Source organism: Immundisolibacter sp. (assembly GCF_050250495.1).
Classification (GTDB): domain Bacteria; phylum Pseudomonadota; class Gammaproteobacteria; order Immundisolibacterales; family Immundisolibacteraceae; genus Immundisolibacter.
In genome coordinates, this window is the sequence record NZ_JBFWOM010000006.1 from 1 (window position 1) to 57,671 (window position 57,671).

The 57,671-nt window shown below is 67.9% G+C and carries 48 protein-coding genes and 1 tRNA gene (1 of these 49 running past the window's edge); 33 read left to right on the plus strand and 16 right to left on the minus strand.

What is annotated here, in order from left to right; all coding sequences use genetic code 11:
* The 6 genes from AB7F93_RS06060 to AB7F93_RS06085 all read left to right on the plus strand — a co-directional run.
* Positions 1–503: NUDIX domain-containing protein (locus AB7F93_RS06060; RefSeq protein ID WP_428301993.1), on the plus strand; the 503-nt coding region annotated here is incomplete at its 5' end.
* Positions 504–513: 10 nt separating this feature from the next.
* Complete coding sequence (locus AB7F93_RS06065; protein WP_428301994.1) at positions 514–2,316, plus strand: ABC transporter ATP-binding protein/permease; 1,803 nt, start codon at positions 514–516, stop codon at positions 2,314–2,316.
* A gap of 249 nt (positions 2,317–2,565) precedes the next feature.
* Complete coding sequence (zorA, locus tag AB7F93_RS06070; RefSeq protein ID WP_428301995.1) at positions 2,566–4,602, plus strand: anti-phage ZorAB system protein ZorA; 2,037 nt, start codon at positions 2,566–2,568, stop codon at positions 4,600–4,602.
* A gap of 3 nt (positions 4,603–4,605) precedes the next feature.
* On the plus strand, positions 4,606–5,316 hold the full coding sequence (locus AB7F93_RS06075; RefSeq protein WP_428301996.1) for a flagellar motor protein MotB: 711 nt from the start codon (positions 4,606–4,608) through the stop codon (positions 5,314–5,316).
* Complete coding sequence (locus AB7F93_RS06080; RefSeq protein ID WP_428301997.1) at positions 5,313–7,004, plus strand: EH signature domain-containing protein; 1,692 nt, start codon at positions 5,313–5,315, stop codon at positions 7,002–7,004. The genes AB7F93_RS06075 and AB7F93_RS06080 overlap by 4 nt, the downstream gene beginning before the upstream one ends.
* Positions 7,005–7,035: 31 nt before the next feature.
* On the plus strand, positions 7,036–10,788 hold the full coding sequence (locus tag AB7F93_RS06085) for an SNF2-related protein (RefSeq protein ID WP_428301998.1): 3,753 nt from the start codon (positions 7,036–7,038) through the stop codon (positions 10,786–10,788).
* Positions 10,789–10,868: 80 nt separating this feature from the next.
* On the opposite strand, the gene AB7F93_RS06090 is transcribed toward AB7F93_RS06085, so the two are convergent.
* Complete coding sequence (locus AB7F93_RS06090; protein ID WP_428301999.1) at positions 10,869–11,987, minus strand: glycoside hydrolase family 5 protein; 1,119 nt, start codon at positions 11,985–11,987, stop codon at positions 10,869–10,871.
* 137 nt (positions 11,988–12,124) lie between these two features.
* Here AB7F93_RS06090 and AB7F93_RS06095 point away from each other — a divergent pair, with 137 nt between their 5' ends.
* Positions 12,125–12,373 (plus strand): YdcH family protein, encoded by a 249-nt coding sequence (locus tag AB7F93_RS06095; RefSeq protein WP_428302000.1) that lies wholly within the window; start codon positions 12,125–12,127, stop codon positions 12,371–12,373.
* Positions 12,374–12,526: 153 nt separating this feature from the next.
* Positions 12,527–13,510, plus strand: coding sequence for a DUF6929 family protein (locus AB7F93_RS06100; RefSeq protein ID WP_428302001.1), 984 nt, complete (start codon positions 12,527–12,529; stop codon positions 13,508–13,510).
* Positions 13,511–13,624: 114 nt separating this feature from the next.
* On the opposite strand, the gene AB7F93_RS06105 is transcribed toward AB7F93_RS06100, so the two are convergent.
* Positions 13,625–15,298, minus strand: a complete 1,674-nt coding sequence (locus AB7F93_RS06105; RefSeq protein ID WP_428302002.1) for a sigma 54-interacting transcriptional regulator — start codon at positions 15,296–15,298, stop codon at positions 13,625–13,627.
* Positions 15,299–15,562: 264 nt separating this feature from the next.
* On the opposite strand from AB7F93_RS06105, the gene AB7F93_RS06110 reads away from it, so the two are divergent.
* The 6 genes from AB7F93_RS06110 (at position 15,563) to AB7F93_RS06135 (ending at position 23,711) form a co-directional block, all read left to right on the plus strand.
* Positions 15,563–17,191, plus strand: a complete 1,629-nt coding sequence (locus AB7F93_RS06110) for a DUF1302 family protein (protein WP_428302003.1) — start codon at positions 15,563–15,565, stop codon at positions 17,189–17,191.
* A gap of 66 nt (positions 17,192–17,257) precedes the next feature.
* Positions 17,258–18,499: a DUF1329 domain-containing protein gene (locus AB7F93_RS06115; RefSeq protein WP_428302004.1), complete on the plus strand. Its 1,242-nt coding sequence runs from the start codon at positions 17,258–17,260 to the stop codon at positions 18,497–18,499.
* 16 nt (positions 18,500–18,515) lie between these two features.
* Positions 18,516–19,805 (plus strand): aromatic ring-hydroxylating oxygenase subunit alpha, encoded by a 1,290-nt coding sequence (locus AB7F93_RS06120; protein ID WP_428302005.1) that lies wholly within the window; start codon positions 18,516–18,518, stop codon positions 19,803–19,805.
* Entirely contained in the window at positions 19,798–20,295 is a 498-nt protein-coding gene (locus tag AB7F93_RS06125) for an aromatic-ring-hydroxylating dioxygenase subunit beta (protein ID WP_428302006.1), read from the plus strand. The genes AB7F93_RS06120 and AB7F93_RS06125 overlap by 8 nt, the downstream gene beginning before the upstream one ends.
* A 37-nt stretch (positions 20,296–20,332) precedes the next feature.
* On the plus strand, positions 20,333–21,397 hold the full coding sequence (locus AB7F93_RS06130) for a 2'-hydroxybiphenyl-2-sulfinate desulfinase (RefSeq protein WP_428302007.1): 1,065 nt from the start codon (positions 20,333–20,335) through the stop codon (positions 21,395–21,397).
* A gap of 1 nt (position 21,398) precedes the next feature.
* Positions 21,399–23,711, plus strand: a complete 2,313-nt coding sequence (locus AB7F93_RS06135; RefSeq protein WP_428302008.1) for a molybdopterin-dependent oxidoreductase — start codon at positions 21,399–21,401, stop codon at positions 23,709–23,711.
* On the opposite strand, the gene AB7F93_RS06140 is transcribed toward AB7F93_RS06135, so the two are convergent.
* Both AB7F93_RS06140 and AB7F93_RS06145 read right to left on the minus strand, forming a co-directional pair.
* Positions 23,692–24,921 (minus strand): MFS transporter, encoded by a 1,230-nt coding sequence (locus AB7F93_RS06140; protein WP_428302009.1) that lies wholly within the window; start codon positions 24,919–24,921, stop codon positions 23,692–23,694. The genes AB7F93_RS06135 and AB7F93_RS06140 overlap by 20 nt on opposite strands.
* Before the next feature lie 2 nt (positions 24,922–24,923).
* Entirely contained in the window at positions 24,924–26,495 is a 1,572-nt protein-coding gene (locus AB7F93_RS06145; RefSeq protein ID WP_428302010.1) for a class I adenylate-forming enzyme family protein, read from the minus strand.
* A 119-nt stretch (positions 26,496–26,614) separates the two neighbouring features.
* Here AB7F93_RS06145 and AB7F93_RS06150 point away from each other — a divergent pair, with 119 nt between their 5' ends.
* Entirely contained in the window at positions 26,615–27,358 is a 744-nt protein-coding gene (locus AB7F93_RS06150; protein ID WP_428302011.1) for a hypothetical protein, read from the plus strand.
* On the opposite strand, the gene AB7F93_RS06155 is transcribed toward AB7F93_RS06150, so the two are convergent.
* A complete protein-coding gene (locus tag AB7F93_RS06155) occupies positions 27,306–28,349 on the minus strand; it encodes a tRNA (5-methylaminomethyl-2-thiouridylate)-methyltransferase (protein WP_428302012.1) in 1,044 nt (347 codons plus the stop codon). The two genes, AB7F93_RS06150 and AB7F93_RS06155, sit on opposite strands and share 53 nt — an antisense overlap.
* A 114-nt stretch (positions 28,350–28,463) precedes the next feature.
* On the opposite strand from AB7F93_RS06155, the gene AB7F93_RS06160 reads away from it, so the two are divergent.
* Together AB7F93_RS06160 and AB7F93_RS06165 are read left to right on the plus strand one after the other, a co-directional pair.
* On the plus strand, positions 28,464–29,612 hold the full coding sequence (locus AB7F93_RS06160) for an efflux RND transporter periplasmic adaptor subunit (RefSeq protein WP_428302013.1): 1,149 nt from the start codon (positions 28,464–28,466) through the stop codon (positions 29,610–29,612).
* Positions 29,612–31,543 (plus strand): MacB family efflux pump subunit, encoded by a 1,932-nt coding sequence (locus AB7F93_RS06165; RefSeq protein ID WP_428302014.1) that lies wholly within the window; start codon positions 29,612–29,614, stop codon positions 31,541–31,543. The genes AB7F93_RS06160 and AB7F93_RS06165 overlap by 1 nt, the downstream gene beginning before the upstream one ends.
* 7 nt (positions 31,544–31,550) lie before the next feature.
* Here AB7F93_RS06165 and AB7F93_RS06170 read toward each other — a convergent pair whose 3' ends face one another.
* Positions 31,551–33,092, minus strand: coding sequence for an FMN-binding glutamate synthase family protein (locus AB7F93_RS06170; RefSeq protein ID WP_428302015.1), 1,542 nt, complete (start codon positions 33,090–33,092; stop codon positions 31,551–31,553).
* Positions 33,093–33,119: 27 nt separating this feature from the next.
* Between AB7F93_RS06170 and AB7F93_RS06175 the strand changes: the two genes are divergently transcribed.
* Positions 33,120–33,875, plus strand: a complete 756-nt coding sequence (locus AB7F93_RS06175) for an SIR2 family NAD-dependent protein deacylase (RefSeq protein WP_428302016.1) — start codon at positions 33,120–33,122, stop codon at positions 33,873–33,875.
* On the plus strand, positions 33,868–34,821 hold the full coding sequence (locus tag AB7F93_RS06180) for a DUF523 and DUF1722 domain-containing protein (protein ID WP_428302017.1): 954 nt from the start codon (positions 33,868–33,870) through the stop codon (positions 34,819–34,821). Before AB7F93_RS06175 ends, AB7F93_RS06180 begins: the two co-directional genes overlap by 8 nt.
* Before the next feature lie 12 nt (positions 34,822–34,833).
* On the opposite strand, the gene AB7F93_RS06185 is transcribed toward AB7F93_RS06180, so the two are convergent.
* From AB7F93_RS06185 to hmpA, 4 genes are read right to left on the minus strand one after another with little or no spacing between them, the layout of a single operon-like run.
* Entirely contained in the window at positions 34,834–36,003 is a 1,170-nt protein-coding gene (locus tag AB7F93_RS06185) for an NnrS family protein (RefSeq protein ID WP_428302018.1), read from the minus strand.
* Entirely contained in the window at positions 35,996–37,465 is a 1,470-nt protein-coding gene (locus AB7F93_RS06190; protein WP_428302019.1) for a DUF6306 domain-containing protein, read from the minus strand. Before AB7F93_RS06190 ends, AB7F93_RS06185 begins: the two co-directional genes overlap by 8 nt.
* Entirely contained in the window at positions 37,462–37,842 is a 381-nt protein-coding gene (locus AB7F93_RS06195; RefSeq protein WP_428302020.1) for a DUF488 domain-containing protein, read from the minus strand. Before AB7F93_RS06195 ends, AB7F93_RS06190 begins: the two co-directional genes overlap by 4 nt.
* Positions 37,843–37,896: 54 nt before the next feature.
* Entirely contained in the window at positions 37,897–39,075 is a 1,179-nt protein-coding gene (hmpA, locus tag AB7F93_RS06200; RefSeq protein ID WP_428302021.1) for an NO-inducible flavohemoprotein, read from the minus strand.
* Between the two features lie 161 nt (positions 39,076–39,236).
* On the opposite strand from hmpA, the gene norR reads away from it, so the two are divergent.
* The 4 genes from norR (at position 39,237) to AB7F93_RS06220 (ending at position 43,222) form a co-directional block, all read left to right on the plus strand.
* Entirely contained in the window at positions 39,237–40,784 is a 1,548-nt protein-coding gene (gene norR, locus AB7F93_RS06205; protein ID WP_428302022.1) for a nitric oxide reductase transcriptional regulator NorR, read from the plus strand.
* Positions 40,785–40,970: 186 nt separating this feature from the next.
* Complete coding sequence (locus tag AB7F93_RS06210) at positions 40,971–42,248, plus strand: aromatic ring-hydroxylating oxygenase subunit alpha (RefSeq protein WP_428302023.1); 1,278 nt, start codon at positions 40,971–40,973, stop codon at positions 42,246–42,248.
* A 5-nt stretch (positions 42,249–42,253) separates the two neighbouring features.
* Positions 42,254–42,739, plus strand: coding sequence for an aromatic-ring-hydroxylating dioxygenase subunit beta (locus AB7F93_RS06215; protein ID WP_428302024.1), 486 nt, complete (start codon positions 42,254–42,256; stop codon positions 42,737–42,739).
* A gap of 45 nt (positions 42,740–42,784) precedes the next feature.
* On the plus strand, positions 42,785–43,222 hold the full coding sequence (locus AB7F93_RS06220) for a DUF1772 domain-containing protein (RefSeq protein WP_428302025.1): 438 nt from the start codon (positions 42,785–42,787) through the stop codon (positions 43,220–43,222).
* A gap of 27 nt (positions 43,223–43,249) precedes the next feature.
* Here AB7F93_RS06220 and ubiB read toward each other — a convergent pair whose 3' ends face one another.
* From ubiB to glnK, 6 genes are all read right to left on the minus strand, one after another.
* On the minus strand, positions 43,250–44,860 hold the full coding sequence (gene ubiB / locus AB7F93_RS06225; protein ID WP_428302026.1) for a ubiquinone biosynthesis regulatory protein kinase UbiB: 1,611 nt from the start codon (positions 44,858–44,860) through the stop codon (positions 43,250–43,252).
* Entirely contained in the window at positions 44,857–45,456 is a 600-nt protein-coding gene (locus AB7F93_RS06230) for a ubiquinone biosynthesis accessory factor UbiJ (protein WP_428302027.1), read from the minus strand. The genes ubiB and AB7F93_RS06230 overlap by 4 nt, the downstream gene beginning before the upstream one ends.
* Entirely contained in the window at positions 45,453–46,199 is a 747-nt protein-coding gene (gene ubiE / locus AB7F93_RS06235; protein ID WP_428302028.1) for a bifunctional demethylmenaquinone methyltransferase/2-methoxy-6-polyprenyl-1,4-benzoquinol methylase UbiE, read from the minus strand. Before ubiE ends, AB7F93_RS06230 begins: the two co-directional genes overlap by 4 nt.
* A gap of 78 nt (positions 46,200–46,277) precedes the next feature.
* Positions 46,278–46,353: transfer RNA gene (locus AB7F93_RS06240), tRNA-Thr, on the minus strand.
* A 124-nt stretch (positions 46,354–46,477) separates the two neighbouring features.
* Positions 46,478–47,803: an ammonium transporter gene (locus AB7F93_RS06245; RefSeq protein ID WP_428302132.1), complete on the minus strand. Its 1,326-nt coding sequence runs from the start codon at positions 47,801–47,803 to the stop codon at positions 46,478–46,480.
* Positions 47,804–47,859: 56 nt separating this feature from the next.
* A complete protein-coding gene (glnK, locus tag AB7F93_RS06250; RefSeq protein WP_428302029.1) occupies positions 47,860–48,198 on the minus strand; it encodes a P-II family nitrogen regulator in 339 nt (112 codons plus the stop codon).
* Between the two features lie 299 nt (positions 48,199–48,497).
* Between glnK and AB7F93_RS06255 the strand changes: the two genes are divergently transcribed.
* The 10 genes from AB7F93_RS06255 to AB7F93_RS06300 all read left to right on the plus strand — a co-directional run.
* On the plus strand, positions 48,498–48,728 hold the full coding sequence (locus tag AB7F93_RS06255) for an accessory factor UbiK family protein (RefSeq protein WP_428302030.1): 231 nt from the start codon (positions 48,498–48,500) through the stop codon (positions 48,726–48,728).
* 15 nt (positions 48,729–48,743) lie between these two features.
* Positions 48,744–50,261 (plus strand): YifB family Mg chelatase-like AAA ATPase, encoded by a 1,518-nt coding sequence (locus AB7F93_RS06260; RefSeq protein ID WP_428302031.1) that lies wholly within the window; start codon positions 48,744–48,746, stop codon positions 50,259–50,261.
* Between the two features lie 120 nt (positions 50,262–50,381).
* Positions 50,382–50,708, plus strand: coding sequence for a thioredoxin TrxA (gene trxA / locus AB7F93_RS06265; RefSeq protein ID WP_428302032.1), 327 nt, complete (start codon positions 50,382–50,384; stop codon positions 50,706–50,708).
* A 243-nt stretch (positions 50,709–50,951) separates the two neighbouring features.
* Positions 50,952–52,208 (plus strand): transcription termination factor Rho, encoded by a 1,257-nt coding sequence (gene rho, locus AB7F93_RS06270; RefSeq protein WP_428302033.1) that lies wholly within the window; start codon positions 50,952–50,954, stop codon positions 52,206–52,208.
* A gap of 40 nt (positions 52,209–52,248) precedes the next feature.
* A complete protein-coding gene (locus AB7F93_RS06275) occupies positions 52,249–53,226 on the plus strand; it encodes a malate dehydrogenase (protein ID WP_428302034.1) in 978 nt (325 codons plus the stop codon).
* 71 nt (positions 53,227–53,297) lie between these two features.
* A complete protein-coding gene (rpmE, locus tag AB7F93_RS06280; protein WP_428302035.1) occupies positions 53,298–53,504 on the plus strand; it encodes a 50S ribosomal protein L31 in 207 nt (68 codons plus the stop codon).
* 41 nt (positions 53,505–53,545) lie between these two features.
* Positions 53,546–54,295, plus strand: a complete 750-nt coding sequence (locus AB7F93_RS06285) for a thermonuclease family protein (RefSeq protein ID WP_428302036.1) — start codon at positions 53,546–53,548, stop codon at positions 54,293–54,295.
* 5 nt (positions 54,296–54,300) lie between these two features.
* A complete protein-coding gene (locus tag AB7F93_RS06290; RefSeq protein WP_428302037.1) occupies positions 54,301–55,743 on the plus strand; it encodes a M48 family metalloprotease in 1,443 nt (480 codons plus the stop codon).
* A 34-nt stretch (positions 55,744–55,777) separates the two neighbouring features.
* A complete protein-coding gene (locus AB7F93_RS06295) occupies positions 55,778–56,800 on the plus strand; it encodes a glycosyltransferase family 4 protein (RefSeq protein WP_428302038.1) in 1,023 nt (340 codons plus the stop codon).
* A 22-nt stretch (positions 56,801–56,822) separates the two neighbouring features.
* Positions 56,823–57,671, plus strand: partial view of a glycosyltransferase family 2 protein gene (locus AB7F93_RS06300; protein ID WP_428302039.1) — the 5' portion only. 321 nt of this gene lie beyond the right edge of the window; 849 of the gene's 1,170 nt are visible here — the first part of the coding sequence; it begins with the start codon at positions 56,823–56,825; its stop codon lies beyond the right edge, outside the window.

Below are 57,671 nucleotides of genomic sequence, written 5' to 3' on the forward strand. Positions count from 1 at the left end.
GCGCGGCGCGGCCGGATCACGCCTTCCCCAACGTGCGCGGCATCATTGATCTTGTCGACCGCGAGCACCTGCTGGCGAGCGAGCGGCGCGTGGTCGCCACCGTGGGCGGCCTGCTGGTGGCGGACACCGGCGACGTGCTGCTGATCCGCACCGCCAAGTGGTCCGGCCGCTGGGGCCTGCCGGGCGGCAAGGTGGACTACGGCGAGACGCTGCTGGATGCCTACCGGCGCGAGATGCGCGAGGAGACCGGCATCGACGTGGAGCATGCCGACTGGCTGTGCATCCAGGACTGCATCGAGAGCCCGGAATTCACGGCCCGGCGGCACTTTCTGCTCATCAACTACGTGTCGCGCCTGCCCGGCCGGCCCGCGCCGCGCAAGAACTACGAGTCGCTGGCGATCGGCTGGTTCGCGCCGGCGGTGGCGGCGGGCATGGATCTGAATCAACCCACGCGGGCCGCGCTGGAACTCGCCGCGCAGCGCGGGTACGTCGCGCTTGGCTGAGCGCCGCCCCGTGGGCGAACCCACACCCGGCCCGGTACGCCGCCGGTATCTGTTCCTGCGCCGCTGGCTGCACCTCGCCGGCCCCTACTGGAACAGTGAGCACAAGTGGCGCGTGCGCGGCGTCACCGCGGCGCTGGTGCTGCTAACCGTGGCGCAGGTGGGGCTCGCCATCTGGACCAACTACTGGAACCGCGCCCTGTTCGACGCGCTGGAGGCACGCTCGACGGCGCGCTTCGTGGCGCAGATCGGCGTGTTCGTGGTCATCTTCGCGCTCACCATGGCGGTCACCGCGCTGCACCTGCACGTGAAGCGCTGGTTGCAGATCGACTGGCGGCAGTGGCTGACCGGGCGCCTGCTCGGCCAGTGGATGACGCACGGCAGCCACTACCAGCTGCAGCACACGGCCGGCGAGCACGACAACCCGGACGGGCGCATCGCGGACGACATCCACGTCGCCACCGAGGTGGCCATCGCGCTCGCCCACACGCTGCTGTTCTCGCTGCTGATGCTGGGCAGCTTCGTCGACATCCTGCTGTCGGTGTCCGGTACCGCCACGCTGCCCGGCACGGCGCTGGCGGTGCCGGGTTACATGGTGCTGCTGGCGTTCCTGTACGCGGGCGTCGGTACCGGGCTCGGCCTGCTGCTCGGGCGCCCGCTGGTGCGTACCACCAACCGCCTGCAGACGCTGGAGGCGAATTTCCGCTTTGGCCTCGCCCGCTCGCGCGAGAACGCGGAGGCAATCGCCCTGATGCAGGGCGAGCCCGTGGAGCGCGAGCGCGCGACGCGCCAGTTCGCCGAGCTCGAACTCGGCTGGAATCGCCAGACGCTCGCGTATCTCGGCATCGTGTCGTTCTCGACCGGCTACGGCGCGCTGCTGCCGGTGTTCCCCATCCTGGTGGCGGCGCCGCAGTACATCGCCGGCGCCATGACGCTCGGCGTGCTCATGCAGGCGGCGCAGGCCTTCCAGCGGCTCACCTCGGCGCTGTCCTGGCCGGTCGACAGCCTGGGTGATCTCGCCCGCTGTCAGGCCTCGGCCGAGCGCGTGCTGTCCCTGCACGAGGACCTGCTGGCGCTCGAAGCCGAGGCGCGGGCGAGCGCGCTGCAGGGCGACGGACAGCGCATCCAGCGCCGCGAGGGCCCGGCACAGGAGCTGGCGCTGCGGGACCTGAGCATTGCCGAACCCGACGGGCGCATCATCGTCGAGGCCTTCAACGCCACCGTCACCCGCGGCGAGCGGGTGCTGATCGGCGGCGATGCCACCGCCGCGGTGGCGCTGTTCAAGGCGGTGGCGGGCCTGTGGCCGTGGGGCCAGGGCGAGGTGCTGCTGCCGGCCGGCGAGCCCATCTACTACATGCCGCAGCGGCCGTTTCTGCCCGAGGGCACGCTGCGCGCGGCGCTGAGCTACCCGCTGCCGCCTGGCCGTTTCGACGACGCGGCGATGCGCGACGCGATGGAATGCGCCGGGCTCGCCTGGCTGGTGGGGCGCCTGGGCGAGAGCGAGCAGTGGGGCCAGACCCTGCCGCCGCGCACGCTGCAGCGCATCGGTTTTGCCCGCCTGTTCCTGCACCGACCGGCCTGGGTGTTCATGGAAGAAGCGAGCAGCACCTTCGAGCCCAGGGGCGAGGACGCCCTGTTCCGCACCCTGCGCCAGCGCCTGCCGGATGCCACCGTACTGACCATCGGCTTTCACGCCGAGCTCGAACAGCACCACACGCGACGCATCGCGCTCAACCGCGCCAGCGACGGCAAGTACCTGTTCCACCGCACCGACCTGTGCCTGCTGGAAGATCGCCCGGCCGGGAAGCGCCGATAAGCCAGCGTTTTCCATAGGTGTCGCATCGTGTCGCTACGATGATTTGCGGTGTCTCGCTATAGTCAGTTCGCGTGGCGACAGGGCACTTTGTCCAGCCCGGTGCTGGCTGGCTTAGGGTTCACAAGGGCGCCGATAGTGCGGTAACGCGCAGAAAGGCGGGCTTGGTCCGCCATACAGCGGACTGCGTCTTGGTGGGACAGTACGTGACGCCGGGAAACTGCCGTCGCCGGTCGAACAGGGAAGGAACAAGTGAGCGATCTGTTGAACGTGCCCATCCACCTAAAGCTGACGGGTGGGGCGCTTCTGTTTCTGGCCCTCGTCTTCGTCTTCTTCTTCCTGTTGCCCGGTGTCATCCACTGGTTCCGTCTGCGCGGCATCCTGGGCGCTTTGCTGAAGTTCAAGGGCCCAACGCCGCCGGGTGACATCAAGAAGGTCTTCGCGCGTGACAAGCGCCTCGCCCATCTTTGGAGCGAGTACCAAGACACGCTGCACGTTCAACGGGAGCAGCAGGACGGCCAGATGAAGATCGTCGCCGTCCGTTCGACGGTTCCGGCCGAGGCCTACTTCAGCGGCCAGTACCTCGTCGACAGTCGGTTGCGCACCGAGTTCTTCAAGCACCTGCCCGGGATCTTCACCGGGCTAGGCATCATCGGTACGTTCACGGGCCTGATCGAAGGCCTGCGTCACTTCCAGGTGAGCGAGAACGCGATCACCGTACGCGCCAGCCTGGAATCGCTGATGCATGCAGTCGGCGAAGCCTTCCTGATCTCGGCTGCCGCCATCGCTGCGGCGATGCTTGTGACGTTTGTCGAGAAGCTGATCCTCGCCGGCCTGTACCGGAAGGCCGAAGAGATCGCGCACGCCATCGACGCACAGTTCGACGCCGGTGCCGGCGAGGAATACCTCGCTCGCCTGGTAAGCGCTTCAGAGGCTTCGGCCAGCCAGGCGAAGATTTTGAAAGACGCCTTGGTCACGGAACTGGGCGACATCTTGCGGGAGCTGACCGCTTCGCAGATCGCCAACGGCGAGCGACTGAACCAGCAGATCGCTCAGCGAATCGAGGAGGCCGCGAGCCGACAGGTCGCCGCCGCGCGGGAGGACAACCAGGCGCTCGGCGACATGATCGCCGGCAGCATCGAGGAGAGCCTCCGAGAGCCCCTCGAAGAAATCGCGTCTTCCGTCAGAACTGCTGCCGGCGATCAGAGCGCGTCGGCCGTCCAGATGCTCAGCGATGTGATGGTCAGCTTCAGCCAGCGCCTGAATGATCTCTTCGGCGGCCAGATCAACGGCATCAACGAATTGAACCAACAGACGGCCCAAGGTATGCAGGACGCCGTCAACTCGCTGCACACGCTGGTCGGCAAGCTGGAAGAGAGCGGCAGGCGCACGACGGACGACATGGCCGCGCAGATGGCGGCCACCATCAAGGTCATGGAAGAACGCCAGGGCAATATGAATGCCGAGTCCCACGCCTTTGTGGAGCAGATTCGCAAGCTCGTCGAAAACTCCCAGGCCGAGACGCACCAGAAGTTGCAGGCAACCCTCGAATCGATCGGCCAGCAGATGACCACGATCCTTGCCAAGTTGGCGGAGGCGCACGCCGACGCTCAGGACGGCAATCGCTCGCGGGAGCAGGCAATGGCCGACCGTGCCAGAGACATGGTTGCCGGCATGACGGGGACGGTCGAGGCGGCAATCAGGGAGATCACGGCCGCCTCGCAGGTCATGTCCCAGAGCGTGTCGACTTTGAGCAATGCCACAACCTCGTCTGTCGACAAGCTGAATGCCGGCGCCGATCGGCTCAACACTGCCGCCACGAACTTCGCGACCGCTGGAGACCGAGTGGCTGCTGTAATGGGACAAGCAGCGACGGTCAGTGCGAAGTTGACCGAAGTTTCTGGGTCGCTTACCACGAGCGCGAGTGCGGTTCAGGAAGCGCTCCAGGACTACCGGGCGCAACGCGAGGCCGTCACGCAGTTGCTGGCCGACGTGCGAGCAACCGTCGAACTGGCACGCAAGGAAGCCAGCATCACGGCCGATGTGCTCCAGCGCATCGAGTCGTCAACGGAGAAGCTTGGCGCCGCGCAAACGGCTGCCGACGAATATCTCGACGGCGTAAGCCAGGTGCTCGCCAAGTCGAGCGAGGCCTTCCGCGAATCGGTCGTGGCGACCTTGTCGAAGGTGAACCACGACTTCCACACGAAGCTTGCCAGCGCGGTGGGACTGCTCTCGACAGCCGTTCAGGAACTCGAAGTCACTCTGGGCAGCCTTGCCCCGAGGCGATAAGCGATGTTCGGGACGCGCATCGTCGTCAAGCGCAATGGTCGCGACGAGGCCGAGAAGCCGTTCTGGATTTCGTTTGCCGATCTCATGACCGCGCTGATGGTGCTGTTCCTGGTGGTCATGGGGGTAGCTCTGCTGGCCGTGACCAAAAACGTGACCGAGCGCCAGAAGAAGGAAGACCAGCGCACCAGGAACATCGAACTCATCCTGGCGAAGTTCGAAGAGGCTGCGAAGCGGCACGAGGGCATCAAGGTCGACAAGGTCCGCCAGGTCATCGACTTCGGCCAGCGGGCGCAATTCGCGTTCGGCGACTGGCGGTTGAACGCGCAACAGGAAGAGGTACTGCGCAAGTTCGTCCCCGAAATCATCGTCCTGGCCAACGACGATCTCGGCAAGAGCATCCTCAAGCGCATCGTGGTCGAGGGTTACACGGACAGGAAGGGCTCCTATCTGTCCAACCTGAATCTCAGCCTGCAGCGCAGCCAACGCGTCCTGTGTGCCATGTTTTCGACCAGCGGCGCCAGCCTGCTGAACGCCGACCAGAAGGAAAGCGTACGCAGGCTATTCTTCGTTGGCGGCTATTCCTTCAACGCAGCCAAGGACACCGACGAGGAAAGCCGGCGGGTCGAGATGCGACTGGAATTCCTTGGCATTGACGAGACCCGGCCGCATCCTTCCGATGCCGCCGGCAACTTCGGGGAGTGCGCCCTGCGATGAGCACGCTTGGTCGTCTCGCAAACCTCCTGAGCAGCAGTGTTGACGCTCCTTCCTTGCCGGAAGACACCAGCATCGACGCAGTGCTTGCTGGTTTGCAGCGCCACGCCAGGGCCGGCACCTCGGCATCGGTCCCGGAGGATCTGCAGCAGCAGGCTGTGCGTCGGTTCTGGGAAACGCAGCGGTTCGACAGCCTCAAGGATGCGCGCCTGGTGTCCTTTGGCCTTTGCGTCCCGAGTCGCCCGGAGAAGCCCTGCATCATGGAAGACCGCCAGCGCTTCCAGGCGGTGCTCGACCACCGCACGGGCGTCGAGCAGTGGGTCAACAACCCTCGCTGGTACCGACGCTGCTACCAGGGGCTTGTGCGCAGCTACTTCACCTACGATCCCAAGGCCGAGAAGACGCCGGACGTCGGCAGGCAGAACTGGGGCGATCTGCGCGACTATCTGCACGAGCACACGCGCAACATCGTCGACGAGAAGGCGAACCCCGACTGGGTCAGGACCGCCGTAGACCATCGGCAACTGTTCGGCGACGAACCCTGCGCTCCATACGCTGCTGCTGTTCTGAGCGGCGACACCTCTACCGTCGACTATCTGTGCGCGCAACTGGGCGTCATCAAGGCGTCCTGGTTCCTCCGGGAACTCGTTCTCGCGCAGGTCCGCGAGGCGACCAAGCTGAGCCACGAGCGCTTCAAGGAGCGCATCCCGACGCTTGTCACGCTGCTCGAAGACAACCGCGTGCTGCGCGACAGGGGCCTGATCCTGATGCTCGACAAATATGCGTCGGTGGCACAGCCGGCTATCGACGAGCCGCTGCGGAACGCCGCAGTCGAGTGGTGGGGCAACCCCTGGCTTCCTTCAAACGAGATGCGCTGGGGCGGCGTTGTCCCGAAGGCGCGCGAGATGGTGGCGGAGTGGCTCAAGCGCGAGTTCATCGAGGCCTTCTTCACCAAGCTTGCGGAGGATGGCGTCGGCGACCGGCGCCGGGCCAATTTCTGGCTGCGCTACGCAAAGTCGATGGAAAACATCCAGTTCGCGTTGGGTGCCCGAGCCCTTTACTCGACCGACCGCGATTTCGTCGTTCTAAGGCAGAAGATGAAGGGGCTCTATACCGAGCTGAAAACGACCGACAGTTCCAACAACGCCTTCGTGATGACGATGGGATCGCTGGTAGCGGTCGAGTTCGGCGGCAAGGGCAATGCGTTCTACGGCTACGACAAGCGCATGGCGCTACCCTTCGACATGTCCAAGCCGGTCGTCACAACCAGGAACGCGCGCAACTCGCTCAAGCATGACCAGCGAATCCTGTGGATGCAGCACCAGGACGGCATCCGTGGCTATGACAAGTGGGAGAAGAGGTTCGAGGCAACCTTAAGGGAGAAGTTCGGCATCCGACCCAATGCCGCCTCCCTGCGCGTGTCGGCCCGCGCAGTGCCCCTAACCGCGCAGCCTGCGGCCTCGTCGCAGCCAGTTTCGCGCCCGCCGCCTGCGCCCACACCAGCCAGTGTGGGCGCGTTCAGCATCAGCTCGCTGGCCTCGTGGGCCCAGGCCAGAAACCTAGCCATCGATGACCGTAGCGACAAAAACGGAAACCTGTGGGTTCGCACCGATGACAGTGACCAACAGGTGAATGCAGTGCTGCGTGCGTGGCACTTCAAGTACAGGCCTGGCAAGGGCTGGTGGCGGTAGGGGCGGCGAGCAGCCAAAGATAGGGAGCGCGATGTTCAAGTTCGGTCAGAAGTCGGGGGCACCAGCAGCTCAGTGGCGCAGGCACTGGACCGCAGACGGGTTGTTGATCTCGCAGGTCGGTGCCGGCCAGGGCCTCTCTCACCCGCTGCTTCCGGGCTACCTCGCCCAACTGCAGGATGATGGGTACGCCGTTCCGGCAGACGCCGGTCTGACGATCGGGTGGGATGCGCTGTACGAAGCGTTGCAGAGTCCCGGCTATGCGGATCTTCCGCAGGTATTCGACCTGCCGCCCTGGACGATGATGCTCCCCGTGCTGTGCAGTGCGAACTCACTGACGGATGAGGACTTCGCGATTGCCATCGCTGGCTGGCAACGCGACGGCGGCTTGCTCATCGACTGCGAAACCGTCGGCCCGGTGCTCAGCCACGATGACACCGCCGAGCTGATGAAGCCCGCGCACTGGCAGCTCTTCCGCGAGGTGATCGGGTTTGCGGGCCGGGCACCTGGGGAGCGGACGGATCTCGTGCACCGCCAGGCCTGGGGGCGGATCAGAAAGCTCGCCGTGGCAGCAGACGCGCGCTTGGACGACTTCCTCCACCGTTCGGTAGTCCTGACGCCGGAGCGCCTGGAGATCGGCCTGCGAAAGTCCGCGCTGCTGGCCGACGACAGCGTCGTCGAGATCGAGCCGACGTTCGCGGGAGCACCGCCGGACTGGCTGGAGCGCTTTGACAACGCGCGGGAAGTTCAGGACCGATACGACATCGTCACGCCGGAGGGAATCGTCCAGGTTCTGATCACGCCCAAGGTCAAGACGGTCCTGCAGGAAATCAAACGCCTGCCGTTGCGGCGGGTCGCCGGCTCGCGGGCGCAGGCCTTCATCCTCAACCCGTTCGCTGCGCTCGGCGAAGACGCCAAGGATGTCATCGATGAGCGCCAGTTTGAGGAAGCGCGCGAACAGGCTGGGTTGAAGTACGAGCGATTCGTTCCCACGTTCGAGCGCGACGCTACCGGCTACCCGCTGAAGGTCGGGCTGCTAATCGAGACGGCCAACGTATCAGGCCCGGCATCGTCAGAGACCGTCTGGCTGAACGCTCGCGAGTTGCGCGACTTCATCGGGCGACTGAAGGACACCCTGGACCGCGGCTTCCAACTGCTCGGCTGGCAGGGCTACGACCTCGAAATCCAGGGCGACACGCCCCGGTACCTCGATGAGCTTCGAGAAGCCCTTGAGGCAAGAAGCCGACCGCGCCCTTTGGTGACCTACGCGCAGGTGCACGACCTGAGCGCCTACTCGTCTCGGATAGAGGGCATCGGGGTCGAGCACCCGTACTACTCACCCTACATCGCCAAGAAGAAGGACGATGACGGCTGGTTCCCCGACAACGTGGTGCCGGTGATCGCGTACGTCCCGGGGGGCGACACCGAACCGGTGGCCGTGCCGGTGACGAAGGACGCGCTGGAGCATCTCAGGCGGGCGGCCGAGGAGGCTCGCACGGCCGGCAAGAACACCATCGACGTGCACTGGTTGCCAAGGCCCATCTCTGTAGAAGAAGCCGAGCGCATTACCCGAACCTTCGAGCAGGTGTTTATCGACGTCGAGGAACAGCGCTTCGATCCGGATGAGTCCGCCACCGGACAACGCGAGACGCTTGGCGCGACGACGAGCCTGATCTTGCGGGCCAACATCCAGGCGGTCGACTACGAGGAGCGGCGTCGCGAGGCCCTGAAGGCCATGCCGGCGATGCCCGAGCTCCCCAAGCGGCTGCGGCCCGGGTATCCACTGCTGCCCCACCAGGCCGAGGGTCTCGTGTGGATGCAGCACCTCTACAAGCACCAGGCGGAGCATCAGGTTCGCGGAGCCGTGCTCGCCGACGACATGGGCCTCGGAAAGACCTTCCAGCTGCTGTCGTTGATGGCTTGGCTGGTGGAGCACGACCCTGCGATCGCACCCATGTTGGTGGTGGCCCCCGTTTCGCTTCTGGAAAACTGGAAAGAAGAGGTCAATAAGTTCCTGCTGCCTGAGACGCTGCTGATCCTGACAGCCTACGGCGACGATCTTGCGCCGCTGCGCGTGCCGAGGGACGCGGTGGACGCCCGGCTCAGGACCGAGGACGGCCTGGTGAGGTTTCTGAAGCCAGGATGGGTGGGATCGGCCAAAGTCGTCCTGACCACCTACGAGACGTTGCGGGACCTGGAGTTCTCATTCGCCGCCGAATACTGGTCGCTGATGGTCTGCGACGAGGCGCAGCGCATCAAGAACCCGGCGGCCATGGTCACGCGGGCGGCGAAGAAGCAGAACGTCGGCTTCAAGATCGCCTGTACCGGCACGCCCGTCGAGAACACGCTGGCAGATCTCTGGTGCCTGTTCGATTTCGTGCAGCCGGGCCTGCTCGGCGCGCTGAACGACTTCGGGCAGCGCTACCGCAAGCCGATCGAAGCAAGAAATGACGAAGAGCGCGCTCGGGTCGAGGAACTGCGCCGTCGCATCTCGCCGCAGATTCTTCGGCGCACGAAGGCCGATGTCGCCAAGGAGCTGCCGCAGAAGATCATCGTGGACGCGTGTCGCAAGCTCCCCTTGTCGACCACGCAGCGCAACCTGTACGCGAAGGCGATCGAGGACTTCAAGAAACGCAACGACCCCGGTTTCCGCTCGCCCTTCAAGAACCACCTGGGCCTGCTGCAATACCTGCGGCTCGTCTGCACCGACCCGCGCCGGTATGGCCTCACTGTCTTCACGCCGGAGCCGCTCGACCAGTACCGGGACAAGGCACCGAAGCTGGACTGGTTACTTGACCAACTGGCCACGATCAAGGCTAAGGGCGAGAAGGTCATCGTCTTCTGCGAGTTCCGCAACATTCAGAGGCTGCTGCAGCACTACATCAAGTCGGTTTTCGACTTCCGGCCGGACATCATCAATGGCGACACGAGTGCGTCGGCCAGCCATATCGCCAGTCGCCAGAAGCGCATCAAGGCGTTCCAGGAGGCGCCAGGCTTCGGCGTGATCATCTTGTCGCCGGTCGCCGTGGGCTTCGGCGTGAACATCCAGGGCGCGAACCACGTTGTGCACTACACGCGCACGTGGAATCCGGCGAAGGAAGATCAGGCAACAGACCGTGCCTACCGGATCGGCCAAAAGAAAGACGTGTACGTCTACTACCCGGTGGTCTTCGCCGAGGACTTCCCCACCTTCGATGTCAAGCTCGACCAGTTGCTCACGAACAAGCGTGAGCTGGCGAGCGACATGCTCAACGGATCGGGCGATCTGACACCGGGTAACTTCAACCTCAGCGATGTCGTCCCCGAAGCCGATGCGGACGCCATCGACGAGCGTGTGACGTTGGGAATGGCACTGCGGATGGAGTGGCGGCACTTCGAGGGGCTGACCGCTGCGCTGTGGATCAAGCGGGGCTTCGATTTCTGCTACTGCACGCCCAGCACGAGCGACAACGGAGTGGACGTGGTGGCGATCTCCGGCGGTTCAGGCCAGTTGATCCAGACGAAGACATCCGGCAACGAGGGCACGAAGCTTGGCTGGGAGACCGTGAAGGACGTGGTGGGTGGCGAGGCGTTTTACCGGCGCAAACACCCGAACATCCAGTTCAAGAAGGTCGGCGTCACCAACCAGTTCTTCAATGCCCAAGCGCACGAGCAGGCCGCGTTGAACGATGTGGAGCTGATCGACCAGCATGGGCTCGCTCAGTTGCTCGAACGACACCCGGTCACGATGATGGACATCGAGCGCCTGCTGTACGTGGAGTGGGGCGAGGGCAGCGACGCTGCGTAGCGTAGGGAAACGCTGTGGCGTGTGCTTTACGCCGGGGCATCTGGCTCCTGCCGGGGCGCACCGATAATCCAGCGCCCGCCTCAGGCCCTGAAATCGTCCGGCAGCCAGCCGCGCTCGACACAGTCCCGGAAACACCAGGCCGGCGTGGTTTCGGTCTTGTAGGACCAGAAAAACCAGCCCGCCAGGCGCTCGAAGCTCAGCAACTGCGCCGCCGCGTAGGCGCGGTAGGCGGCGTTTTCCTGCAGCGCGTCCATGTGTTCGAGCGCGTGGTTGTAGGGCCCGGGCGCCCACAGCGACACGACTTTCAGATCCAGCCCGAGGCTCCACTCGCCCACCCAGGTCGGCAGGCGCAGGTCCCGGCGGATGGTGTCCGCCTCGTCGCGCCACTCGCCGGCGGACTTGCGGATGTGGCCGTGGATGTCCATGTCGAGGTCGGCGCGCTCGAAGCACTGGTAGCGGTGGATGTCGAACACCACGCCCTCGAACGCCGGCGGCTGCATCACGCCGATGTACTCGCGATGCGACCGGAAGCCGTCGTGGAACACCACCGCGATCTGCGGCCCGCAGTGGCGGCGGATGCGCGCGTAGGCGTCCGCGTTGTAGGCCGTGAGGTAGTCGGTCGGCACGTCCCAGCGCGGCTCGTTCAGCACCTCGATGGCGTGCAGCGCCGGCCGGTCGCGGTAGCGCTCGGCCAGGCGCTCCAGCACCGACAGCGAGTGCTCGCGGTAGTCGGCCTGCGTGTGCCACTCGCACACGTCCTTGATGCCGCCGTTGTCGAAGCCGTTCTGGCAGCCGGGCGCCGCGTGCAGGTCCAGCACCACGCGCAGGCCGTGCCGGGCGGCCCAGTCGAAGGCGCGGTCCAGCACCGCGATGCCGCCGGTCACGAACGGATGGCGGGCCTCGCCGTAGGCGCGGTGGTAGGGGTAATCCGGCCCGAAAATCCAGTGCCCGAGCGGAATGCGCACGGCGTTGATGCCGCGCGCCGCCAGCCAGGCGAAGTCCGCCTCGGTGATGAACGTGTCCCAGTGCCGGCGCAGGCGCGGCTCGGCCGCGGCGCCGAGCTCGGCGCACCAGGTGGTCTCGTCGGTGGCGGCGAGGCCTTCGAACAGGCTCGGCACCATCCATTTTTCGAGCACCAGCCAGCTGCCGAGATTCACGCCGCGGATCTTGGGCGCGGCGTTGCCGTTCGCCGTCTGCATGGAACACTCCGAAGGGTTGGCGGCGCTTGCGCGCCATCAATGCCCGCCGCGCGGCGGGCCGCTAGGCTCAAACCGTGGCGCCGCGCCGGGCTGGCGCCACCGCGAACCGGCCCGGCAGTCTACGCAACGGAGCCCCGATGAGCCTCGAAAAGCACGACCTGCACCACGAGTTCCCCGAGTACCACGTCGCCATTCACGCGCTGAAGGTGGGCGACGCCCACTTCGCGGCGCAGTTCGCCCGCTACCACGCGCTGGACCAGGAAGTGCACCGCATCGAAACCGGTGTCGAGAACACCTCCGACGCCTACCTCGAAGAGCGCAAGAAAGAACGCATGCAGTTGAAGGACCAGCTCTACCAGCAGCTGCGGGCGTACCAGGCGGGGTAGGGCTGCGCTTGGGCCCACGGTCGACGCGCTTGGCGCCAGGCCCGGTTGAGGACGTGCCGCCGATTGCCGATGCATCATCCGGTTCGGCCGGTAGACGCAGCGCGTGGCCCGGCTGGCGCGCCTTGCGCGTCACCGCCGTCGACGAGGTCTCGCATGCGCGTTGGTTCCTGCCGCGGCCGGCTCGCCCCACACCTGACGGCCGTGCTGGACCAGGTGCAGCCGCTGGTGTACGCCGGCGGGGCGTCAGTGCCCGACGACCTGCCGGGCCACGTGCGCGCGGCATCGGCCGTGCGGCGATTCGGCAGCCATCTGCTGGTGGCGCAGGACGACACCAGCGCGCTGGCGATGCTGCCGGTTACCGGCGGCGCGGCGCAGGCCGTGCTGCTGCCGGTCGGGCCGGACGGCCGGCGGGTGTTTGACGACGCGATCGGCAACAAGCGTCTCAAGCTCGACCTCGAAGCCTGCGCCGCGCTCGGCGATGGGCGCCTGGTGGTGTTCGGCTCCGGTTCGAAAGCGGCGCGCGAGACGCTGGTGCTGTTCGACGAGCGCACGGGACCGACGCTGATCCCGGCGCCGCGCTTCTATGCCGGCCTGCGCGCGGTGCCGGCCTTCGCGGGTTCGGAACTCAACCTCGAAGGCGCGCTCGTGCGGGGCGACGAGTTGCTGCTGTTCCAGCGCGGCAATGGTGCCGTGCGCGCCGGCGTCGCCCCGGTCAACGCTGTGGGGGCGATCGACCTTGCGGCGTTCCTCGCCTGGCTGGATGGCGATCACGCCCGCCCGCCGCCCGGCCTGCACGCCGTCACGCAGCTCGACTTCGGCGCCGCGGAGGGCTGCGCGTTCAGCGTGACCGACGCCGCGCTCGCGCACGACGGGCGCATCGTGCTGCTTGCCTGCGCCGAGCACTCGGCGGATGCGGTGAGCGACGGGCCGGTGGCGGGCTGCCGGTTCGCGTGGTTCGATGGCAGCGTCATGGAGCTGACGGACGTGCTCGACGCCACCGGCGCCCGGTGTGTGCTGAAGCTCGAAGGCATCGAGCCGCGCCCGGCGGCGCAGAGCGAGTTCGATGTGGTGATCGACATGGACCGGCACGACCAGCCGGCCCAGCGCGGGCGCCTCATGGTGCATGGGATGGAGTGATCGCGTTCAGCGCACGGTGGTGGGTAGGAGCGCACGATGCTTGCGCGTCCTGCCGATGAGGGCGATCCCCTGAGGTCGCTTCCGCGTCGGCAGGAGAACAAGAACACCGCCGCGTCATTCAGTGGCCGCGCGCCCCCGCCGACGACGGATTCGATAGTCGATCTGCGCCCGGCTCACGCCCAGCAGGCGCGCGGCTTGCGCCACGTTGCCGGCCGAACGCTCCAGCGCGAGCTCGACGAACGCTTCCCCGAGGTCGCCCAGGGACCAGTTTTCGTCGAGAAGCGTACGCAGGGCTTGCGGCGCGGTGCCCTCGACGGCCGTGTCCGCGATCCGCGGGCCTGAGCTTGCGGCGAGCCCGGCCAGCGGCCTGAAAAACAGCTGCGTCACGTCGATGGGCTGGTCGTCCGGCGTCAGGATGACGGCACGCTCGATCAGTTGCTCCAGCTCGCGCACGTTGCCGGGATAGGCGTGCTGCATCAGCGCCTTCAGTGCCGCCGTCGTGAAGCCGGACACGCGCCGTCCGTGCAGCTGGCGGTAGCGCGCCAGAAAGTGGCCGACCAGCAGCGGTATGTCGTCGGTGCGCTCGCGCAGCGGTGGGATCCGCACCGGAAACGTCGACAGGCGAAAGTACAGATCCTCCCGGAAGCGGCCTTCGCGAACCGCGGTTTCGAGCGCCTCGTTGGTTGCGGCCGCCACACGCACGTCCACCCGCTGGGTGTGGTCGCCGCCCACCCGTTCGATCTCGCGCGTTTGCAGCACCCGCAGCAACTTGCTCTGGGCGGCGTACGACAGCGTGCCGATCTCGTCCAGAAACAGCGTGCCCTGGTGCGCCCGCTCGAAACGTCCGGCGCGTGATCGAGTCGCACCGGTAAAGGCGCCGCGTTCCACGCCGAACAGTTCGGCCTCGATCAGCCCGTCCGGCAGCGCCGCGCAATTGACCGCCACGAACGGCCCGTCGCGCCGCGGGCTGATGCGGTGCAGGGCGCGCGCGAACAGTTCCTTGCCGACGCCGGTTTCGCCAAGCAGCAACACGTCGACAGTGGTCGGTGCAACCCGCTCCAGCAGCTGAAACGCCCCCGTGAAGCCGGGCGAGGCACCCACCAGGTCCGGGTCGTCGCTCGGGTGAGCAGTGCCGTCACCGGTCGCAAAGCGGTTGATGAGGGCGTGCGGCCGCGAATAGTCGAGCTCGGCCGCCTCGTCCCCCCAGTCGGCCACCGTATGGCCGATGACGCGGCATTGCGCGTGGCCGCACGCCTGACACTCGACTTCCCGAAACGCCACCGGTACGCCCACCAGGGCCGACGCGTAGGCGTTCATGTAGCCGACCAGGCTGTGGCACACGGGCCCCGCCGACAGGCCAAGGTTCGACAGGTAAAAGTCCGCGTCGAGCGACTGGGTCCAACTGATGCGGGCCTGAAAACGGCCGCGCGCGGCGTCGATGTCGACCTCGACCTCCCCCGCCTGCGCTACCCCGACGATGCTCAGCATCTGTAGCGCCCGCGTAAAGCTGTGCGCGTTGACCTCGCCGTCACCCGCCTTGTGCAGCAGCGCGGCCGAGTTGGTGCCGGCGGTGTACCCCATGCGCATGATGGCGCGCCGCGCCGCCTCCGGGCCCGCGTCCTCCATCAGCGCGCGCACCAGCGCCTGATAACTCGACGGGTAGAACAGCAGCACGCGCTGCTCGCCTAACCACGCACCGCCGCCGGCGCCCGGAATCCACAACAGATCTTGAATGTCAGGCGCGCCCAACGCCGCGCCCAGCGGCAAGTCCCGCAAGGTCTCGTTCATCGCGCGTCTCCCCCCGGAATCTCCCGAGCCGACTTTACGAAAATTCCGCGCAGAAAGACCTTCAATGTTGGAATTTTCTGAGTTGGCTCCCGGCGCAGCGCGAAGGGTCTGTGGTTTTTCTCATTGATAACAATCTATTGCTAAAGGGTTTCCGCTGGCACGCGCGATGCTGTGGTTCAGGAAGTCCATGCCCTGACGGCCTGGACTCAATCGATTACACAGCGGTGCCCCCGAGCACCGCGGGCTCACCAACGGAGGGGAATCATGGCCGTGACCGGCAACCGGAGCGGGTCGGCGTTCGGATCATTGGTGATGGCGCTGTCCGGCGCCCTGGTGGCGACGCAAGCGGGCGCCGCCGAGTACGCGCTGCACGGGTACGTACGCGAGTACCTGTCCTTGAACCTTGAGGACAAGCCGGAGCCCAACGCGCACGGCGAACGCATCGGCGGCGCCGGGCAACTGTCGATGGCGCGCACCGTCCTCAAGCTGGACGCCGACGCCAAGTTCGACTCCTTCTACGTCAAGGCGGTCGGCCGCTTCAGCCGGGAAAACCGCACGCCCTACCTGGAGGAGCTCGAAAAAGCCGCACAGGCTGGCGCATTCCCCGGTGGCTCCATCGTCAAGGACAAGTACAACGAGGAGTCGCTGCGCGAGCTGTACGTTGGATTCGACGTCGGGTCGTCGGCGCACCTCATTCTCGGCAAGCAGCAGGTGGTGTGGGGCGAGTCGGATTTCTTCAGAGCCACCGATATCGTCAACGGCTTCGACCTGCGCTGGCGCGCCATCGAGCGCGAAAACGAGGAAACCCGCAGCCCGCTTTGGCTCGCCAACCTGTCGGTGGACGTGCCGTACACGGAAGGTCAGTTGCAATTCATCTTTCGACCTGGCTGGGATCGCGCGCGGGACGTCATCACGCAGCGGGATCTGTTCGGCAGCCGGGATTCGGGCGCTGGTTATCGCGGCGTCAACAGCCTCGGCAGCGCCCCCAACAACTTCCACAACCCGGCAGGTGACACCGACGACGCCAACTATGGCGTGCGCTGGACCCACAGCCTGTTCGACCACGCTTTGGATTACTCGCTGCTCTATTACCGGGGCCTGAATCGCGAGGCGATCGTCAACTCCACCGGAATCGAAGCCTCGACGATCACCGTCGGCAACCCGTTCGGCGTGGCTGCGCAGCCCATGGGGACCGCACCCCGAAATGGCATTTCAGAGATCATCTACCCCAAGATTGACATTTTTGGCCTGACGTTCACGTCGGACATTTCGAGTCAGGCGCTGGTGCTGCGCGGCGAAGTCGCCTACGTGCCGAATCAGCCGTATAACGTTGGCACCAATTTCAATCTGGCCTTGCCTGGCGTGTTCTTTGGCGGTCCGCCGGGCTCGGTTGTGCCCCTCGGCAATGTCCCCGGACTCGGCGGGATCATCGAAAAAGCCACCCTCCGACCGATGATCGGGTTCGACAAGACGATTCGGTGGACCCAGAACGTCTTGAAAACGCAGCGACCGAGTCTATGGACAGTCGAAATTTTCGATCAGTGGATTCTGAATCATCGTCGTAGCGACGACATTGTGGAGGTATTCGGCTACGGTGCAGCGGCCCGCGAGCATCAGCCGATCTTCACCACCACGCTGACCCTCAATTACGACCATGACCACATCAACCCCAGCATCGCGCTGCTGTACGACCTCAACTTCGGCGATGCGATCCTGATTCCCGCGGTGGATTACAAGTTTGGTGACCACTGGCGGTTCTATGCCGAAGCCACGATCAACCTGCCGGCACACGGGGTCAAGAAGCGGCAATCGGATGTGGAAAACGATACCCACCTGCTGGGTCTTGGCGGCAATAACAGCCAACTGCTGTTCCGGGCCACTTACCTGTTCTAGTGCCAGCAACCGCATCCCCGTCGAGTAACCAAGTGTCAGGGGCCCCGCCCCGTTGAGGAGAAACCAATGTCACGCACGCAGACAACGCTATTCCTCGCTGCCGGTCTTTGGCTGACAGCCGCGAGCGCCGCCGAGTTGCCTGCCGGCACGGTCATCAACGCCGGCAACATCGACGCCATGCTCAAGGAATCGTTCGACGGTCAGGCCATCGCCGACGTTATGCCGGAATCCATGCAATTCATGATTCGCAAGTACGCGCTTCAGATTAAGCTCAAAAAAATTCAGAAACAGGCAATCGATCCGAGCTACTACGAAGCGACGCAGAAATACGCGGGACAGGTCCAGATCGATCCCACGACCAAATTGCTTAGCAACTACGTGGCCGGCACGCCATTTCCGACCATCGACCCCGCCAATTCATTGGCGGGGTACATGGCAATGTGGAACAGCTTTTACTACTTCTCTACGTCTGGTCCCTCCCTGGATGGAGATTATGATCAATTGCTCATTGACGGAGAGGATGGCCTGGATCAACATCAGACTTGGCACTTCACCAATTTGCCTATGGTAGGCAGAACACTGGAGCCGCACACGCTGGGCGACGGCAAGATCGCCAAGAAGGAGATGGTCTACGTAAAGGCCCCATACGACGCCAAGGGTTTTGCTTTGCTGACACATCGCTACAGCGATGGTCGTCTCGACGACACTTGGGGGTATATCAAGTCAATACGGCGCGTTCGGCGGTTCTCGTCGGGTACCTGGATGGATCCCGTCGGAGGTAGCGACCTCCTTTACGATGACATTAATGCGTTCAATGCAAACCCGGCGTGGTACCGGGATTTCCGATACGTCGGTCGCAAGTATGTGCTCGGTATGCAGCTTGAAGTGCCTCAAACCGTTCGAGGCGCTCCGGACAAGGCGGCCGAATTTCCATACATTGATCTGAATAATTGGCCGCACTGGAACCCCATTCAGGAGTGGGGGCCGGTGCTCGTTGATGTCGTGGAAGCCTTTCCCCCGGAGCACCATCCCTACAGCAAGAAGGTCTATTTCATCTCCGTAGACTACCCAGGTTTCGCGCGCTACATGGAGGCGTACGACAAAGGCGGGAAGCTCTGGAAAGTTGACATGCTCGCGCCGGGAGCGGCCGCCGATTCCAACGGTCGCAGCTGGATCACGCGCTATCTCGCACACATCATCGACATCCAGCGCGAGCACGCCACCGTCGCCGTCGGTTGGGACGTGGCGCCGGCAACCCTATCGCCGGACGATGTCACCGTTGACGTGCTGAGCAGGGTCGCCCGCTAAGTGTAGAGGGCAAGTCATGCAACTGTGCGCGCTGGTTGATCTTGAGCGCGGCTTCATCGGTCGCGATGTCTATTTCGACGAGGCGGTTTATCGCGCCGAATTGGAGCGTGTATTTGCGAAGTGCTGGCTCGTGGTGGGGCATGAGTCGCAGCTGGCGGCGCCGAACGACTTTTTTACTCAGTACATGGGCGAGGACCCGGTACTCGTAACGCGCGACGTGGCCGGTCAAATTCGGGTATTTCTCAATTCCTGTACTCACCGGGGAATGAAAATCTGCCGGGAGGAGGCGGGTAATGCACGCGCGTTCGAGTGCCCCTATCACGGCTGGACGTTTGATACATCGGGAAGATTGGCCGCAGTGCCGCACGAGCTGGCGGCGTATGGCGCCAACTTCCAGAGGGAGTCACGCGCCTTGATAGAGGCGCCTAAAGTGGAAAGCTGCGCGGGATTCATTTTCGCCAGTTGGGACACTGACGTAGTGCCGCTGAGGACATACCTGGGGGATCTGCGCTGGTATCTGGAGTTGATGGCCGCACGCCAGTTGGGGCGATTGGAAGTATTGCCGGGACAGCAGCGATACAAAGTGGCCGGCAATTGGAAGGTTGCGGCGGAGAATTTTGCTGGGGACAACTACCATACAACGCACACGCACGCCTCGGCAATTATCACGGGTGCGTTACCGCCCATTTTGGGAACCGGCCCTGATCACACGGTGTCGTTTCCCTACGGGCATGGCACGCAGTTAATTCCCGACCCCGGCACAAAATTCTCGGCGGAACTCGCCTGGGCCAAGACGCTCGGCCCTGAAGCGGTGGAATACCTGGAGGCGCTCAGGTTCAAGCTGGTTCGCGTTGGCACTGAGGCGCAGTCCGAGCTGTTCGGGCTGGGTGTGAGCAACATCTTTCCGCATTTTTCCTTCAACGACTTCAGCGTCTTTCATGCAAGCACGCTGATCTGGTGGCATCCGCGCGGCGCGAACGCGATGGAGGTGTGGCAGTCACTCACCTATGACTCGGAGGCGCCAAGGGCCTTGCGTGAATACGTTCTGGAGTTGCCCACCGGCGAGCAGGCAGTTGCCGGATTTTTTGGTCAGGATGATGTGGAGAATATCGAGCAGGTGACGGCGGCGTCGCGCGGAGTGGTGTCCCGCCGGGCGCCTTTCGATTACACGATGGGCTTAGGCACACCGCCGCGTACGGACAGCCGTCTGCCGGGACAGGTCTACCCGAGTATCACCGAACAGAACCAGCGCAATTTTTATAGTTACTGGCTGTCGTGCATGAATGGGGATGCCGGCCGTGGTTGATCCGCACCTCCAGCATGAAGTCGAGCAGTTCCTGTTTCGCGAAGCCGACCTCTTGGATACGCGCAGGTTTGACGACTGGCTCGCGTTGTTTGCAGAGGACGCAACCTACCTGTCGCCGATCGTGCCGGTGCAGCAAGTACCGCGGGCTGTACCTGAGAACGAAGGATTCAGCATCTTTAACGAGAAGAAGTCCTTCTTGGAGTTGCGTATCAAACGTCTCGCCACTCGTTTTGCGCACGCTGAGCAGCCACCGTCTCGAACCCGGCACCTGCTGAGCAATGTCCGCGTTGCCCCCGATGATACTGACGGCACAATAGTCGTGGACGTGAATTTCATCGTGTTCCAGTCGCGACTCGAAGATACCGAAGCGTTCTTTGTAGGCGCCCGTCAGGATATCGTTGCGCGGGAATCAGGTCAGCTTCGGATCCGTCGGCGGCGCATCCTGTTTGATCAACGAACCTTGCCCCGCGCCTTGTCAGTGCTGATTTGATTGAACTTGGCAGTGATGGCGCTGATCTGGTTGGCCTGTGAATACGATCTATTACAGCAATTGCCCGGTCCCAAATGCGTTTCTGATTGCGGTAAAGCGGTTTGGGCAGAGTTTCGCTCGCGCGGGACTGAGCTTCCAGCTGCTCCCCGCAAGCTTGTCGGCGGCGCATTTTTCGTTTGATCTACCTCGCTACTCGCGGTTCGGCGGGGAGATTCCGCCGCTGCTCGCGGAAGGGTTGCGGACCCCGGGGGCAACGCGCTTGATCGGGTTGACGCCCTGCCGCACGCGCCAGGGTTTTCTGGTGCGGCGGGACGATGCGATTTCCAGCGTCGCCGCGCTTGCCGGACGGCGCATAGGAATTACCCCGAACGGGCGCGCGATGTTGCAGGCCGGCAGCGCCGCTGGCTTCGACGGGGATGCCTGGGAAAGCACCCAGCGGGCGCTCGGGACATGGGAGGCGCGGGCCCTGCTCAACATCCTCAGGCGCGCCGGGCTCAGGCTGGACCAGGTCGAGTTGCTTGAGGTGCCGAATCCGTGGGCCGCCCACCGTCGCGAAGTGGCGGAGGGCGCCGCGAGCTTTGCTCCGAAGGACCTGTTTCCTGACGCCACGGGCCCCGACGGCAATCCGCAGGTTCGGGCGCTGGTTGAGCGGCGCGTTGATGCGGTGTTCTCGTTTCTGCCCTACGTCGCGCAGACAGAATTACGCGGCTTTGGCAGGTTGATCGAGGATCTCGGCGCCGACAGCGCCAATGACTACGTCAGCGCCTGGACGATCAGCAGCGAGCTTTCCGCGCAGCGACCGGACCTCGTGCAGGTCGCAGTGGACGTCGTCGTGGAGGCGGCGCACTGGGCAGCAGACCATCCGGACGAGGTCGCCTCACTTCACGCCGAGAATTTCGGGGTCAGCGAGGAGGCCGTGTGGATGGCGCTTGGGCGCGACTTCCATCGGCACCTCGTGCCGCGTCTCGATGCCGAGTGCTTGTCCATCCTGGATCGGACGCAGTCCTTTCTGGTCAGCCGGGGTGTCATCCCGGACGCGATCACGCTGGCAAACTGGGCCGAACCGCAGTTCCTGTTGAATGCCACACGTTCGGACCTATGACATGAACGACATTCCCGCGTCGCCGACGTTCACCCATTGGGGCCTTTTCCATCCACAGGTGGAGGATGGGCGCGTCACCGGGCTGCGACCCTTTGCCGCCGACCCGCACCCCACCGCGTTCGGCCAGTCGCTGATCGACGCCGTGCACAGTCCGCTTCGGATCACGCAGCCGATGGTGCGCGAGGGCTGGCTCGACAAGGGGCCGGCCCCAGCGAAGCGTGGCGGCGAAGCCTTCGTACCGGTGTCGTGGGAGCGGGCCATCGATCTTGTGGCCGGCGAGATCGACCGCGTGCGTGGCGCGCACGGCAACACCAGCATCTATGCCGGCTCGTACGGCTGGGGCAGCGCGACGACGGTGAACCACCCGACGCAGTTGCTGCATCGGTATCTGAACCTGCTCGGCGGCTACACGGACAGCGTCGGCAATTACAGCGCCGGCGCGGCGTTTTACATCCTGCCGCACGTGGTCGGCAGCCTCGAAGCGATCGTGATGCCGACCGACTGGCGCTCGATCGTCGAGCACACCGAGCTGGTGGTGGCGTTCGGCGGGCTGCCGCTGAAGAACGCGCAGGCGGATTTTGGCGGCGCCGCGGTGCACGAAACGCCCATGTACCTCGCGCAGCTTGCGCGGCGCGGCGTGGAGTGCGTGCTGATCAGCCCGCTGCGGGACGACCTGGCCGGCAACCTGCACGCGCAGTGGCTGCCAGCGCGGCCGAATACCGACACCGCCATCATGCTGGCGCTGGCCCACACGCTTTACGCCGAAAACCTCTACGACCGCGACTTCGTGGCCCGTTACTGCGTCGGCTTCGAGCGCTTCGTGCCGTATCTCGCCGGCCAGTCCGACGGCCAGCCCAAGGATGCCGACTGGGCTGCCGCCATCGCCGGCATTCCGGCGGACGCCATCCGCACGCTCGCCCGGCGCATGGTTAGCAAGCGCACGATGATCAACTGCTCGCTGTCCGTGCAGCGCCAGCACCACGGCGAACTCGCCTACTGGGCGCTGATCACGCTGGCCGCCATGGTGGGGCAGATCGGCCTGCCTGGCGGCGGCTTTGGCTGCGGCTACGGCACCGGCGGCACCGGCGTGCCGCGGCGGCATTTCCCGATCCCGAAACTGCCGGCCGGGCGCAACCCAACGGGCGCGTTCATCCCGGTCGCGCGGGTCTCGGACATGCTGCTGAACCCTGGCGGCAGTTGCGAGTTCAACGGGCAGACCGTGCGCTATCCCGACGCACGCATCATCTACTGGGCGGGCGGCAACCCGTTCCACCACCATCAGGATCTGGGCAAGCTGCTGCGCGGCTGGCAGCGCGTGGACACGGTGGTGGTGCACGACGCCTGGTGGACGCCGATCGCCCGCCACGCGGACATCGTGCTGCCCTGCGCCACGGCGCTGGAGCGGGACGACCTGTCGAGCGCCTGGCTGATGAGCGATCGCTACATCGCTGCCAACCGCGCCGCCATCGCGCCCATCGGGCAGGCGCGGGCGGAGTTCGACATCTTCGCCGCGCTCGCCGCGCGCAGCGGGGTGGGCGAGGCGTTCACGGAGGGCCGCGACGCCGCCGGGTGGCTGCGCCATGTGTACGAGGAAGCCCGCGCCGGCGCCGCGCGCATGCAGGTGGAGCTGCCGGATTTCGAAAGCTTCTGGGCGGCGGGCTACGTGGAAGTGCCGGCCAAGGCGGAGCCGCACGTCATGTTGGCCGGCTTTCGGGCCGATCCGGAAGCGCATCGCCTGAATACGCCGTCCGGCCGCATCGAGCTGTACTCGGACGCCATCGCGGGCTTCGGCTACGCCGACTGTCCGCCGCATCCGGCGTGGCTCGAACCGGCCGAGTGGCTGGGCAGCCCGCTCGCCGCGCAGTACCCGCTGCATCTCATCACCAACCAGCCGCGCACGCGTTTGCACAGCCAGCTCGACATGGGCCGCGTGAGCCAGGCGAGCAAGATCGCTGGCCGCGAGCCGCTGTGGATGCACCCCAACGACGCCGCGGCGCGGGGTCTGCACGACGGCGACGTGGTGCGCGTGCAAAGCCCGCGCGGCGCGTGTCTCGCCGGCCTGCACGTGACGGACCTGGTGCGGCCGGGCGTGGTGACGCTCGCCACCGGCGCCTGGTACGACCCGGCCGAGCCCGGCAACCCGGACAGCCTGTGCAAGCACGGCAACCCGAACGTGCTGACGCTCGACATCGGCAGCTCCGCGCTGGCGCAGGCGCCAAGCTCGCAGACCACGCTGGTCGAGATCAGCCGCTGCGAGAACCCGCCGCCGGTCACAGCGATGCAGTTGCCGGCGATCAGGCTGCCGGCGGGCTGACAGTCGGGTTGACCGCCGGGCTGGCCGGGGCCGGCCGCCACAACACCGCCGCGCACAGCGCCGACACGCCGGCTACCGACACCCAGGCGGCGACGTAGCCCGGCCCGTCGGCAAGCGCGCCGAACACCACCGGACCCAGCACGAAACCGATCCAGGCGACGTTGATGAGCAGCCCGACCGCGGTGCCGGCGAGCGCGATGCCGACCGACTCCGCGATCACCACCATCAGCAGGCCCTGCCAGCCCATGGCGCAGAAGCCGTACAGCAGGCCGATCAGCCCCGCCAGCCACGGCGGCGCTGTAGCCGGCAGCCACGCGAGCGCGCCGGCGGCGAGCGCGGTGAGCGCCATCACCAGCGCCAGACATCGGCTGCGCGTGGTGGCGAAGAAGCGATCCGCAATCACGCCCCAGGCGACGCGCCCCACTGCCGCGGCCAGCAGCGCGCCGCCGAGCAGGCTGCCCGCGAGCGCCGCCGGCAGGCGCTGGTGATCGGTGAGGAACAGCACGAAGAACGTGGTCATGGCGATCTGCGCATAGGCGATGAACGGCGCGAGCCACAGCAAACGCATGAAGGGCCGGTTGCGCAGGAACTGCCCGGCCACGGCCTTCAGACCCGGCCGCGCCTTGCCCGGCGCGGCGCCCGTTTCGATGGGCGCTTCGCGATACAGCGCGCCGCTCACCACGGCCGCCACGCCCGCCACGGCCGCTACCAGCAATACGGCGTTGCGCCAGCCGAGCCACTGCGCGAGCCCCGGCAGCGCCGCCGCGGCCAGCGCTGCGCCCAGCATGTTGCCGGTCTGGCGCAGGCCCATTGCGGTGGCGCGCCGCTGCGGCGGAAACCAGTGCAGCACGCCGCGCGCACCGACCTGGTTGATGGCGCCGTTGCCAAGGCCGCACAGGCCGGCCAGCACCGTCACGGCGCCGAGCGTGCCGGCGCGGCTGAGCAGCGCAAGCGGAATGGCCATCGCCAGCAGGCACGCCAGCAGCAGCCAGCGGCCGTCGAAACGGTCCGCCAGCACGCCGGCCGGCGTCGCCATCAGCGCGCCGACCACGTAGAAGGCCGACTGCACGGCGCCAAACTGCGCCTTGCTGACGCCAAGCTCGGCCACGATGAACGGCGCCAGCGGCCCCCACAGGTACGAGCCCGACGACATGGCGATCTGCCCGGCGATGAGCAGTACCAGCATGGTCCAGGCGTTGCGCCAGGCCACGCTCAGGCCGCCGGCCAGGGCAGCTTTGACGGATCGGCGCGCAGGCCGTCGCGCAGGTTGGCCTTGGCGATCTTGCCGGTGGCGCCCTTGGGCAGTTCGTCCCGGAACAGCACCGCCTTCGGCTGCTCGAAGCGCCCGAGGCGTGGCTTGCAGAACGCCAGCAGCTCGTCGGCGCTCGCCGTCTTTCCGGGCTTGAGGCTCACGATCGCCACCACCGCCTCGCCCCAGTGCGGGTGCGGCGCGCCGACCACCGCCACCTCGCGTACGGCGTCGTGCTCGGCGAGCACCGCTTCCACGGTGACCGGGTAGACGTTGTAGCCGCCGGTGATGATGAGGAATTTTTTGCGGTCGGTGAGGTAGAGATAACCGTCTTCGTCGAAGCGGCCAAGATCGTGCGTGCGCAGCCAGGCGCCGCTGTACAGCTCGGCGTTCTCGTCCGGGCGGTTCAGGTAGCCCGGGATGGTGACCGAGCCCTGGCACCAGATCTCGCCCACCTCGCCCGCCGGCAGCGCGGCGCCGCGCTCGTCGCGGATCGTGAGATCGACATGCAGCGCCGAGCGTCCGCAGGAGGTGAGCAGCTCCGGGCGGCCGTCGAGGGCCAGAAGATGATCCTCGTGCTGCAAAAAGCTCAGCCAGCCGGCGGTGGCCTCGGTGAGTCCATAGAGCTGGATCAGCTCGCAGCCGAGCTGGCCCATGGCGCTGCGGATGAGCTGCGGGGTGGCGGGCGAGGAGCCGTAGCTGACCATGCGCAGCGCCGACAGATCGTGGTACCCCGCGGCCTCAAGCTCCAGCACGCGTTGCAGCATGGTCGGCACGAAGATGCCGCACGTGGCCCGGTGCCCGGCCATGAGGTCGAGGCTCTTCGCGGCGTCGAAATCGCCATCCGGCAGCAGCACGCCCATGCCGTTCACCAGGCCCAGCGAGCCGCACAGCAGCGGCACGCCGGCCATCGGGAATGGCGCGTAGTACAGGTCCGACTGGCGCAGGCCCAGCATCAGGCTCGAATACACCAGCGCGTCGCGCACGCCGCGCTGCGTCCACAGCGCGCCCTTGGGCAAACCTGTCGTGCCGGTGGTGTAGCTGATGGCGACCAGATCGTCCTCGCTCAGCGCCGGCAAGGTCGCGCGGCTGTGCGTGCCGGCGAGGAGCGTCTCGTAATCGAGCGGCAGCCCGTGCCCGGCGCCAAAGCCGATCAGGACCAGCCCCGCCCGGCGCAGGGCGTCGAGCTCGCCCGCCAGCAGCGGCACGCAGGAGGCCTCGATCAGCAGCACCCGCGTGGCCGAGTCATGCAGCAGGTGCAGCATCTCGCGCGGCGCGTAGCGCCAGTTGATGCCCACGCGCAGCGCGCCGAGCTTCAGACACCCGAACCAGTGCTCGATGACCTCGACGCGGTCGTGCGCCAGCACGGCGCACACGTCGCCCTTGCCGACGCCGAGCGCTTGCAGCGCGGCGGCGAGGCGCTCGGCGCGATGGTCCATGTCGCCCCAGGTGCGGCGGCGGTCGCCGTCGATGAAGGCGACGTGGTCGGCCAGGGCCGCGCCGCAGCGGCGCAGCAGATCGCGCGGCAGGATCATGCGTTCTCCTCCAATTCGGACGCGCTGGAAGCGCCGACTGCGGCGCCAGTCCACTCCAGCGCCGTGGGCGCGGCCTAGAATCCCCGCGCGACGGTGTTGTTTCCCCGGAGGTTACCGCAATGAAACGCCTGATCGGCTGCCTGCTGGCGGCCTCGGTCGGCCTTGCCCACGCGGCGGAGGACGATTTCAACAGCCGCTGCGGCAGCGGCCTGCCCAAGAGCCTGGCGCCCACCGCCGACACCGGCGTGGTAATCGTGGACGCCGCGCTGCGCGCCTACGTGCCGGTCGAGATGCCGGTCCCGCGCGGCATCGTCACACTGTCCGGTACCGGCAAGGGACTCGGCTCGCGCAGCAGCCGCTACCAGTGCACGGAGTTCATGGTGTTGCCGGAATTGCCGCCCGGCCGCTACCGCCTGAGCTCGCTCGAAGGCATGGTCAGCAGCGCCATCCTGCCGCAGCGCTTTCTGTACCCCATGCCGGGCGACGGCTATCAGGTGGTGAACCCGCACGACTGGCGCGAGGGCCCGCAACGCTACCGGGTGCAGCCGCGCCGCGCGCCGGAACTGGAAGTCGAGGTCAAGGCCGGCGAGGTGACCTACTTCGGCCGCCTGGAAGTGGTGCGAAACCGCGGCTCCGCGCACGCCGTGATGGTGAAGCTGGAACCCGACGCCGCGCGCGAGAAGCAGGCCCGCGCGCGCCTGCGGCAACTGGCCGGGCTGCCGCCGATCAACGAGCCGCCGCCTGAATCCGCGCCGCCGGGAGCGCCTGCGACGCCGGAGAGCCTGCCCGCGCCACCGGCCGACGCGCCGCCTACAGCAGCCACTCCGCCGGCAACTGAGCCACCGGCAGCGGCGGCACAGTGAGGTCCTGCGCCGGGCCGTCGAGCGGGGTATAGCGCACCGTCACGGCGTCCGCGTCGCGGCCCTGGCTGTAGCGGCCGAGGATGCGGGCCACCAGTTCCAGGTCGCCGTCCTGCAACACGCCGTCCACCAGCACCAGCGGGCCGCCGTGGCTGAGCGCTTCGAGATGCGCAAACTGGCGTCGGTAGCCGGTGAGGAAGTTGTTCTCGCCGTCCTCGCGCGCCACGATCAGCTTGAAATGCGGCCGCGGGCGCAGGTGTCGGCCCACCTTCAGCAGCATGATGTCGTCGAGCTCGTACTGCTTGGTGCCGCGCGCCTGCCACAGGTCCGCCAGCTTGTGGCTGTAGTTGGGATCGGTGAGGAAACAACAGCCGCCGGCCGGCTGTGCCCAGTCGCTGAAGCCGAACTGCGCGGCGAGCGCCTGCTGCGGCTTGCGGCTGCGGCCGTTGAAGTCGTAAAGCCGCGCGCGGTCCACCCAGCCCTCGCGCTCGGGCAGCGTTTCCGGCAGCAGCTTCGCGCACAGCGGACGCAGCAGGCGGTCGAAGGCGCCCGACTCGCGCGCCACGATCGGCATGGTCTGCTTGCGCTGCGACATCGGCCGCTGGCCGATCACCTCGCCGGTGATGATGAAGTCGAAGCCGTGCTCTTCCATCCAGGTCCGCGCCTGGCCGACCATGAAGCCCTTGCAGTCCAGGCACGGGTTCAGGTTCTGCCCGTAGCCGTGCTTCGGGTTGATGACCACGTCCTTGTAGGGCTCGATCACGTCCACGATGTGCAGGCGGATGCCGAGCTGCTCGGCCACCCACAGCGCGTTGTTGCGCTTGGGTTTGGCGCGGTCCTGGCGGCGGATGGCGTGCGTGTGGCCCTCCACGCAGAAACCGGTGAAGAAATTGATGCCCTCGACGTGGATGCCCTGTTCGAGCATCACCCGGGCGGCCAGCATGGAATCGAGGCCGCCCGAGATCAGGGCGACGGCCTTGCGCGGAGCGTTCATGGAATCGGCAAGCGGTGCGTGGGGGGCGCGTATGGTACCGGCGCCGGCGCGTCCGCCTGAAAATCCCGACCCGTACCATCTCCACCGCCCACTGGACCACAGGCTTTGCCGCTCATGACCCGACGCTGGATTCCCGTCACCGTAGTGGCGCTGGTGGTGCTGGTTGCCGCGGGGATGCTGTGGCGGCGCGACGAGCCGGCGGCGCTGCCGGCGGGGATCGAGTTCGTGCCGGTGGCGCGCCAGGACGTGACCGAAACCGTCACCGCGCAGGGCAAGCTCGAACCGAAGTCGTTCGTCGATGTGGGCGCGCAGGTGTCGGGGCAGCTCAGTCGCCTTCATGTGGCGATCGGCGACGTGGTCGAGAAAGGCCAGCTGATCGCCGAGATCGACCCGCGCATCTACGCCGCCCGCGTGGCGAGCGGCCAGGCGCGCATCGCCTCGCTGACCGCCCAGCTCGCGCAGGCGCAGGCGCAGCTGCGCAACGCCCACCTGGTGTACGCGCGCAACCGGGAGCTGATCGCCGAGCAGGCGGCAAGCCAGGAGCAACTCGAACAGAGCGAGGCTGACCTGCGCGTGGCCGAGGCGGCGGTCAAGTCCTTCGCCGCGCAGATCGACGAGGCGCGCTCCACGCTCAACGGCGACCAGACCAATCTCGGCTACACGAAGATTTACGCCCCCATGGCCGGCACCGTGTCCACGCAGACCTCGCGCGAGGGCCAGACGCTGAACGCCAACCAGTTGGCGCCGGTGATCGTGCAGATTGCGGATCTGGACACCATGACGGTGCGCGCGCAGGTGGCGGAGGCCGACGTGATGCGCATCGGCATCGGCACGGCGGCCGAGTTCACCACCCTCGGCGCGCTCGACCGGCGCTGGCAGGGCCGCGTGCGGCAGGTGCTGCCGACGCCCGAGGTCATCAACGAGGTGGTGCTCTACAACGTGCTGGTGGACGTTGACAACCGCGACCGCCAGCTCATGAACGGCATGAGCACGCAGGTGTTTTTCATCCTGGGCGAGGCCCGAAACGCACTCGCCGTGCCGAGCGCGGCGCTCGGCGAGCGGCGCCCGGACGAGGACCAGCCCGGCACGCAGGCGTACACGCTGCGCGTGCGGGACGGCGAGCGGCTGGTCAGCCGCGTGGTGCAGGTGGGCATCCGCTCGCGCCAGTGGGCCGAGGTGCGCGCCGGCCTCGCCGAGGGCGAGCAGGTGGCCATCCCGCGCGCGCCGGAGCCGAAGGTGGCGCAACGCCGGGGCTTTTTCTGATGCCACTGCTGGAGCTCACCGACATCACCCGCCACTACGGCAGTGGCGCCGGGCAGGTGCGGGCGCTCGACGGCGTGTCGCTCAGCATCGAGGCCGGCGAGTTCGTGGCCATCATGGGCCAGTCCGGCTCCGGCAAGAGCACGCTGATGCACATCATCGGCTGCCTGGACCGGCCGGACGGCGGCCGCTACCGCGTGCGCGGGCAGGACGTGGCCGCGCTCGACGCCGACGGGCTCGCCGCGCTGCGCCGGCAGACCTTCGGCTTCGTGTTTCAGCGCTACAACCTGATCGGCGGCGCGAGCGCGCAGGCCAACGTGGAGATGCCGGCCATCTATGCCGGCCAGCGCAAGACCGAGCGGGTGGCCCGCGCGCAGCGCCTGCTGGCCGATCTCGGCCTTGCCGAGCGCGCCCGCCACCGGCCGAGCGAGCTGTCCGGCGGCCAGCAGCAGCGCGTCGCCATCGCCCGTGCGCTGGTCAACGACCCGCCGGTGATCCTGGCCGACGAGCCCACCGGCGCGCTCGACAGCAAGAGCAGTGGCGAGCTGATGGCGCTGCTGGCGCGCCTGCACCAGGCCGGCCGCACGGTGGTGCTGATCACCCACGACGCCGACGTGGCCGCCCACGCCCGGCGCGTGGTGCGCATCGCCGATGGGCGCATCGTGGACGACCGCGTCGTCACCCAGGACCACGCCGCGCCGCCGGCCGCCGCGGCGAGCCCACCCGCGCACGCGCCAGCGGTGGTGCCGGAACTCGGCGAGGCGACGCGCATGGCGCTGCACTCGCTGCGCACCAACGCGCTGCGCACGGCGCTCACGCTGCTCGGCATCGTCATCGGCGTCGCCTCGGTGATCGCCATGCTGGCGGTCGGCGAAGGCGGCAAGCAGCAGGTGCTGGCGCAGATCACCGCCATGGGCACCAACCTCGTCATGGTGCGGCCGGGGGCGCCCGGCATCCGCGGCGGCGGCGACATCGTCACCCTGGTGCCCGACGACGCCACCGCCATCGCGGCGCTGCCGAACGTGCTGCAGGTGCTGCCGGAACGCAGCACGCGCCTGACCGTGCGCGCCGGCAATCTCGATTACCAGACCACCGTGCAGGGCAGCGATGCGAGCCTGCCGCAGGTGCGCGACTGGCCGGTCGCGGCCGGCAGTTTCTTCGGCGAGCGCGATTTGCGCGGCTACGCGCCGGTGGCGGTGCTGGGGCAGACCGTGGCGCGGGCGCTGTTCGCCGACGGCGCCGACCCGGTTGGGCGTTACATCCTGGTGCGCAACGTGCCGTTCGAGGTCATCGGCGTGATGGGCGAAAAGGGCGCGTCGAACTGGGGCGGCGACCAGGACGACGTGGTGCTGGTGCCGATCACGACCGGCTTCGTGCGCCTGTTCGGGCGGCCGTACCTGAACGCGCTGACGGTGAAGGTGGCGGACCTCGCCGACATGGACGCGACCCAGGAAGCGATCCGCCAGTTGCTGCTGGCGCGCCACCGCACGGAGGACTTCAGCGTGCGGAACCTCGCCTCCATCCTCGACGCGGCCAGCACCGCCTACAACACGCTCACGCTGATGCTGGGCACGGTGGCGGCCATCTCGCTGCTGGTGGGCGGCATCGGCGTCATGAACATCATGCTGGTCAGCGTCACCGAGCGCACGCGCGAGATCGGCATCCGCATGGCCACCGGCGCGCGCATGCGCGACATCCTGCTGCAGTTCAACACCGAGGCGGCGGTGGTGTGCACGGTCGGCGGGCTGTTCGGCCTCGCGCTCGGCTTCGGCATCGGTCTGGCGCTGCGCCTGGCGGGCATGCAGGTCATCTTCGCCGCCACGCCGGCGGCGCTGGCCTTCCTGTCGGCGGTCGGCACCGGGCTCGTGTTCGGCTACTTGCCGGCGCGCAAGGCGGCGCGGCTCGATCCGGTGGTGGCGCTGGCGGCCGAGTGAGCCGCCCTCAGGCCGCCGGGCGTGCCGACTGGGCCACCTCGGCGCGCGGCGACGGCAGCGGGTACAGCTCGTCGAGGCCGACCGAGCGGCCGTGCTCGACCATCATCCGGGCATGTTGACGACCGAGGGCGCGCGGCTGCGGCACGCCGCACGAGTGGGCGATCATGGCGATCTCCTTTTCCATGTTGCGCGCGAAGTGCGCCACGCGCTCGGCCTTGTCCTGCGGCACCAGGCCCCGCTGCAGGCGCGGGTCGTGCGTGGTGACGCCGGTCGGACAGGTGTTCTTGTTGCACTGCATGGCCTGGATGCAGCCGAGCGCGAACATGAAGCCGCGCGCCGAGTTCACGAAATCCGCGCCCACCGCCAGCGCCCAGGCGGCGCCGCGCGGGTTGATGAGCTTGCCGGACGCGATCACCCGGATGCGCTCGCGAAGGCCCCAGGCGGTGAGTCGGTCTACCACGCCCGGCAGGCTGTCGGACAGCAGCATGCCGACGCCGTCCATCAGCGGCATGGGGGCGGCGCCGCTGCCGCCTTCGGCGCTGTCCACGGTGATGAAATCCGGCGCCGATTCGACGCCGCGGTGCAGCACCTTCTGGCACAGCTCGTCCAGCCAGTCGAGGCTGCCGATGACGGTCTTGAAGCCGACCGGCTTGCCGGTGATGTCGCGAATGCGCGCGATCTGGTCGAGCAGGTCGTCCAGGTTGTCGATGTCCGGGTGGCGGTTTGGCGACAGCGAGTCCTGCCCCGCTGGAATGCGGCGGATGGCGGCGATCTCGGGCGTCACCTTCACCGCCGGCAGGATGCCGCCCTTGCCGGGCTTGGCGCCCTGACTGAGCTTGATCTCGAACATGCGGATTTGCGGGATGGCGGCCAGCTCGCGCAGGCGCGCTTCGGACAAACTGCCGTCGCGCTCGCGCACGCCGTACTTGGCGGTGCCGATCTGGAACACCACATCGCAGCCGCCCTCAAGATGCGCCGGTGCGAGGCCGCCCTCGCCGGTGTTCAGCCAGCAGCCGGCCTTGGCGGCGCCCAGCGACAGCGCCCGCGCCGCCGGCTGCGACAGCGCGCCGTAGCTCATGGCCGAGATGTTGACGATGGCGGCCGTGGTGTACGGCTGGCGGCAGAGCGGGCCGAGCGTGACCGGGGCCGTGGGCGTCGTTTCCTGCTCCAGCGGCGGGAACAGGCTGCTGACGAAGATCACCGTGCCCGGCCGGTGGATGTCCTCGGTCGAGCCGAAGGCAACCGTGTTGTCGAGGTTCTTGGCCGCCCGGTACACCCAGCTGCGCTGGGCGCGGTTGAACGGCAGCTCCTCGCGGTCCATGGCGAAGAAGTACTGCCGGAAGAATTCGCCCAGGCGCTCGAAGGCGTACCGAAAGCGGCCGATCAGCGGAAAGTTGCGCCGCACGGCGTGCTGCGTCTGCAGGCGGTCGGTGACGTACATGACCGCTGCCGTCAGTGCCAGCACGCCGAGCGCAAAGATGAACAGCGCCGCCAGCAACTCCAGCACGGCCGTCAGCCAGCGCGAGAATAGGTCGGGCAGTATCGGCATCGTCACACCTCCCGGCGTTCGTAATCCATGACCGGCACCGAAACCATTATCGGCCGCGCCCGACGGCTGCTGCAGCACAGCCGGCGGGCGGTGGTGTTCACCGGCGCCGGCATCAGCACCGAATCCGGCATCCCGGACTTTCGCAGTCCGGGCGGCCTGTGGAGCCGGCTGCGGCCGATCGACTTTCAGGAATTCCTGGCCTCCGACGACGCCCGGCGCCTGGCCTGGCAGCGCAAGTTCGAGCTTGACGACGCGGTCGGCGCGGTGCAGCCGAACGCCGGGCACCTTGCGGTGGCGCGGCTGGTCGCCGCCGGGCGCGTGAGCCACGTCATCACACAGAACATCGACGGCCTGCACCAGGCGAGCGGCGTGCCGGCGGAACGCGTCATCGAGCTGCACGGCAACGGCACCTACGCCGTGTGCCTCACGTGCCGCGCACGCTACACGCTGGCCGACATACGGGCGCGGTTCGACGCCGACGGCGCGGCGCCGCAGTGCCACTGCGGCGGCTGGATCAAGTCCGGCACGGTGTCGTTCGGGCAGGCAATGCCGGCGTTCGCCATGCGCGCCGCCGAGGCGGCGGCCCTGGCCTGCGATCTGTGCATCGTGGTCGGCTCCTCGCTGCAGGTGTACCCGGCGGCCGGCTTTCCGGAACTCGCGCAGCGCCACGGCGCCGGGCTGCTCATCGTGAACCGCGAGCCGACGCCGCGCGACGGTATCGCGGACGTGGTGCTGCACGGCGAGGCGGGGTCGCTGCTGGCGGCGCTGACCGCCGATGTCTGAGCCATCCCGCCTGCGCCTTGGCGTCAGCGCCTGCCTGCTGGGTCAGACCGTCCGTTACGACGGTGGCCACAAGCGCGACAGCTTCGTGGCGGACGTGCTGGCGGCACACTTCGAGCTGGTGCCGACGTGTCCTGAGGTAGCCATCGGCCTTGGCGTGCCGCGGGCGCCGATTCGCCTCGTGCAGACCGCTGCGGGGGTGCGCGTGCGCGGCGTGCGCGATGGAAGTCTCGACGTGACCGACGCGCTGGATGGCGAGGCGGCGCGCGTCCACCGCGCCAGGCCGGACCTGTGCGGCTACGTGCTGAAGAAAAACTCGCCAAGCTGCGGCATGGAGCGTGTCAAGACCTACACCGAGGCCGGCATGCCCCACGGGCGGGCGGCCGGCGCGTTTGCCGCCGGCCTCATCGCCCGCGCGCCGCTGCTGCCGGCGGAAGAAGAAGGCCGGCTCAACGACCCCGCGCTGCGCGAGAACTTCATCGAGCGGGTGTTCGCCTACGCGCGCTGGCAGGCTCTGACGGCGGGCGAGATCGCCGGCGCGGCGCTGATCGACTTCCACAGCCGGCACAAATATCAGTTGCTGGCGCACAACCAGGCGGCGTATCGGCGGCTCGGCCCGCTTGTGGCGCAGGCGGGCCGGCGCCCGACGCGGGCACTCATTGACGACTACGGGCGGCAGTTCATGGCGGCGCTGGCTCGCCCGGCGAGCGTCGGCAACCACGTGAATGTCCTGCAGCACCTGGCGGGCTACCTCAAGGACGTGCTCGATGGCGGCGACAAGGCCGAGTTGCAGGCCGCTATCGACGACTATCACCAGCGCCGAGCGCCGCGGCTGGTGCCGGTCACGCTGCTGCGCCATCACCTGCGCCGCGCGCCGCAGCCATGGGCCGCCGCGCAGACGTACCTCAACCCCGACCCGCGCCAGCTGCTGCTGCTGAACCACCCCTGAACCGGCGGCCTGTCAGCCCGGCCGGCCATCGGCGCGCGGCCGGCACAGCAGGGGCGCGTAGCGGATCACGAACAGGCCGAAACCGAAGCACCACGCCCCGGCGGCGAGTGCCACGGCCAGCCGCGGCGCCGCGCCGGCCAGTGCCACCCGCGCGGCGGCCGCCAGCGTGACGGTTGCAAACGCAAGCGCCATCGGCCGCGGCGGCGCGAGCGGCCGGCCCGTGTGGCCGAGACTCACGCGCGCCATCATGGCCAGGATCAGCCCGCCCAAGGTGCCGACCGTGAAGGCGTGCAGCACCGCGCTGCCGGCGATGGGCACCCCGGCGTGCCAGGCGGCGAGCCCGAGCAGCGCCACCACCAGCCAGGCGTAGGCGACGTGCAGCGACCACATCAGCGGCACGCGCCAGATGCCGGGGCGATACCAGCGCACCGCCCGCCAGCCGTGCAGCGCTGCGAGCGCCAGCAGCAGCGGCGCAAGGCGCAGGTCCGGCGCCAGGCCCACGCCCGCCGCGGCCAGTACGGCGAGCAGCACGAATCCGCCCATCGCGAGCCACGGTTCAGAGGCCGACACCGGCGCCGCCGCCGGCAGGCGCAGGCCGTTCGTGGTGAACAGCGGAATCACCCGCCCGCCGATCAGCGCAATCACCGCCCCGATCAGCCACAGCGCCGCCCATACCGCCTGCCGCAGTAGGGCGAAATCGTTGCCGTGCACGGTGTAGAGCGCGACCGCGTCGGCCGCCGTGAGCAGCGCGAGCAGGCCGACGAGTGGATAGTTGCGCCGCTGCTGGACGCGCCCGAGCTGCCAGCCAAGGCGCGCCGCCACGGCCGGCAGGAAGGCAAGTTCGAGTGCGGCCAGCAGTGGCCACGGCAGGCCCGGCCACAGCCAGGCGATGCGCGCCGCGAGCCACAGCCCGAACAGCGCCGCGAGCGGCGCGCCGCGCAGGCCGGGCGAGTCGGTCCAGTTCTGCACCGCCGTGAGCAGGAAGCCGGCAATCACCGCGCAGGCAAAGCCGAACGGCATCTCGTGCATATGCCAGGCGAGCGCCCCGCCGCGCGGCGCAAAGGCGACCCAGCCCAGGTAACTGGCCGCCCACAGCGCCACCGCCAGCACGGCGAACGCCGCCGCGCCCAGAAAGAACGGCCGAAAGCCGAGCCGAAACAGCGGCAGGCCCCGCTCAGCCATCGAGCGCCGCCGCCACGCGGGCGATGTTGGCCTCGTGCGCCGTGAGCATGGCGCCGAGCCCGGCCTGCAACGGCGCGTCGCCCACGCGCGGCAGCAGCGCCTGAAGTTTGCGCACCACCCAGCGCTGGCCGCGGTTGAGGAACGCGAGCCGCGCCGGCAGGTCCTGGATGGCCATCGCCTTTGCGTAGAAATCGCCCGTGCGACGCGACGGCGTGCCGCCGAGACGCTGGATCGATTGCGTGAGCAGCGCGCACCAGCGCGCCTCGTCGTGCTGGATGGCGCGCACCAGCGGCGTGAGCTCGGCCGGTGCGTCCTTCGCCGTGTGCAGCGCCACGCGCGCGCCGGCGCGCTCGGCCTCCAGCAGCTCGTCGAGCGCGGCGAGCAGCTCGTCCCGCCCGATCGCGCCCATGTACTGCGCGTCGGCCTCGGCGGCGAAGCAGGCGGGCGAGCTCAGGCGCGCCGCTTCGGCCGCCGGCATTGCGTCGACCGCCAGCAGCGCCTCGGCGTCGGCGACGATCTGCGTCAGACGCTCGCCGGCAGCCACGACGGCGTCGATGCGGCCGACGCCGGTGCCGGCGTACAGCGCCATGGCCTCGAAATCGCCACTCATGGAGCGCAGCGGCGAGTCGGTGCTGAACAGGTAAATGGGCCGGCCTTCCTCCTCGCCGATCACGGTGCGCGTGCCGGTGAAGGGATCGCCGCGCTCGCCGCGGGTGATGCTGTTTTCGAGTACCCGCACCTTGGCGCCCGGCGGCCAGTTGATGTGGAAATCCTCGGTGAGCAGCGTGTCGGCCGCGGTGGCGGTGACCAGGCGCTGCTTGTGGAAGTCGTGGGCGAAGCTTTCCTCGGTTGCGATCAAGGCCGTGCCGAACACCGCGCCCTGCGCGCCGAGCGCCAGTACGGTGGCCACGTCCGCGCCGTCGGCCAGGCCGCCCGCGGCCAGTACCGGCACGCTCACCGCCGGCGTGAGTTCCGCGAGCAGCGCGTGCAGGGGCTGGTCGCCGCGCACGTGCCCGCCGGCCTCGACGCCCTGGGCGATCAGCGCATCGGCGCCGGCCTTCTGCGCCGCTTGCGCCTCGTCCACCGCGCCCACCTGACAGACCACGCGCAGCCCCGCCGCGCGCAATCGCCCGACGAGCGCCGCCGGCACGTCCCAGAACAGCCCCGCCACCGGCACGGCGAGCGCGATCAGCGTCTCGATCTGCGCGGTGAGCAGCGCGGGGTCGGTGCCGGCCGGGATCAGGTTGACGCCGAAGCGCTCCACCCCGGCGGCGCGCACGGCCGCGACCTCGGCGCGGATGCGTTCAACCGGCTCGCGCACCATGCCCAGAAACCCGAAGCCGCCGGCGCGGCTGACCGCGATGACCAATTCCGCGCGCGCCACGCCGCCCATGCCCGCCAGCACCAGCGGATAGCGGCAGCCGAGCAGGTCGCACACGGGGCGATGCAGCGGGGTGGTCATGATTCGTCGTCCGCCTCCAGGTGTTCGCGCAGGTAGTCCGCCAGCACGATGGCGTGGTTGTGCACGCCGTCGCGGGCGCCGTAGAGCAAGGTCAGCGGACCTGCGCGCGCCAGCTCGCGCAGCGGCACGAGCGCCTCGGCATTGGCGTCCAGTTCTGCGCGGTAGCGGGCGCGAAACACCTGCCAGCGCGCCGGGTCGTGGCCGAACCAGCGCCGCAGGGTAGGACTCGGCGCGACGTCCTTGTGCCAGCGCGTGAGCGCCGCCGCCTCCTTGCGCAGGCCGCGCGGCCACAGGCGATCGATCAGCACGCGCGCGCCATCCGCGGCCTGCGGCGGCTCGTAGATGCGCTTGATGCGGATGTCGAACCGGTCGCTCATGCCCTCGTCCCGCGCCACTCGTGGGTCGTCATTGTGGCCACGCGTGCGGCGGCCTCAACCCTCCAGCGCCGCCGCCGGACCGAAGAACTCCCAGTGCATGCGCTCGGCCGGCACACCGAGTTCGCCGAGCAGGCGCTTGACCGCGCCCATGAACGGCGCGGGGCCGACGAAGTAGGCGTCCATGTCGCGTGCCTGCGGCAGCGCGCGCGCCAGCAGGTCGGCGCTGACGCGGCCGTGGGCGTCGACCGGCGCGTCACCGACCGCCTCGTGGCAATAGAAGCGACGGGCCTGCGTGCTGCGCGCGACGAGGTCATCCACCCAGTCGCGAAACGCGTGCACGGCGGCGTTGCGCGCGAAGTGCACGAAGGTCACCGGCCGGCGCTGTTCGTGCGCGGCCTGCAGCATGGGCAGCGTGGGGGTGATGCCGACGCCGCCGCTGATCAGCGCCAGTGGCCGCTCGCCGGGCGCGAGCACGAACTCGCCGGCCGGCGGGAACAGATCGATCGTGGCGCCGACGCCAAGCGCGTCGTGCAGGTGGTTCGACGCCCGCCCGCCAGGCTCGCGCTTGACGCTGATGCGGTAGGTGCTGCCGTTCGGTGGCGCGGACAGCGAGTAGTTGCGCCGCACCTCCTGGCCGTCGATGGTGAGCCGGAGGCCGATGTACTGGCCGGGCTGGAACGCCATCACCGGGCCGCCGTCGGCGGGCTTCAGATACAGCGACGTGATCTCTGCGCTCTCCGGCGCCTTGCGGCTGATCTCGAAACGGCGCGCACCGCGCCAGCCGCCGGGCGTCGCCGCCGCGGCGGCGTAGACGTCTTCCTCGGCGCCGATCAGCAGATCCGCGAGCTGCTGGTAGGCGGCGCCCCAGGCCTCGATCACGGCGTCGGTCGCGATGTCCGGTCCCAGCACCTCGCGGATGGCGCGCAGCAGGCAGCTGCCGACGATGGGGTACTGCTCCGGCAGCACCTGCAGCGACACGTGCTTTTGCACGATCTGCCCGACCAGCGGGCCGAGCGCGTCGAGGCGATCGATGTGGCGGGCGTACTGCAGGATGCCGTTGGCGAGCGCCCGCGGCTGGGCGCCGCTGGCCTGGTGCGCCTGATTGAACAGCGGGCGGACTTCGGGGTACTCGGCGAGCATCGTCCCGTAGAAGTGGCGCGTCAGCGCCTCGCCGCCGCTTTCGAGCAGCGGGACGGTGGCCTTGACGATGTCGCGGTGTTGGGCGGAAAGCATGGATACGCTCCTGGTTGTAGGAAACTCGCCTGTGCGGCTTGCCAAGACCAGGTCACATTTCATGCCATTCGTGAAACCCGCATGGTTATGCGGAAAATTCCGCTTAGATGTAAAAATGACTCGTCTTGACCCGTGTCCTTTCCACATCGTTTGACGTCAGAATGACCACTTCATCGACACTCGAAGCGGTGCTGCCCGCACTCGAAGCCCTGCCCGGCGACCTGCCGGACGAACAGCGCTTTGCGCCGCTGCTGGATGCCGTGCGCGCGCTGTTGCCGTGCGATGCCACCGCCCTGCTGCGCCTCGAAGGCGACACGCTGCGCCCGCTGGCGGTGGCGGGTCTGACGCACGACACGCTCGGCCGGCGCTTTCGCCTGGCCGACCATCCGCGCCTGCTGACGCTGCTGCAGCGGCGCGGCCCGACGCGCCTTGCGGCCGATTGCGAGCTGCCGGACCCCTACGACGGGCTGGTACAGGGCCGCCCAGGCCAGCTCGAAGTGCACGACTGCATGGGCTGCCCGCTGTACGTGGCGGACCAGCCCTGGGGCCTGCTGACGCTGGATGCGCTCGACCCGCACGCCTTCGACGCCGTCGACGTCGCGTTTCTGGACACGCTCGGCCGGCTGGTGGCGGCGCTGGTGGCGGTAGGCGAGCGCATCGGCGGGCTCACGCAGCAGGCGCAGCGCGAGCAGCAACTGGCGCGGGCGCTGGCCGAAGAACCACCGCCGCTGCGCCATCGGGAACTCGCCGGCCACAGCGCGCCGATGCGCCGCCTGCAGCAGGAGATCGACACCGTCGCCGGCACGGATCTGACGGTGCTCATCACCGGCGAGACCGGCGTCGGCAAGGAGCTGGTGGCGCAGGCCATCCACGCCCGCTCGCGCCGCGCCCGGCAGCCGCTGATCACGCTCAACTGCGCGGCGCTGCCGGACAACCTGGTCGAGAGCGAGCTGTTCGGACACGTGCGCGGCGCCTTCACCGGCGCGGTGGGTGAGCGCTGCGGCAAGTTCGAACTCGCTGACGGCGGCACGCTGCTGCTGGACGAGGTCGGTGAACTTCCGCTCGGCGTGCAGGCCAAGCTGCTGCGCGTGCTGCAGAGCGGCCAGTTGCAGCGCCTGGGCTCGGACCGCGAGCACCGCGTCGACGTGCGCGTGCTGGCCGCCACCAACCGCGATCTGGCGGCCGAGGTGCGCGCCGGGCGCTTTCGGGCCGATCTGTACCACCGGCTGGGCGCCTACCCGCTGACCGTGCCGCCGCTGCGCGAGCGCGGGCGCGACGTGCTGTTGCTGGCCGGCGGATTTCTGGAGGAAAACCGCGTGCGCCTTGGCCTGCGTGGCCTGCGCCTGGCGGCCGACGCCCAGCAGGCGCTGCTGCACCAGCCGTGGCCCGGCAACGTGCGCGAGCTCGAACACCTGCTGGCGCGGGCGGCGCTGCGGGCGCTCGCCGGCCACACACCGCGCCCGCGCATCCTCACGCTGCACGCGGAGCATCTCGATCTCGCCCCCGCCGGCGGTGCGGCGGCCGACCACGAGGCGGCTGCCCTGCCATCCGCAGGAACCAGCCTGCGGCAGGCAGTCGACGACGTGCAGCGGCGGATGATCGAACAGGCGCTCACCCGGCATGCCGGCAACTGGGCCGCCGCCGCCCGTGAGCTGGGACAGGATCGCGGCAACCTGCAGCGCCTGGCGCGGCGCCTGGGTTTGAAGTAAGGCTCCAATGTGAGCCGCTGGACAGGCCCGGCCAACGGCACCGGCATCTGCCGCGCGTCACCGCACTGTCCGCGCCAGGCCCGCGCGGCCCGCCCTTGGCCCGATTACGGCCACGGCCGCCGAAGCGCCCATAATCGGTCCCGACCGACACAGCTGCCCTCAAGTGCAGAGCCGAGGAGAACCGCTATGCCCGAGAGCCACTACCGGCCCGACTACTCGCGCCCGGAAGCAAACCACGCCGAGCTGTATCGCGACCCGGCGATCTTTGCCGAAGAGCTCGACAAGATCTTCCACGCCACCTGGGTGTACGTGGGCCACGAGAGCGAGATTCCGAACCCGGGCGACTACAAGACGAGCTTCATCGGCCGCGTGCCGGTGATCCTGTCGCGCGATCTCGCGGGCACGATTCACGTCGTCGCCAATCGCTGCACGCACCGCGGCTCCACCGTCTGCGCACGCGAGTTCGGCCACGCCGAGAGCTTCACCTGCCCGTACCACGCCTGGACCTTTCGCCTGGACGGCAGCCTGGAGGCGGTCGGCCTGCCGCGCGGCTACAACGACGGCGAGCTCGACTTCGCCGGCCTAGGCCTGCCGGCAGCGCCGCGCGTCGGCAGCTACCGCGGCTTCGTGTTCGCGAGCCTGAACCCGGACGTGCACGACTTCGGCACGCACATCGGCCGCGCCCGACAGTACATCGACTACTACTGCGACCTGTCGCCCACCGGCGAGATCACGGTCGGGCGCACCGGCATCTACAAGCACCGCTACCGCGGCAACTGGAAGGCGCAGCTCGAAGGCAGCGTCGAGGGCTACCACGTGTGGCACAACCACCGCACGGCCATCGACATCATGTCGAAGTGGGTGCCGATCATGAAGCAGTACCAGAACCTGCCCATGAAGGCCTACGACCTCGGCTTCGGCCACAACATCATCGAGAACTACACGCTCACCGACGCGCAGGTGCACGAGCGCTGGCCGGGCGACCTCATCGAACAGCTGATCGCCGCCCACGGCCGCCAGCGCGCCATGGACGCGCTGCGGCATCGCTTCAACATCGTGCTGTTCCCGAACATGGCGATCCTGGAGTACCACGTGCGCGTCATTCGCCCGCTGGCGGCGGACCTCACGGAAGTGCGCCAGTACCACACCTCGATGGTGGGCCTGCCGGCCGAAATGAATTTGCGCCGCGTGCGCGAGCACGAGTTCTTCTACGGGCCGGGCGGCTTCGGCGGGCCGGACGATCTGGCTACCTTCGACCGCATCCAGCAGGGCATGGAGGCGTACACGGCGCCGTGGGTGCTGTTCAACCGGGGCCTCAAGTCCGAAGAAACCACGGCAGATGGCCTGCGCTTTGGCCACCACACGCAGGAGACCCAGCAGCGCGCGCCCTACTACGAGTACCGGCGCCTGATGGAAGGCAAGCCACCGGCGCCGAGCCGCATTCGCCTCGCGGCGGCGGGGTGATGGCCATGAACCAGGCCGAGGCCGAAGCGTTTCTGTTCCGCGAAGTGCGCCTGCTGGACCGGCGGCGCTTTCGCGACTGGCGCCAGCTTCTCACCGACGACGCCATCTACTGGGTGCCGAACGGCGACCCGGACGGCGACCCGCAGCAGCACTGCTCCATCGTCTACGCCACGCCGGCCATGGTGGAGGACCGCCTGGAACGCGCCGAGAGCCCGTTCTACTGGGTGGGCGACCCGCCCATCCGCAGCGTGCACACGGTGAGCAACGTGCTGCTGGAGCAGGCCGACGAGACCCACGTCGAGCTCGCCTGCAACCAGGTGATTTACCTCTACCGCGACAACGACCAGCGGCGCGACCAGCCGCTCGACGTGCTGCCGGCGCAGTGCGACTACCGCCTGCGGCGCGCGGGGGGCGGCTGGCGCATCGCCTACAAGAAAGTGGCGCTGCTGACCGGCGACGGCCTGGTGCCGCTGCTGCCGCCGATCATCTGAGCCCGTGGCGGCGACCCCGCCGTTACCTGCGTTTCGGAGGCGAGCATGAGTGACGTCGCGGGCCTTGTGGCGACCCTGTGCACGGCGCTGTTCTGTGGCGCTGCGGTCTACATCAATCTGGTCGAACACCCGGCGCGGATGGGCTGCGACACGCGCGTCGCGTTCGCGCAGTGGGCGCCGAGCTACCAGCGTGCGACGCTGATGCAGGCCTCGCTGGCGGTGCTGGGCGCGCTCGCGGGTGTGGCCGCGTGGGCGCTTGGCGGCGGCAGTGGCTGGCTGCTTGGCGCGGTGCTGATCGGCGCGGTGGTGCCGTTCACGTTCCTGGCCATCATGCCGACCAACCGGCGTCTGCTGGCTCCGGATCGCGACCCGGACGCGCCAGACACCCGACAGCTGCTCGAGGCGTGGGGGCGTCTGCACGCGGTCCGCAGCGCGCTGAGCCTGTTCGCGACGCTGCTGTATCTGGCGTTGCTGGTTCGCTGATCCGGTGTCAGCCGTCGCCAAGCGCCGCTAGCCGCGCCGCGGCCACAGCAGCGCCAGCACCAGCGCGCCTAGCGGCCAGGCCAGCGCCGGCAGGCCCAACCACACCGGCATCTCACGCCCGCCGAGCTGCCACACCCAGCCGGCCAACGCGGTCAGTGCCGCGCCGCCCAGCACCAGTTCGAGTCGCCCCGGCCCGCGTCGTCGGGGTGCAGGTTCGGGCGGCTCGGGCCGCCGGGCGCGGTTGAGCGCGTCGTAGACGAGATTCGGCAGCCGCGGCAGCGTCTCGGCCCACAGCGGCGCCTCCTCGCGCAGCGTGTTGCGCAGCGCGCGCCAGCCGATGCGCTCGCGCATCCAGCGCTCCAGAAACGGCTTGGCGGTGCGCCACAGGTCGAGCTCCGGGTACAGGCGCCGGCCGAGGCCCTCGATGTTGAGCAGGGTCTTTTGCAGCAGCACCAGTTGCGGCTGCACCCGCATGTCGAAGCGCCGCGCCACCTGGAACAGGCGCAGTAGCAGTACGCCGAACGAGATGTCCTTCAGTGGCCGGTCGAAGATCGGTTCGCACACGGCACGGATGGCGGCCTCGAACTGGTCCACGCGCAGATCGGGCGGCACCCAGCCGGCGCGCACGTGCGCCTTGGCCACGGTGGCGTAGTCGCGGTTGAAGAACGCGACGAAGTTCTCAGCCAGATACCGCTGGTCGGCCGGATTCAGGCTGCCGACGATGCCGAAATCGACCGCGATGTACTGCTCGTGCGGGCCGACGAAGATGTTGCCGGCGTGCATGTCGGCGTGAAAGAAGTTGTGCTCGAACACCTGCCGGAAGAAGATTTCGACGCCGCGCTCGGCCAGGCGCTCGAAGTTCACGCCGGCACCGCGCATGGCGTCGATGTTGTCGATGCCAATGCCGTAGATGCGCTCCATCATCATCACGTTCGGGCGCACGTAGTCCCAGTACACCTCGGGCACGTACAGATCCGGCGAATCGAGCCACTGGCGGCGCAGCTGGCTGGCGTTGCCGGCCTCGCGCATCAGGTCGAGCTCGTCGAGCAGCGTGAGTTCGAACTCGCGCACCACCTCCACCGGGCGCAGGCGACGCGCCTCGCGCACTAGCCGCTGCGCGAAACGGGCCAGCATGTACAGCAGGCGGATGTCGCGGCGGATGCGCGGCGCGATGCCCGGCCGCACCACCTTGATGACCACCTCGCGCCCGTCCGGCAAACGCCCGGCGTGCACCTGGGCGATGGACGCCGACGCCAGCGGCGTGTCGTCGAACTGCGCCAACACGGCCGTCAGCGGCTGGCCGTAGGCGGTCTCGATGAGGCGTCGGGCCTGCTCGGCGGGAAACGGCGGCACGCGATCCTGTAGCCGCACCAGCTCGTCGGCGATGTCCGGCGGCAGCAGGTCGCGCCGCGTGGACAGGATCTGGCCGAACTTGACGAAGATCGGTCCGAGTTTTTCGAGCGCCACGCGCAGACGCACGCCGCGTGGCGGGCGCGCGCCCCAGCGCCAGGGCAGCAGCTTCAGCAACAGCCGCCCGCCCGGCAGGCGCGGATGCCCCAGGATCATCTCGTCGCCGCCCGCCAGCGTCAGCACGAACAGCACCCACCATAGGCGCAGCAGCCCCGGCAGGCTGGTCATTGCAGGCGAAGGGCGAGTAGGGCAAGGCGCCGTTCGAGCGCGCCGATCGCGTCGTGCAGCGCGCGCAGCTCGGCGCGGAAGCTGTCCCACTCGTTGGCGCTCACCAGCGCCTCGCGCTCGTAGCTCAGGAACTCCGCGCCGCTGCGCAGCACGGACTCGGCGCCCTCGCGCAGCGCGCCGGTGAGGGACGCCAGCGCCTGCGTGCCGCGCTCGGCGCCGACATCACCGAGCCACGGCGCCAGCAGTTCCGGCCAGTCGATGCGCGCCCCGCGCAGCGCGGCGGCAAAGGCGCTTGCAAGGTGCTTGTCGCCGTCGATGTCGAGCGCCCCCATCCCGCCGCCCTGCTGCGCGTGCAGCAAATCAGCCAGACGACCGCGAAGGTGCGCATCGACCTCCAGCGGCGGCGGACGCAGCAGCTGCACGCCCTCAGCGTGCGGCGCCACCGCCAGCGAGAGGCCAAGCGCCGGCACCTCGACGGCGATCACCCGCCCGGCGAGCGCGGCGAGGCGCTCCCGCGTCGGCGGGTCGAGCGCCAGCAGGCGATTGAAGGCGATTTCGAGCGCGGCCAGCGGCAGCGCACTCGCCGTGCTCGTCACAGCCGGTAGCCCCGGTGCACGGCCACGATGCCGCCGGTGAGGTTGAAATACTGGCAGCGGCCGAAGCCGGCCAGGTGCAGCATGCCGAGCAGCGTGTCCTGATCCGGGTGGCGGCGGATGGATTCGGCCAGATACCGGTAGCTGTCGGCGTCGCCAGCGATCAGCCGCCCCAGGCGCGGCAGCACCTGAAAGCTGTAGGCGTCGTACAGCGGCTTCAGCGGCGCCAGCACCGGCTGCGAGAACTCCAGCACCAGCACCCGGCCGCCGGGTTTCAGCACCCGGTGCATCTCGCCGAGCGCGGCCTGCTTGTCGGTGACGTTGCGCAGGCCAAAACCGATGATCACGGCATCGAGGCTCTGGCTTGCCAGCGGCAGGCGCTCGGCGTCGAGCTGCACGTAATCGACGTTGCCGGCGATACCGGCGTCGAGCAGCCGGTCACGGCCGCGCGCCAGCATGGCGCCGTTGATGTCCGCCAGCAGCAGCCGGCCCTGCGGCCCGACGCGCGGCGCCAGCAGGCGGGTGAGATCACCCGTGCCGCCGGCCAGATCGAGGATGCGCTCACCCGGCCGGGCGGCGATCAGTTCCACCGCAAAGCGCTTCCAGACGCGGTGCAGGCCGAGCGACATCAGGTCGTTCATCACGTCATAGCGCGGCGCCACCGAGTCGAACACCTCACGCACCCGACGCGCCTTGTCGGCGAGCGGCACGTCTGTGAAGCCGAAATCCGTCGTCTCGTGTTCCATGGCCGTACCGCTGTGGGCGACAGACGCTGGGCAGGCCGGGCCGCGCAGCGTCGGGGTGACATCGACGGGGCAGAGTGATGGTGCTGGCGGCAGGGATCGAACCCGCGGCCTGCTGATTACAAATCAGCTGCTCTACCAACTGAGCTACGCCAGCGCGCGAGGCATTTTACACGCCGCCTGCGGCGTACCCGCCCAGCAAAAAAGGCGGGAAGACCAGGAGTCTTCCCGCCTTTGCGAAGGGCTCCGGGCAAGGCCGCGCGGCCTTGCCCGGCCGGCGGTCAGAGGTTGTAGCCGCGCTCGTCGTGCAGGGCCAGATCCAGGCCCTCGGTTTCCTGCTCCGGCGTGGCGCGCAGGCCGATCACCAGATCAATCACCTTCAGGATCACGAAGGTGGCGATGCCGCTGAACACCACCGTCACCAGAACGCCCTTGAGCTGAATCCACAGCTGGGCGGCGATGTCGAGTTCCGCCTTGCTGCCGCCGAAGCTGGCCGCCGCGAACACGCCGGTGAGGAGGGCGCCGATGATGCCGCCGACGCCGTGCACGCCGAACACGTCGAGCGAGTCATCGTAGCCAAACATGCGCTTCAGCTTGGTGGCCGACAGGAAGCACAGCACGCCGGCCACGGCGCCGATCACGAGTGCGCCCATGGGGCCGACGAAGCCCGAGGCCGGCGTGATGGCTACCAGGCCCGCCACGGCGCCCGAGGCGATGCCGAGCACGCTCGGCTTGCCGTGGCTGATCCACTCGATGAACATCCAGCCGAGCGCCGCCGCGGCGGTGGCGATCTGCGTCACCGCCATGGCCATGCCCGCGGTGCCGTTGGCGGCCACCGCGCTGCCGGCGTTGAAGCCGAACCAGCCCACCCACAGCATGGAGGCGCCGATCAGCGTGTAGCCGAGGTTGTGCGGCGGCATGGCGGTGGTCGGGAAGCCCTTTCGCGGGCCGAGCACGAGACACGCCACGAGACCTGCGATGCCGGCATTGATGTGCACCACGGTGCCGCCGGCGAAGTCCAGCACACCCCAGTCCCACATCAGGCCGCCGTTGCCGCTCCATACCATGTGCGCGGTCGGCGCGTAGACGAGGGTGAACCACAGCGCCATGAACCACAACATGGCCGAGAACTTCATGCGCTCGGCAAACGCGCCGACGATGAGCGCCGGCGTGATGATGGCGAACGTCATCTGGAAGCACATGAACACCGATTCCGGGATGGTCATGGTCAGACTTTCGACGGTCATACCCGCCAGGAACGCTTTCCCGAGCGTGCCGACAAAGCTGTTGAGGTTGACCACCCCCTGCTCCATACCGCCGGTGTCGAACGCCAGGCTGTAGCCGTAGATCGTCCACAGCACGGTGATCAACGCGGTGATGGCGAAGCACTGCATCAGCACCGACAGCACGTTCTTGCTGCGCACCAGGCCGGCGTAGAACAGCGCGAGACCCGGAATGGTCATGAACAGCACCAGCGCCGTCGAGGTCAGCATCCAGGCCGTGTCGCCGGAGTTCAGCGTCGGCGCGGCGGCTTCTTCGGCCAGAGCGAGGCCGGGCAGGCACAGCCCGGCGGTTGCCAGCGCGGCAACGCCGCGTCGCATCAACATTTTCATCGATTGACTCCCCAGGATTAAGGATTCTTCAGCCACGGTTCGAGCCGGCGCTACAGCGCGTCGGCACCGGTCTCGCCGGTGCGAATGCGGATGACCTGCCCCAGGTCGTAGACGAAAATCTTGCCGTCGCCGATCTTGCCGGTGTTGGCCGAGTTGCTGATCGCCTCGATCACCCGGTCGACATCGGCCGCGTCGACGGCGACCTCGATCTTCACCTTGGGCAGAAAATCCACCACGTACTCGGCGCCGCGATACAGCTCGGTGTGACCCTTCTGGCGTCCGAACCCTTTTACTTCCGTCACCGTGATGCCTTGCACGCCGACGCCCGACAGGGCCTCGCGCACGTCGTCGAGCTTGAACGGCTTGATTACCGCGCAGACCATCTTCATTGCACTATTCCTCGGAGTGAGCGACGCGGGCGGACCACGCAACCCGCCCTGGCGCCGCAACATCAACCGCGCACCCCGTGTCAGGAGAGCGCGCGGACCCACCGGCGTGTACCAGTACGGCGGGCTTAGCACGGCATGTGCCAAGGGCGCTGCAAGGCGATGGGGTATAGTCGACGGCGCCTTGGCGCAGCGATCTATGAGCGTCTTCGATCTGTAATTGCACTTTTTTGGTGCAATAACGTCGGGCGTCGAGCCTAAATCGGCGCGCCCCCGGCGCCGTGGTCCCCAGGAGTAACCGCATGACCGATGCAGCGCCGTCAGGACCGCTCCAGTGGTTGCAGGGTCTCGCGAGCGAGCTGGATGGCCTGCGCACCGTAGCGGTGCAGCGCCTGAGTCAACAGGCCGGCATGCCGAGTCGCGAGGAGTTCGAGGTCCAGCGCGCTCTGCTGGAGGACGCTCGCCGGCGCCTCGACGCCCTGCAGGCACAGCTGGAAGCCGTCACCCAGCGCCTGAACGCCCCGGCGGACTGATCACGCCGGCGCGCAATGTCCCTCGCGACACTGCACAGCCGCGCCCCGTTCGGTATCGACGCGCCGGCGGTCACCGTCGAGGCGCACCTGACCGGCGGCCTGCCGGCGCTGGCCATCGTCGGCTTGCCGGAAACCGCCGTGCGCGAGGCGCGCGACCGCGTGCGCAGCGCGCTCATCAACAGCGGTTTCGAGTTCCCGGCCCGGCGCGTGACCATCAACCTCGCCCCGGCCGATCTGCCCAAGGAAGGCGGGCGCTTCGATCTGGGCATCGCGCTCGCCATCCTGGCGGCGTCCGGCCAGTTGCCGGTCGACGCCCTGCACGGCTACGAATTCATCGGCGAGCTTGGCCTTGGCGGCGAACTGCGCCCGGTGCGCGGCGTGCTGCCGGTGGCGCTGCAGGCGCAGCGCGCCGGCGCGCGGCTCATGCTGCCGCAGGCCAATGCCGCCGAGGCCGCCCTGGCCCCGGACCTTGTTGCCTACGGCGCCGACCACCTGCTGGCGGTGTGCGGTCACCTCACAGGCGCCGCACCGCTGGCGGCCGCCCCGCGCGCGGCGGTCGCAAACAGCGCCGATGTACCCGACATGGCCGACGTGCGCGGCCAGCCCGGGGCGCGGCGCGCGCTCGAAATCGCCGCTGCCGGTGGCCACAGCCTGCTGATGCTGGGCCCGCCCGGCGCCGGCAAGACCATGCTGGCCACCCGCCTGCCGGGCATCCTGCCGCCGCTCACCGAACAGGAGGCGCTCGAAACCGCCGCCGTGCAGTCGATCAGCGTCGGCGGCTTCGACGTGCGCGACTGGGCACGACGACCGGTACGCGCACCCCACCACACCGCCTCCGCCGCCGCGCTGGCGGGCGGCGGCACCACGCCGCGGCCGGGCGAGATCTCGCTCGCCCACCACGGCGTGCTGTTCCTGGATGAGCTGCCGGAGTTCGATCGGCAGGTGCTGGAGGTGCTGCGCGAGCCGCTCGAATCGGGCCACATCAGCATTGCCCGGGCGGCGCTGAAGGCCGAGTTCCCGGCGCGCTTTCAACTGGTCGCCGCGATGAATCCCTGCCCTTGCGGGTATCTGGGCGATCCCGCCGGCCGTTGCCGCTGCACGCCAGAGCAGGTGCGCCGCTACCGGGGGCGGTTGTCCGGGCCGCTGCTGGACCGTATCGACCTGCACGTGGAACTGCCGCCGGTGGCGCACGAGCTGCTGCTGGCGAACGAGCACGCCGGCGCCGAGCCCTCGGCCGCCGTGCGCGAGCGCGTCGCGGCCGCCCAGCAGCGTCAGCTCGCGCGCGCCGGCTGCCTCAACGCGCGGCTGGACGCGGCCGGCCTGCGTCGTCACGCGCGCCTCACCGAGCCGCAGCAGCAGTTCCTGGCACGCGCCATCGGCACGCTGGGTCTGTCCGCCCGCGCCACGCATCGGGTACTGCGCATCGCCCGCACGTGTGCCGATCTTGCCGGCAGCGACGCGCTCGACATGCCGCACCTGGCCGAGGCCCTGCAATACCGGCTGCTCGACCGCCGCCATCAGGCCGGTTATTGACTTGGCTTTCTCACGGACTAGAATGCGGCCAAGCCTTTCTGGCTTGTCCCCTGGCTTGGCGCAATGCCGCAGCCGCACAGGCTCACCGCCTCCCCGCCACCTCACACCGCACCGTCATCCATGAGCGAACACGTCAAGCACATTACCGACGATTCCTTCGAGCAGGACGTATTGCAGGCACCGGGGCCGGTGCTGGTCGATTACTGGGCCGAGTGGTGCGGGCCGTGCAAGATGATTGCGCCGGTGCTGGACGAGGTGGGCAAGGAGTACGCCGGGCGCCTGACGGTGGCCAAGCTGAACGTGGACGAGAACCCGAAGACGCCGCCGCGTTACGGCATCCGCGGCATTCCGACGCTGATGCTGTTCAAGGGCGGCAACGTCGAGGCAACCAAGGTCGGCGCGCTGTCGAAGTCGCAGCTCGCCGCCTGGCTCGACAGCAATCTCTGATTCCGCGTCCGTTCAAGACGCGCGCCGTCGGCGCCGATAGTTTCTTAGTGTTTCCGTTGCCGATCGGGGCGGTCTGGCCCTGATCGTTGTTTCCAGCGGGAGGGTGCCCGATCCGGGCGCCCGCGCCGTCACAACAAGAACCCGCTCGCTCAGTCTCGATCTTTCCCGGTCCGTCCCCCGGACTGCCTCATCAACCGCGCCGCCCCATCGCTCCACGGCGCTCCGCGTGACATACCCAACGCCATGAATCTGACCGCGCTCAAACAAACGCCGGTGGCCGAACTCGTCGCCATGGCCCAGGAGGCCCGCCTCGAAGGCTCGGCCCGCCAACGCAAGGAAGAAATCATCTTCGCGCTGCTGAAGGCCCACGCCCGCAAGGGCGAGGACATCTTCGGCGAGGGCGTGATGGAGATGCTGCCGGACGGCTACGGCTTCCTGCGCTCGAACACCAACTCCTATCTCGCGAGCCTGGACGACATCTACGTGTCGCCGAGCCAGATTCGCCGCTTTGGCCTGCGGACCGGGGACACCATCACCGGCAAGATTCGCCCGCCCAAGGACGGCGAGCGCTACTTCGCGCTGCTGAAGATCGACGAGCTGAACTTCGAGCCGCTCGAAGCGGCGCGCAACAAGATCCTGTTCGAGAACCTGACGCCGCTGTTCGCCGACGAGCGCTTCACGCTCGAACGCGGCAACGGCACCACCGAGGACATCACCCCGCGCATCATCGACATGGCTGCCCCGATCGGCAAAGGCCAGCGCGGCCTCATCGTGTCGCCGCCGAAGGCCGGCAAGACCATGATGCTGCAGGCGATCGCGCACTCGATCACCGCCAACCATCCTGAGGTCTACCTCATGGTGCTGCTCATCGACGAGCGCCCGGAGGAGGTCACCGAGATGCGCCGCACGGTGCGCGGCGAGGTCATCGCCAGCACGTTCGACGAAGCCGCCACGCGCCACGTGCAGGTGGCGGACATGGTGATCGAGAAGGCCAAGCGCCTGGTCGAGCACAAGCGCGACGTGGTGATCCTGCTCGACTCGATCACGCGTCTGGCACGCGCCTACAACACCGTCATCCCGTCCTCGGGCAAGGTGCTCACCGGCGGCGTCGACGCGCACGCGCTCGACAAGCCGAAGAAGTTCTTCGGCGCCGCCCGCAACATCGAGGAAGGCGGCAGCCTCACCATCATCGCCACCACGCTGGTCGAAACCGGCTCGCGCATGGACGACGTGATCTACGAGGAGTTCAAGGGCACCGGCAACATGGAAGTGCACCTCGAACGCAAGATCGCCGAGCGGCGCATCTTCCCGGCCATCAACATCAACCGCTCCGGCACCCGCCGCGAGGAGCTGCTGATGAAGCCGGACGAGGTGCAGAAGGTGTGGATCCTGCGCCGCCTGCTGGCCTCGATGGACGAGGTGGCGGCCATGGAATTCCTGCTCGAACGTCTGAAGAACACCAAGAGCAACGCCGAGTTCTTCGCCTCCATGAAGGCCTGACCGGCTCCCGTTTCCGTACTGCCTGCCGAGGATTTGCCCCGTGAAGACGCCCGTTCGAATCGCCGTTACCGGCTGCGCCGGCCAGATCGGCTACGCGCTGCTGTTCCGCATTGCCGCCGGCGACATGCTGGGACCGGACCAGCCGGTCATCCTGCAGATGATCGAAGTGCCGCAGGCGCTCAAAACGCTCGAAGGCGTGGTCATGGAACTGCGCGACTGTGCCTTCCCGCTGCTGGCGGACATCGTCGCCACGGACGACGTGAACGTCGGCTTCAAGGACGCCGACTACGCCATCCTGGTCGGCGCCCGTCCGCGCGGCCCCGGCATGGAGCGCAAGGACCTGCTGGAGGCCAACGGCGCCATCTTCACCGTGCAGGGTAAGGCGCTGAACGACCACGCCAGCCGCGGCGTCAAGGTGCTGGTAGTCGGCAACCCGGCCAATACCAACGCGCTGATCGCCAGCCGCAGCGCGCCCGATCTCGATCCACGCCAGTTCACGGCCATGACGCGCCTGGATCACAACCGCGCCATCAGCCAGCTCGCCGCCAGGACCGGCTCCACCGTGCCGGCCATCCGCCGCATGACGGTGTGGGGCAACCACTCGTCGACGCAGTACCCGGACATAACGAACGCGCTGGTGGATGGCCGCCCGGCCACCGAGCTGGTGGATCAGGCTTGGGTGGAGACCGATTTCATCCCCACCGTGCAGCAGCGCGGCGCGGCCATCATCGCCGCCCGTGGCGCGTCGAGCGCGGCCTCGGCGGCGTCGTCCGCGATCGACCACATGCGCACCTGGGCGCTCGGCACCGCCGACGGCGACTGGGTCAGCATGGCCATCCCGAGCGACGGCAGCTACGGCATTGCGGAAGGCATCATCTACTCGTATCCGGTCACCTGCCGGGACGGGCGCTACGCAATCGTGCAGAACCTGCCGGTCAGCGACTTCAGCCGCGCGCGCATGGACGCGACGGCCAAGGAGCTGTTCGAGGAGCGCGACGCCGTCAAACACCTTCTGTAACCCTTGCCCGGCGGGGCGCTTTCCCCTATCCTGCGCGCCCCGCCGAGCGCCTTACCGATTCCAGACGCGCCATGAAAGCCAACATTCACCCCAAGTACGAACCCGTTACCGTCACCTGCAGCTGCGGCAGCAGCTTCGAGACCCGTTCCGCGCTGGGCAAGCCCGAGCTGTCCGTGGACGTGTGTTCGAGCTGCCACCCGTTCTACACCGGCAAGCAGAAGGTCGGCGACCGCCGCGGCCGGGTGGAGCGCTTCAACCGCCGCTACGGCAGGGCTTGATGGCGGGCCGGTTCGCCGGCCTGCATTGCACAGGGCGCCTTTTGGCGCCTTTTGCGTTTCTGGTGGTGCTGTTGTGGGGCGGTGCGGTCGACGCCGCCTGCCGTCCGACCGGCCCGAGCGCACAGGCCACCGTGGCGCACCATTACGACGGCGACACGCTGCGCCTGGCCGATGGCCGGCGCGTGCGCCTGCTCGGCATCGACACGCCGGAGATGAACCACCGCCGCGGCGCACCGCAGCCGCTGGCAAGACAAGCCCTGGCGCGCACGCAAAGCCTGCTGCCGCGTGGCGGCCCGGTGCGCCTCACGCGCGACCGGCACACGCGGGATCGCTACGGCCGCGAACTCGCCCACGCCTTCCGGCCGGATGGTGCGAGTGTCGAAGAAACCCTGCTGCGCGAGGGTCTCGCGGTCGCCTTCATCCTGCCGCCCAACGTGGCGATGGCCGACTGCCTGCTGGCGGCCGAGCGCGATGCGCGCGGCGCCCGGCGCGGACTGTGGTCACTGCCGGCGTACCGCCCGCAGCCGGCGGCATCGGTTCCGGCCGATGGCAACTACCACCTGGTGCGCGGGCAGATCACCGGCGCCCAGCGCCGCGGCGACTGGGTGTTGCTTACTCTCGACCGACGCCTGCAACTGCGCATCGCACGGCCCGACTGGCCAGCCTTTGCACCGGCCGACCACCTCGCCTGGCGCGGGCGTACGGTCATCGCGCGCGGCAAAATCCAGTCCTACAACGGCCGCCCGCAACTGCGCCTGTGGCACCCCTCGCAGATCGAATTGACCAGGTGACCGCCATGCGTGCCACGCTGTTGATCGCTTGCCTCAGCCTGCTCCTCGCCGCCTGCGCCACCAACCCGGTCAGCGGCCGGCGCGAGATGGCGCTGATGTCCGAGCAGCAGGAACTCGCCATCGGCCGCGAGATGGCGCCCAAGGTGCTCCAGGCCTACGGCAAGTACGACGACGACGCCCTGCAGGCCTACGTGCAGGGCGTGGGCGACAAGCTGGCCGCCGTCAGCCACCGCCCGAACCTCGTCTACCGCTTCACGGTGGTGGACTCGACCGAGGTCAACGCGTTTGCGCTGCCCGGCGGCTACATCTACATCACCCGCGGCCTGCTGGCCTACATGAATACCGAAGCGGAACTGGCCGGCGTGCTGGGGCACGAGATCGGCCACGTCACCGCCCGCCATGCCGTGCGCCAGTACACCGCCGCCACCGCCGCGCAGCTCGGCATGACGCTCGGCGGCATCTTCGTGCCCGGCATGGGCAGCAACGTGGCGCAGAACGTCATGGGCGTGCTGGGCCAGGCCATGCTGAGCGGCTACGGGCGCGACCACGAGCTCGAATCCGACAGCCTGGGCGCCGAGTACCTAGCCCGCACCGGCTACGACCCGCAGGCCATCCTGGGTGTGCTGCGCACGCTGAAGGCCCAGGGCGACTACGCCACCGCGCAGGCCAAGGCCGAGGGCCGCCAGCCGCAGACCTACCACGGCCTGTTCGCGAGCCACCCGGACGAGGACACGCGTCTGAAAGAAGTGCTCACCAAGGCCTCGTTCCTGGCGCCGGACAAGCCCGCCCCGGACGGGCGCGACGCGTACCTCAAGCACATCGACGGCATGGTCTACGGCGACAGTGCCGCGCAGGGCATCCGCCGTGAGAATCGCTTCTACCACCGCGATCTCGACTTCGCGCTCGAATTCCCCACCGGCTGGCGGCTCGACAACCGCCCCGACCGCCTGCTCGCCATCGCCCCCGGTGGCAAGGCACAGGCGCAGCTCAGCAGCCAGGACCTGAACCAGCGCGAAACGCCGCGCGAGTTCATGACCCGGCGGCTCGGTATCCGCAACCCGTCGGGTGAGGAAATCGCCCCTGCCGGCCTGCCGGGCTACACCGCCCCGCTCAAGATTCAGGGCCGGCCGGGGCGCCTGAGCGTCATCTTCCACCGCAACCAGGCGTACATCCTCGCCAGCGCGGCGCTGGAGGGCGCGGACACCATGGCCGTGGACGCCGCCATGCGGGAGACGGCCCTGTCCTTCCACCCGCTGCGCGACGACGAAAAGCCGCTCGCCGAGCCGCGGCACCTGCGCCTGCGCCCCGCCGCGGCCGGCGACAGCTACGCCAGACTCGCCGCCCAATCGCGCCTCACCGGCAATGCCGAGGCGCAAATTCGGCTGCTGAATGCGAGCTATCCGACCGGCGAGCCGGTAGCGGGGCAGGTGGTGAAGGTGGTGGAGTGACCGTGTCGGACTCTTCGACCTACGGAACAGCCACGTGAACACTCCGCGTGTCTGGTTCCCGGCCATCCGGGCCGGCAGCGGCGCCGATGTTTTCACCCAGCGCCTTGCCGATGCCCTGAACGCGCGGGGTGTTCGCGCAGAAATAACATGGCTGCCCCACCGCGCCGAATACGCGCCGTGGTCAGTGTCGGCCCCCAAACCGCCTGAGTGGGCCGACGTCGTCCACGTGAACACCTGGCTACATCCCCGGTTTATCCCACCACGTCTACCTGTGGTGGCCACCATGCATCATGTTGTACATGACCCCGCCTTTGCGCCTTATAGAACGCGCGCCCAGGCTCTGTACCACCGGTTCTGGATCAAGCCTATCGAGACATCCGTGCTGCGCCGCGCCGATGCCGTAACCGCCGTCAGCCAATACACCGCAGGACAGGTGCGCGCCGTCTTTGCCCGTGAAGACGTTACCGTTATCCCGAACGGCATTGACACGGACATCTTTCGCCCAGGTCCGGCCCGACCACCGCACAAGCCGTTTCGTTTGCTATTCGTCGGCAACTGGAGCCAACGCAAGGGCACCGACTTGTTGGCTCCAATCATGCGATCCCTGGGGCCACACTACGAACTGTGGGTAACCAACGGCCTTCGGGATTGGCGCAACAAAACTCCGATGCCACCCAACATCCGCTTTCTGGGGCGCGTCCCGACCACCGAGGCGCTGGTGCGGGTGTATCAGGACGCTGACGCCCTCTTGTTCCCGTCGCGTCTTGAGGGATTCGGGTTAGTGGCAGTAGAGGCTACGGCGTGTGGGCTGCTGGTAGTCGCGACGCGGGCGTCAGCTATTCCAGAGATCGTTCGCGACGGAGTCACCGGACTGCTCTGCCCTCTGGACGATACGGCGGCCTTCGTTCGGACAATCAAGGAAGTCGCCGGCGACCTCCGGCGCACCGACGCCATGCGTGCCGCTGCCCGGGCGGATGTTCAAGCTCATTTCAGCCAAGACGTCACTGCCCAACGCTACATTCAACTTTACAACTCCATCTTGTCGTATCACCGTTAACGCCTCCACTTACCCTCTAATCATGCGGCCCACCCTTACAATTTTGATCCCTACCCGCAATAGAGCAAATCTTGCTATCGCGGCGATTCGTTCCGTTACGACAAACGCGGGGGGCGAAGGAATCACAATAATCGTTTCAGACAATTCCACCGAACCAAGCGATTCTTCAATCCTGGGGCAATATGTCGGGGAAGCTGGCAATATCTCACTAAGATTGATCAAGCCCCCTCGCGCCATGTCAATGACCGAACATTGGGAATGGGCCTTGGCGACGGCTATCCGCATGACGCTGAGTTCCCATTTTTGTATTTTGACCGATCGTATGCTTTTTCGCCCCGGCACCCTGAAGCGCCTCATGGACCTGATTGCGCTGCATCCCCATGAAGTAATCAGCTATACCTACGATCGTATCCATGATTATTCACGACCTATTGTTTACCAGCCGTTGCCACGGTCTGGCCAAATCTTAAAGCTCAGCTCCGGGCATCTCCTGCTGATGAGCGCGAAAATGAAATTTAAATCCTGTCTGCCACGAATGCTGAATTCTGTGGCTCCCCGTGAGTCGTTGCTCCGGCTGAGAAGCCGTTTTGGCACGGTGTTTGACTCCGTGTCTCCAGACTATTGTTATTGCTATCGAACGCTTAATGTAGAGCAATCATTCATTTTCTATGATAAATCAATTCTTCTCAGTTACGCGCATGATCGCAGCAATGGCGCAGCAACAGCTCGCGGCTCCGAATCCAGCGATCACAAGGACTTCCTGCAGACGTTGGCGAAAGAGTCTATCAACCGAAACACGCTACTGCCGGACCTCATGACAGTCGGAAACGCCGTAATAAACGAATTCAATTTTGTAAAACAAGAGATTGGC

What these genes read in the sequence shown, in the direction of transcription:
- AB7F93_RS06160 (WP_428302013.1), top strand. Translation starts at nt 28,464, where the DNA reads ATGACCCGACGCTGGATTCCCGTCACCGTAGTGGCGCTGGTGGTGCTG.
- AB7F93_RS06210 (WP_428302023.1), top strand. Translation starts at nt 40,971, where the DNA reads ATGCCCGAGAGCCACTACCGGCCCGACTACTCGCGCCCGGAAGCAAAC.
- AB7F93_RS06245 (WP_428302132.1), bottom strand. Translation starts at nt 47,803, where the DNA reads ATGTTGATGCGACGCGGCGTTGCCGCGCTGGCAACCGCCGGGCTGTGC.
- AB7F93_RS06090 (WP_428301999.1), bottom strand. Translation starts at nt 11,987, where the DNA reads ATGCAGACGGCGAACGGCAACGCCGCGCCCAAGATCCGCGGCGTGAAT.
- rpmE (WP_428302035.1), top strand. Translation starts at nt 53,298, where the DNA reads ATGAAAGCCAACATTCACCCCAAGTACGAACCCGTTACCGTCACCTGC.
- rho (WP_428302033.1), top strand. Translation starts at nt 50,952, where the DNA reads ATGAATCTGACCGCGCTCAAACAAACGCCGGTGGCCGAACTCGTCGCC.
- AB7F93_RS06180 (WP_428302017.1), top strand. Translation starts at nt 33,868, where the DNA reads ATGTCTGAGCCATCCCGCCTGCGCCTTGGCGTCAGCGCCTGCCTGCTG.
- AB7F93_RS06290 (WP_428302037.1), top strand. Translation starts at nt 54,301, where the DNA reads ATGCGTGCCACGCTGTTGATCGCTTGCCTCAGCCTGCTCCTCGCCGCC.
- AB7F93_RS06215 (WP_428302024.1), top strand. Translation starts at nt 42,254, where the DNA reads ATGAACCAGGCCGAGGCCGAAGCGTTTCTGTTCCGCGAAGTGCGCCTG.
- ubiB (WP_428302026.1), bottom strand. Translation starts at nt 44,860, where the DNA reads ATGACCAGCCTGCCGGGGCTGCTGCGCCTATGGTGGGTGCTGTTCGTG.
- glnK (WP_428302029.1), bottom strand. Translation starts at nt 48,198, where the DNA reads ATGAAGATGGTCTGCGCGGTAATCAAGCCGTTCAAGCTCGACGACGTG.
- AB7F93_RS06155 (WP_428302012.1), bottom strand. Translation starts at nt 28,349, where the DNA reads ATGAACGCTCCGCGCAAGGCCGTCGCCCTGATCTCGGGCGGCCTCGAT.
- AB7F93_RS06220 (WP_428302025.1), top strand. Translation starts at nt 42,785, where the DNA reads ATGAGTGACGTCGCGGGCCTTGTGGCGACCCTGTGCACGGCGCTGTTC.
- AB7F93_RS06175 (WP_428302016.1), top strand. Translation starts at nt 33,120, where the DNA reads ATGACCGGCACCGAAACCATTATCGGCCGCGCCCGACGGCTGCTGCAG.
- AB7F93_RS06095 (WP_428302000.1), top strand. Translation starts at nt 12,125, where the DNA reads ATGAGCCTCGAAAAGCACGACCTGCACCACGAGTTCCCCGAGTACCAC.
- AB7F93_RS06170 (WP_428302015.1), bottom strand. Translation starts at nt 33,092, where the DNA reads ATGCCGATACTGCCCGACCTATTCTCGCGCTGGCTGACGGCCGTGCTG.
- AB7F93_RS06255 (WP_428302030.1), top strand. Translation starts at nt 48,498, where the DNA reads ATGACCGATGCAGCGCCGTCAGGACCGCTCCAGTGGTTGCAGGGTCTC.
- AB7F93_RS06120 (WP_428302005.1), top strand. Translation starts at nt 18,516, where the DNA reads ATGCAACTGTGCGCGCTGGTTGATCTTGAGCGCGGCTTCATCGGTCGC.
- norR (WP_428302022.1), top strand. Translation starts at nt 39,237, where the DNA reads ATGACCACTTCATCGACACTCGAAGCGGTGCTGCCCGCACTCGAAGCC.
- AB7F93_RS06145 (WP_428302010.1), bottom strand. Translation starts at nt 26,495, where the DNA reads ATGATCCTGCCGCGCGATCTGCTGCGCCGCTGCGGCGCGGCCCTGGCC.
- AB7F93_RS06105 (WP_428302002.1), bottom strand. Translation starts at nt 15,298, where the DNA reads ATGAACGAGACCTTGCGGGACTTGCCGCTGGGCGCGGCGTTGGGCGCG.
- AB7F93_RS06185 (WP_428302018.1), bottom strand. Translation starts at nt 36,003, where the DNA reads ATGGCTGAGCGGGGCCTGCCGCTGTTTCGGCTCGGCTTTCGGCCGTTC.
- AB7F93_RS06150 (WP_428302011.1), top strand. Translation starts at nt 26,615, where the DNA reads ATGAAACGCCTGATCGGCTGCCTGCTGGCGGCCTCGGTCGGCCTTGCC.
- AB7F93_RS06115 (WP_428302004.1), top strand. Translation starts at nt 17,258, where the DNA reads ATGTCACGCACGCAGACAACGCTATTCCTCGCTGCCGGTCTTTGGCTG.
- AB7F93_RS06075 (WP_428301996.1), top strand. Translation starts at nt 4,606, where the DNA reads ATGTTCGGGACGCGCATCGTCGTCAAGCGCAATGGTCGCGACGAGGCC.
- AB7F93_RS06085 (WP_428301998.1), top strand. Translation starts at nt 7,036, where the DNA reads ATGTTCAAGTTCGGTCAGAAGTCGGGGGCACCAGCAGCTCAGTGGCGC.
- AB7F93_RS06135 (WP_428302008.1), top strand. Translation starts at nt 21,399, where the DNA reads ATGAACGACATTCCCGCGTCGCCGACGTTCACCCATTGGGGCCTTTTC.
- AB7F93_RS06190 (WP_428302019.1), bottom strand. Translation starts at nt 37,465, where the DNA reads ATGACCACCCCGCTGCATCGCCCCGTGTGCGACCTGCTCGGCTGCCGC.
- AB7F93_RS06260 (WP_428302031.1), top strand. Translation starts at nt 48,744, where the DNA reads ATGTCCCTCGCGACACTGCACAGCCGCGCCCCGTTCGGTATCGACGCG.
- hmpA (WP_428302021.1), bottom strand. Translation starts at nt 39,075, where the DNA reads ATGCTTTCCGCCCAACACCGCGACATCGTCAAGGCCACCGTCCCGCTG.
- trxA (WP_428302032.1), top strand. Translation starts at nt 50,382, where the DNA reads ATGAGCGAACACGTCAAGCACATTACCGACGATTCCTTCGAGCAGGAC.
- AB7F93_RS06110 (WP_428302003.1), top strand. Translation starts at nt 15,563, where the DNA reads ATGGCCGTGACCGGCAACCGGAGCGGGTCGGCGTTCGGATCATTGGTG.
- AB7F93_RS06195 (WP_428302020.1), bottom strand. Translation starts at nt 37,842, where the DNA reads ATGAGCGACCGGTTCGACATCCGCATCAAGCGCATCTACGAGCCGCCG.
- AB7F93_RS06165 (WP_428302014.1), top strand. Translation starts at nt 29,612, where the DNA reads ATGCCACTGCTGGAGCTCACCGACATCACCCGCCACTACGGCAGTGGC.
- ubiE (WP_428302028.1), bottom strand. Translation starts at nt 46,199, where the DNA reads ATGGAACACGAGACGACGGATTTCGGCTTCACAGACGTGCCGCTCGCC.
- AB7F93_RS06080 (WP_428301997.1), top strand. Translation starts at nt 5,313, where the DNA reads ATGAGCACGCTTGGTCGTCTCGCAAACCTCCTGAGCAGCAGTGTTGAC.
- AB7F93_RS06100 (WP_428302001.1), top strand. Translation starts at nt 12,527, where the DNA reads ATGCGCGTTGGTTCCTGCCGCGGCCGGCTCGCCCCACACCTGACGGCC.